This is a genomic window from Pirellulales bacterium (assembly GCA_036499395.1).
Taxonomy (GTDB): domain Bacteria; phylum Planctomycetota; class Planctomycetia; order Pirellulales; family JACPPG01; genus JACPPG01.
Genome location: DASYDW010000116.1, coordinates 230686 through 288356, shown reverse-complemented (window position 1 = coordinate 288356; position 57671 = coordinate 230686). Strand labels below are relative to the sequence as shown.

The following is a 57671-nucleotide window of genomic DNA, read 5'->3' as shown; positions in this document are numbered from 1 at the left end:
TCAATGGCACAACGCCGGCGGGCAATTATTTGTCCGTCGATTCGTCGGTGTTCCAGTTATTTACGCCGAACGATCCGCAGCTGCCTCGTGAAGGCGTTCTCGATGAAAAAGGGCGCGAGCGTTTTCGCCGCTATTTGCCGGTCGACCGGACGTTCGTCAATCGGATCGACGACTATCCGTACCCGTACGTGATCGGCCGGCTCTGTTGGGAGTTTCCCTGTGTTGTGCCCAGCGATTGGGAAAGCTTTCACTTGCAGGGGGCTAACAGTCCGCAATTAGTCGCGGATTTGCAAGCGGCGATCGACGCGACGGTGGCCAAGCAGGGAACTTTTACGCTCGTCTTTCATCCGCACGGATGGATCAAGAGCGAGCAGATCATCGAACTGATCGATCACGCCGTGACCAAGCATGGTCGCAAGGTGAAGTTTCTCAACTTCCGCGAGGCGCTCGAGCGACTGGAGAAGAATCTGCTTGCCGGCCAATCGCTGCGCGCGGCGCCACTGGGAGGCGACAACGGCGTGCGGCTGTTGGACCTCGATCAGGATCATCTTTTGGACGTCGTGATCGGCAACGACAACGTCCAGCAAACCCGCGTTTGGTCGGCCAAGGATAATCGTTGGATCGACAGTCAGTTTCCGCTAAAGCTCGTGCAGCAGGATGCGGCTGGTAATGCTCGCGATGCCTGCGCGCGATTCGGCGTGGTGCGGCCGAATGGTGCGGCGTCGCTGCTGGTGGCCGATGCCGATCAGCGCCAGGCATGGACATTTGAAAAGGGTCGTTGGACAAAGGATGAAGCGCTGGTGGCGGGGCTCGTGCTGGCGCCGGCTGGTGGCGACACGAAGAACGCCGCGCCCGTACTCACTGGCGTCGCAGGGCGCGATCGGGGCGTGCGGCTGCGCGACCTGGATCGCGACGGCGCTTGCGAGTTCATCGTTTCGAACGAAAAACAACAGGCGATCTTCGGCTTCGACGCAGAGAAAAACGGCTGGCAGCGGTTGCCGTTTGTGCTGCCTGAAGGGACGGCGATCGTTGATGCCGAGGGGCGCGACGCAGGTTTGCGCTTTGTCGACGTCAATGAGGATGCCTACGACGACGTTGTGTTCTCGAACGATGATCGCTACAGCGTCGACTTGTTTCGCTCGATTGATACCGGCTGGTCCCGGCGTGTGCTGGCAGGGAAGGCCGGAAAAGGAAGCGATGCGTTGCCCAAGATTGTGACCCGTGGCACGAACAACGGGGCTTGGTTCGCGGCGCGACACATGTACGTCGTTAACGAAGGCACGGACAAAGCCAAGGGCCTGGTCGAAGAACGCTCGTTCGACAAATGGCTAAAGGATGTCGAGCCCGAGGCCAAGTCGCCGGCCGCTTCCTTGCGAGCCATTCGAGTCCGGCCGGGATTTACGGTCGAGCTTGTCGCCGCTGAGCCTTTGGTCGTCGATCCCGTGGCGTTCGATTGGGGGCCTGACGGGCGAATGTGGGTTGCCGAGATGCGCGACTATCCGACCGGCATGGATGCCGAAGGAAAGCCGGGAGGCGTTATCAAATGCCTGGAGGATACTGACGGCGACGGGCACTACGATCGCGCGACCGAGTTCCTGACTGACGTGGCGTTTCCCAATGGCGTGAAGGTTTGGCGCAACGGCGTGATCATCACATCGGCGCCGGACATTATCTATGCCAAGGATACCGACGGGGACGGCCGCGCCGATAAACGTGAAGTGCTGCTGCACGGTTTCGGTGAAGGGAACCAGCAGCATCGCGTCAACGGCCTGTCATTCGGTTTGGACAACTGGTTGTACTGCGCCAATGGCGATAGCGGCGGACAGATCGAATCGATGAAGACGGGCGAAAAGGTGCCGGTCAGCTTCCGCGATTTCCGCTTTCAGCCTGACGATGGGAAAATCGATCTGCTGCTGGGGCAATCGCAATTTACGCGCGTGCGCGATGATGCAGGCAACTGGTTCGGTTCGTCCAATAGCGAGCCGATGTACCAGTTCGTGCTCGAAGATCGGTACTTGCGCCGTAACCGTCAGGTGACCACACCCAACGCCCGGCTTGATGTTTCCGAAGCGCCGGGCGCGGCGGCGGTGTTTCCGCTCAGCCGCACGCTGCCGAGGTTCAACGATTTCAATGTCGTGAACCGTTTTACGTCGGCCTGTAGCGCGATCGTCTATCGCGATGATCTGTTCGGCGCCGGCTTTGAAGGTAATAGCTATGTCAGCGAGCCGGTCCACAACTTGGTGCATCGCGAGGTGATGTCGCCTGATGGTGTGCGTTATACGAGCCGGCGCGCAACGGACGAGGAACAGTCCGAGTTTCTGGCCTCGAGCGACAATTGGTTTCGTCCGACCATGCTACGCACCGGGCCGGATGGCGCCCTGTGGGTGGCGGACATGTATCGCGCCGTGATCGAACATCCGGAATACATTCCGGTCGATTGGCAAAAGCGATTGAACCTGCGGGCCGGCGACGACATGGGGCGGATCTATCGCGTCTACCCGGTGGGCAACCCGCCGCGTAAGTTTGTGCGCCTCGATCGACTGGACACCGCCGGACTCGTGGCGGCGCTCGAGAGCCCCAGCGGCTGGCAGCGCGACATGGTGCAGCAAATGCTCGTATGGCGCGCGGACAAGACGGCAGTGCCGCTGCTAAAAAAGATGGCGGCAGCCAAGCCGGACAACTCGCGCACTACAACACAGACTCAGGCTTTGGGCCGGCTGCATGCGTTGTGTACGCTCGATGGTCTGCAGGCGATCGACGAAGCCACGATATTGGCCGGCGTTGGGGATGCGAATCCCATTGTGCGGCGGCATGCGGTGAGAATGGCCGAGCCGTGGCTGGCGAAGTCTGAAAAAATCGCCGAGGCGGCGCTGCGGCTTACCAAGGATGAAGATCAATTAGTTCGCCTGCAGCTTGCCTGTAGTTTGGGAGAATGGCCGCATCAGCGCGCCGGCGAAGCTTTAGGCGCTATGGCCATTCAAGATGCCGACGACATCTATATAACGGCCGCGATCGTCAGCTCGGTGGGGCGTCCGCAGCTCGCCGGTGCGGTTGCGGCTGTGCTGGCCGGGGCAGGGGGGCGGGACGACCTGGCCGACCTTTTGCAAAAGCTGCTGACGTTGGCCACGGCCTTTGAAAACGATGCCGCGATTGTTGAGCTGTTGTCATCGCTGGCCCAATCCAAGGACGGTGGCTACGCCGGGTGGCAAGTGGATGCACTGATGGGGCTGCTCGATACGCTCGATCGCCGCAGTTTGACTCTGGCCCAGTTCCGTGACAAAGCCGATTCGGATGTAAAGGCCGGGCTGGATCGCGTCGCACCGATGTTTACCTGGGCCCGGGCGACGGTAAAGAACGATCACGCTGCCGAGGCGGATCGTGTTTCTGCCGTGGGGCTGCTGGGGCATGGTTTTGACAAACAGAATGAAGACCTCGATCTCCTATCAGGCTTGCTGACGCCGCGGTCGAGCAACGAACTTCAATCGGCCGCGGTCGTGGCGTTATCCAAGCTTGATGAGCCGCGCGTGCCGAATACCCTCTTGGTTGGCTGGAAGGGGTACAGCGCGAACCTTCGTGGGCAAGTGCTCGACGTGCTGCTGCGGCGCGAGGCTTCGATCTTCGCGCTACTGGACGAGATCGAAAGCGGCCGAGTCGCGGCAACCGAAATCGACGCCTCGCGCCGGCAGCGATTGATGGAGTATCGCGATCAGAAGATTCACGCCCGGGTCGAGAAGTTGCTGGCGACGGCGGTCACATCGAGTCGTCAGTCGGTCGTCGACGAGTATCGCGGGGCGCTGGCGGCGACGGGGGACGCCGGGCGCGGCAAAGCGGTTTTCAAAAAAACTTGCTCAGTGTGTCACCGGTTGGAGGATGTCGGCACGTCGGTTGGCCCTGATCTGGCAGCGCTGACGGACAAATCGAACGCGGCGCTGGTGGTGGCGATCTTCGATCCCAATCGGGCAGTCGAGAGTAAGTTCGTCAGTTATACGGCCGTGACGAGCGCCGGCCTGACGTATACCGGCATGCTCGCCGCCGAGACCGGCGCAAATATCACGCTTGTTGGCCAGGAGGGAAAGCAAACGACGATCCTGCGGGCTGACCTCGACGAACTCGCGTCCAGCAATCGCTCGCTAATGCCTGAGGGTTTGGAAAAGGACCTCAATCGCGCGGACTTTGCCGATCTGGTGGCGTACCTGTCGACCCGACGGCCGCCGCGTCGCGTGTTCGCCGGCAACGAGCCGAAGGTTGTGCAGCCGGAAGGTTTCCGCCACGAGTTCTGGCTGTTGGCCAATGATTGCGAAATTTATGGCGATACGTTGTCCTATGAACCGATTTATCGGAATCTCGGCACCTGGGGCAGCCCCAGCGATCATGCCGTCTGGAACTTCGAAGTTGCGGAGGCCGGTAAGTACGTCGTGCGAATCGACTATGCGTGCGACGAGTCGGTGGCCGGCAATGCCTATCAGTTGATCGTCGACGATACCGTCTTTGCCGGCAACGTGCCCACGACGGGCAACTGGGATAGTTACCGGCAACTGACCGTGGGACGAATGAATTTGAAGGCCGGTCGTCATCAGGTCGTGTTGCGTCCGGCCGGCACGATCGAGGGATACTTGATGGATCTCAAGAGCGTGCGCATCACGCCTCTGCACGGTGACTGAGCAAACACGATGCAGGCGGCGATGAGTAACTTGGCACGACAATCTGAGCGCGTGACGCCGCGGATCAATAGCGGGCTTCGCAAAATTGACGCGCCGTGCGGATACGGCCCGTCGCTCGGCAGGGCGCTCTTAAGAATCTTCCTTGCTTTGATCGTCGCTGGCGCGTCGTGTGGTGTGGTACTGGCGGACGAAGACGATGATGCGCCGCCAGAATTGCCGGCTGGCCTACGGGCGGAATATACGGCCGGTGGTCGTTCGATGGTGCGCGTCGATTCAGGAGTTCGGCTGTATGCGGGAGCTGCGTCGGTCGATCCGCGTTTGCCGCCTGGTGATTTCACCGCGCATTGGTCGGGCAAGTTGTCAGTGATCGCACCGGGTGTACATCAGTTTCACGTCCATGCCGGCGGCGGTGCGGTGCGAGTGTCGATCGATGGCAAGAAGCTCATCGACGATGTGGCCGGCGAGGCACGCTGGTTCGATAGCGGGCCGATCGATCTGGAATACGGGCACCACGCGCTGGAGGTCGAATTTCGCCGCGCTGCCGACGATGCGCAAATTGGCCTTTACTGGTCCGGCCCACGATTCCGACTCGAACCGGTTCCTGAACGCGCGCTCGTACATGATGTTCGTCCTGCTGCCGATCAGAAATTCGAACAGGGGCGGGCGCTGGTTCATGGATTGCGCTGCGCGGCGTGTCACGACCTGCCAGATGCGCGGCCGGTGCTTGCGGCGCCGGCGCTAGTAAAATTGCCGGGAAATATCGAGCGACCGTGGCTGATGAATTGGATCGGTGGTCCGCGAACGGTTTCCGCACCGCCTGCGATTGACGATACCTCGAAGAGCAGTCAGTCGGCGGAACAAATTCCGCCGAGCGCACCACCGGCGGCAAAACCTGCGGTGGCAGCGAATGACGGAAATGGGGCAGACATCGTCGAACACCTTTCCGGCGACATCCCAATCTTTGCCATTGATGACGTGAAGTTTCGCATGCCGGGCTTGGGTCTGAGCCGGGACGATGCGCGGCACATCGTGTCGTATTTATTGGACGAAGATCCCAAGGACGAGCCACACGCCAAGAAGGAGGCACCTGCGACGAAGCCGCCTGGTAATGATCGAGCGGGTGAGACGCTGTTTTATTCGCTCGGCTGCCTGGGCTGCCATTCGCTAGCGGGCCTGGGCACGACGCGACTTGCCGGCGGCGGCGAATTGTATAACGTCGCTGATAAACGGCCCGACGATTTCTTTGCGCGCTGGTTGGCCGACCCGGCGGCGTGCAATCCCACGCACCGCATGCCGTTGTTTCCGCTGTCGGACGAGGAACGCCAGAATTTGGCGGCGTTCCTGGCGCGGCAAAGTGCCGCTCCTGACAAAAAACCCGCCGCGGCAGACGAAGCCGATTTTGGCGGCAGCCGGGAACGCGGACGGGATCTTATCGCGAAGCACCATTGCGGCTCTTGCCATGAGCTGCCGCTGCGCGAGGGTATGCCGACGCCTGAGCCGGCGGCCGTCGCACGGCGCAAGATTTCGGCCGCCGCCGATTGGGAGGCAAGCTGCTTAGGTGAGCCCGACCCGGGGCACGCGCGCCCCGGTTATCGATTGCGCCCCGAGCAGCGCGAGGTCGTCGTGGCGTATCTACAAGCGATCGCCGATGCTCCTGAGCCGACGACCCGCAACAGCAATGTCGCGTTCGATGGGGCGCGAGTGCTGGCGGATCGTAACTGTCTCGGCTGCCACAGCCGTGGATTGGCGGCGGGCATTGCCGCGCATACGCCGGCGTTCGCTGCGGCGCATCCCGAGCTTTCGGCGGCGCTATCCACGCTCGCACCGCCGTCGCTCGCCGATGTGGGAGATAAGCTCGAACGCCGCGCACTGTTGGAAGCCATGACCACGGCCGGCGATCCGCGCCGCAAGTGGCTCGCAATTCGCATGCCCCGTTTCAAGTTCGCGCCAGGCGAGGCCGAGGCGTTGGCCGATTGGCTGATCGAAAACGATCGGCTGCCTCCTCGCGCAGCGTTGGCAGCGGCGCGCGATCTTGACGAAGACACGCTGCAGGCGGCCGGTGGACGGTTGGTGACGGCCGAAGGGTTCGGCTGCGCGAGTTGTCATCAGATCGGCAAGTCTGTGCCAAAGCAGGACAATCCGGCCGCACGCGGCACGGATCTATCGCTCGTGGGAAATCGGATTCGCCGCGAGTGGTTCGACCGCTGGGTGCGCAATCCGGCGCGGATCGTGCCGCGGATGGAGATGCCTGCCATCGAGATTCCGGTCGGTGGCGTGTTGGACGAGCGGCTGGACGATCAACTGACGGCCGTGTGGGATGTTTTGAACAAGCCTGGGTTTACTCCGCCGGCCGCGGGCGCCGTGCGCGTGGTTCGCACTCGCAATATGCCGGGCATGGCCGAACGAGCGGCGATCCTCACCGACGTGCTGCGCATCGAAAAGCGTGCTTATGCCCGGCCGTTCGTCGTTGGGCTAGCGAACCGGCACACGGTGCTCATGGACCTCGAACAAAATCGGCTGGCCGGCTGGTGGGTGGGGGATGCAGCGCGCGAGCGCTCGGAGGGGAAGCGTTGGTATTGGCAGCCGGGCGGGACGCACGTGTTGGCGGTTCCGAATCGCGGCGCGAGCGAACTGACGCTCCGGCGCGATGGGCAAATTGTGGAACCAGAGCCGACGCCGCAATTCAGGACGCTACTCGATTCCTGGCAACACGTCGCAGGAGGCGTCACGTTCGCTTATCGATTGAAGTTTCCTGCTGCAGATCGGACTCCTGCGGCTACGCTGCGCGTATCACAGAGAATTACTGCGATCGAACCTAATCCCGAGTCGGGGCGCGCTGGATTTCGTCGACGACTCGAGGTCCACGGTATTCCGGCGGGCAGAGAAATACAGTGGCGATTGTTGCCCGAAGAGGTCGCAGGCACACTCGACGGCGAACGGTTTGTGGCGACCAACGGGCCGGCAGGAGAAGTCTCGGTGCGCCTCGTGGCTTCGACCGGCCAACAAATCAGTGACGATGCGGGGCCCGTCGTGCGCATCGCAGCGCCGACAGGAATCGAACCGGTTGTCGTCGAGGCGGAATATTGCAGCCGCCTGGCGGCCGATCGTTATTCGGCGCCTCTGGTCACGCCGGCCTCGCGTCCGGCCGCGACCCTGCACTGCGTGCCAGGTTTCGATGCGGTACGGCTGCCGCTACCGCCGACCGAGATGCCGACCGGCTTTGCCTGGCGGCGCGACGGCACGCTCATGTTCACGTCGCTCAAAGGCGGGGCATGGCTTGCGCCCGACACTGACGGCGATGGGCTGGCCGACGAACTATTGCCGCTGGCCGACGAGCTCGCCGCTCCTTATGGGCTGTGTACGGTGGGGGATGCCGTCGATGTCATTAATAAAAATGGGTTGCTGCGCCTGTCAGACTTCGACGGCCAAGGGCGTGCTGGTCGCACCGACATCATCGCCGATGGTTGGGGGCAAACGACCGACTATCACGATTGGGCCATAGGGCCCGTGCCGGACGATGCGGGCGGATATTTTGTTGCGCTTCCCTGCCGGCAGGACGAACGAAGCGATGCCGCGGCGCGATTGCGGGGCTGGGCCGTGCATCTGATGCCGCGCGTCGCGAACGACGACAATCCGCGTCTGTACGATGTCGTTCCTCTGTGTTCGGGCTTGCGCTTTCCGATGGGGCTGGCGCGCAGTCGGCAGGGAGCACTGTTCGCAACGGACAACCAGGGGCACTACAACCCTTTTAATGAGCTGAACCATTTGGTCGCGGATTCCCATTATGGATTTTTCAATAAATTCGAAGCGCGGCAGGGGACCCCGCTACCTCGGCAGGATCCGGCCATCGAAATCCCGCATCCGTGGACCCGCAGCGTGAATGGCATCTGCTTTTTGAACACGCCTGAGCAACTGCGCGCAAGCACGGGGCGCGACGTCTTTGGTCCTTGGGAAGGGCACCTGGTGGGCTGCGAGTACGACACGCGACGGCTGGTGCGTATGAGCCTCGAGCGCGTGGGCGAGACCTATCAGGGAGCCGCTTACCCGCTGAGCGTCGAGCCGGCAGACGGAGAAGAGACGTTCGAAGGGCCGATCGCGTGCCAGGTTGCGCCCGATGGGGCGCTGTTCATCGGCAACATGCGCGACAGCGGTTGGGGAGCTGGTCAAAACACGGGATCGATCGTGCGGTTGCGAGCGACGGGCCATTCGCCGGCGGGTATCGCCGAAGTGTGCGCTGCTGCCGATGGATTTACGATTCACTTCACCCGCCCTGTGCGAGCTGCAGCCGCGGATGTGGCCAGCTATGTCGTCGAGTCTTACCGCCGGGTGCCGACGTCAGACTACGGTGGACCGGACATCGATCGTCGCACAGAACGGATACGCGGGGTCACGCTGGCAGACGACAATTGCACGGTGCATCTGACGTTCGATGACTTGCGTCCTGGCTTTGTTTACGAATTCCACTTGAAGAATCTGGCCGGCCCCGGTGAAGTGTTCCATCCGGCCGAGGCCTACTACACGCTGCGCACGGTGCCGATGAAGTAGAGTTCGGTGGGAGGCATTTCGTTCCTCGCTGGGCGTGTAGAAATGCCACAGCGATCGCAGCGATGCCATGGGGCCGCTTGCGAAAAACCGCCACACGACCGAGAATCAGCGACGCTTTCTCTGGTTGATCGATTCACGGCAATTATTGGCGCCGAGATTTCTATGCATACGCAAGCGCTGGAGCAAATACCGGCCGTGGCGCGAGACTCGGTCGCACAATATGCCGAGCGCGTGCTGGCGTACGGCGGCAACCACGTGCTGGGGCTGATTCTTTATGGCCCCATTGCCGGCGCCAGGTTCGACCCGACGCTGCACATGATCCATAGCGTGCTCGTGCTGGATGGCATGGGGCTGGAGATTCTCCGCAAGCTTTCCGGGGAAGGGCATCGCTTTGGACGGCGCAGGATTACGGCGCCGATGGTGATGACGCCGGACTTTTTGCAAGCATCGCGCGATACGTTTCCGCTCGAATTGATCGAAATCCAGCAGCAGCGCCTGGTGCTGGTCGGCGAAGACTATTTTGCGGGCATCACGTTCGATCCGGCTCATGTCCGACTGCAGTGCGAGCGCGAGTTGAAAGCGCTGTCGGTCGCGATGCGGCAGGCGGTCGTCGCCGACGGCGATAAAGAGTCTTCGATCCAGCGCGCGGCGCTACCAGCGATGTTCAATTTGTTGCGCGTGCTGCGCGGGATGCTGTGGGTCAAGGGGAAGACCGAGTCGCTGGTCTCGTCGGCATTGCTGGCCGAAGTAGAAGCACTTGCGGGCCGGCATTTGCCAGGAATCCGCCAGGCGCTGGATGCACCCTCCGCGGTTGATTGGCTGGTATTCGAGCGGCTGTACAACGATGTCGAGGCGTTGGGGCAAATTGCCGATGGCTGGTAATACGTCGTGCCGAAGCCTGACGTGGTTGGCGTGCCTGATCGTGGTCTGCTGCGCGGCGCCCGTCGCGGCCGAGGTAACGATTCAAGATCCGGGCACACGCGTCGTTGACAAAGCGGATGTCATCGAACCGGCCACCAGGCAAAAGCTCGAGGATTACCTGGCCGAGCTCGAGCGCAAGACCACGGCCCAAATCAAAGTACTGACGATCCCCAACGCCGACGGAGAGGATATCGTCACGTTCACGCAGCGGCATTTCGATCTATGGAAGTTGGGGCAGAAGGGAAAAGACAACGGGGCGTTGATCATCCTGGACGTGGGGGATCATAAAATTCAGATCGAGCCGGGCTACGGGCTCGAGGGGGCCTTGCCCGATTCTTATTGCGGATCGCTATCGCGCAAGATCAGGGACGAGTTTTTCAAAGCGGGCCAATACTCCGAAGGGCTGCACCAACTGACCGTGGCGGTCGCCAACAAGGTGGCGGACGATCAAGGAGTAAAGCTGGATGGCGTACCGGACATTCGCCACCAGGAGGAAGGGCCTGATCTTTCGGCGGTGGTGGTGCTGATTTTTTTCGCGATCGTGTTCATGTTGATTATTTATTCCTCAATGCGACGCCAGCATCAGCGGCGCGTGTGGCGCGGTGATCTGACGGACGCCTGGTATTGGGGACGCGTGTTGGGTGACGTCGGCCTATCAGTGCTTTCTTCCGGTGGCAGCGGCGGTAGCTCGGGTGGTGGATTTGGCGGTGGCGGAGGGTCGTTCGGCGGCGGCGGCAGTTCAGGGGGCGGTGGCGGAGGCGCCAGTTGGTGAGCGGCCGTCCGTCGCGCCGGCCACGATCGGCAATGCTCTCTCGGTTCTCAAGAGGAAGGTCGCGCGACCCTGCGGTTTGAATTACAATCGACAGCGTGGTTACGTAAGTCGGCATCGAGCCTCGACGAGCATCCGCAGCCGAATGCCGGAACAAACTTCTTCAGAAACGACTAGGTTTGGGACGCGCGGGAAGCCGTTCTTGGTCTGCGCGGCCGTGCTACTGGTGGCGGCCGGGTTGCGCTTGTGGCAGATTGATTTCGATCTGCCTGAAGTGCAGGACGTCGACGCGGGGAAGTTCGTCGATGCCGCGGCACATATCGTCGAGTCGGGGGAATTGAAGCCGCGAGATTTTCAGTATCCCGGTGGATATACCAATCTGCTGGCGCTGCTTTACAAAATCAGCGGGATCGACGGGGCCTATGCCAGACACCTTGCCGCGCGACTGATTTCCGCGGCGGGTGGTGTTGGGATGGTCGGCGCTGCGTGGTTCCTGGCACGCCGGTTCGGGAATCTGCCTGCTGCCTTTGTAGCGGCGCTTTTGACCGCGGTGTCGGTTGATTGTGTTACGAGTTCGCACGTGGCTTGCACCGATACGCTGATGGCATGCTTCGCGTCGTTGGCGTTGGCCTTCGCCATTGCGCCGGTGCCCGATTGGCGCTCGTGGGCTGCCGCGGGGGCGCTCGCGGGTTTGGCTACCGGGATGAAGTTTTCGGGCGGGTGCGTCGGACCAGTCATTGTGCTGGCTGCGATCGTCGACAGCGCGCGACGACGAGAACCTGTACGGATCGCGCGAGACGTCGTGATTATCTGTTTGGCCGGTCTGACGACATTGTGGATAACGACGCCACGATTTCCCGCGGACGCCGCCGAGTATCTCGTTCGCTTACGCCACGAAGCTGCCATTCAGCGCTATGGCCAACTGGGGCACGTGCAGTATGGATATCTGGACTATCTTCTCTCGAAGACAGCCACGCCTGAGCAGCCTTGGCTGGGGACGTCTCTTCTGAGCAACGCGGGACCAGTGGTGCTCGTGATTGCCGCGCTGGCTGTGGTCTTGGCGCTTGCGGGCCGGGCGGGGACAGGGGGCGTGATCACGGCGCTCTACATCGTGGGATACATGGTGCTGATCAGTGGCCCAGGCCATTTGAAAGCCACGCGGTTTTTGCTGCCGGTTCTGCCGGCGCTGTTTGCACTGATTGGCTGGCTGTTGGAATGGGGGACGACGAAGTTCATGACTGCAAAGCTCGCGACGGCGCGGATGCGGCCGATCGCAATTGCCGTGCTAACGATCGCTGTCATATTTTGGCCGGCGATGCGCACGGTGCAGTACCTCGTCCTATTGCGGCAGCCCTCGACAAATACGCTCGCGCGGCAGTGGGTGACAGAAAACCTGCCGGCTGGAACGACATTGTTCGCGTCCCCATTTTATTTGGGAGATTTGTGGTCGTTGCCCGTTCATCCGCTGACGTTCGACGACACCTGGGAGCGGCAATACCGTCTGCCTGAGGGCGTTGGTCCAAGTGCCGAGCGAACGCCGATCTTTGTGCCGCACGTGGTTGATCTTATCGCCCAGAATCAGGCCCAATACGTGGTGCTAAATTCGTATTTCGAGGACGGTCTCGCGCCGACTGCGGACAACCTGCGTTGGTTTCCCGCATCGGTCGAAGGGTACGAGCTGTTTCGTGCGGCGCTCGACGAGCGCGCTGATAAGGTGCATTCCATTTCGGGGTATGCCGAGGGACGCGCAGGCCCGGACATCACGGTTTATCGCTTGCGGCGGTGAATGGCGAGAGGACAAACGGCCAGAACAGGAACCACGACGATGCTGAACCGCCGCAAGTTTCTACAAACGACTTCGAGCGCCGCTCTGACGGCTGGCGGTCTGGCGGGGCTCGAGAGTCACGGCACGGAACCGGCGCCGCAAGCCGCAAAAAGTCCGGTCGTCGACACGCACATGCACGTGTGGATCGATGATCCGGTGCGATTTCCGTTTGCCCATCCATATCAAGCGGACTATCGGCCGCCGGATACTCTTGGCACGCTGGAAGTGCTGCTGGCTGACATGGACCAGAATGGCGTCACGCACGCGATCCTGGTGCAAACGGTCTGCCACGGTTGGGACAACCGGTACACGGCGCATTGTGTTCGTGCGTGCCCCACGCGATTGCGAGGGCATGGTCTGATCGATCCGCTCGATCCCAACGTGGCTGACAAGCTATCGTATTGGGTCCGAGAGCAGGGGCTCTCGGGCATGCGCTTTAGTCCCATCTACTACAAGGGAAAGGACGACTGGCTGACGGCCGAGCCCGCCGAGCGTATGTGGACGAAAGCCGGCGAGTTGGGGGCCGTGCTGAATTTCTTCATCGCGACCGAGCAGTTGCCAAAGCTCGAGACGATGGTCCGCCGGCATCCCGAGGTGCCGACGATTATCGACCATTTAAGCCAGATCGATCTATCGGTTGCGGATCCGCTGCCTGAGATGAAAAAGTTGCTGGCGCTCGCGCGCTATCCGAACGTGCGTGTGAAAGTGTCAGAGCTGACGTCTGTCTCGAAGTCGCACGAGTATCCCTTCGGCGACGCGTTGCCGTGGGTGAAGATGGTCTACGAGGTGTTCGGCCCGACGCGATTGTTGTGGGGAACCGGTTATCCCGGGGTTGCGCGGGAGTTTTACAAGCGTCCGACGCTGGCCGAAGAATTGACGCTCGTGCGCGAGAAGATTCCCTTCTTCACGGCCGACGACCGGCAAAAGATTCTCGGCGAAAACGCCGCGGCCATTTGGAAATTGCAGGCGTAAGGCGGTCGCGATCGCGCCGCGGTTCACGCGGGGAGTCCGAGCGCCGCGCGACCTTGGTCGGTCAAGCGGGCGGTGGTCCAGGCCGGTTCCCAGGTCATTTCGATAACCACATCGCGCACGCCGGGTAGCTTCAAGAGCCGCTCGCGAATACCCTCCGAGACGCGGCCGCCACCTTGGAATTCGAAGAATTGATACACGGGGCGACCCCGGTGTGGCATCGTCATGAGGATATGCACGATCCCCTGGCGATGGGCAACGTCGTAGATATAGCCCATGTCCACGACATTGGCGTCGATCGAATAGAACTGCTCGTCGCGCACTTCGCGCAGCGTCTTCCAGACCGCGGCCTTTAGCGAAGCCGCGTCAGGCGTCTCGCCACAGCGGGCAAGGGGCGGATTGTTGACTGCCGCGCCCGCCAGGTGATCCGGCATGTCGGTGCTGAGCACCAACGGGTTCAGCAAAGTGTGGCGCAACTGCTGATAGAACTCGGCGGCGTCCTCGGTCGGATAGGGGGCCAGACAATAAGCACTCTTTTGTAGGTAAGAAGCGCCTGCTTTCATGTCCGTCGTTTGTGCCGGGTAACGACTCCATAGCTGCCCGTGCCCTGCGTAGTGGAGTGTTGGTTCACCACCGTGGGCGATTGTGCCCGGGCCAGTCACGTTGTGCATGAGACGCAGCGCAACGAATGCGTCGCGGCTCGTGCGGTTGAAGAATCCCACTCCCCATAGGGCGTCGGACTGATCTTTCGGAACGGCTCCTTCGTGCAATCGTCCGGCCGTGTCAATCCAAACCATGTCGGTAAACGAGTAGCCTGAGAAGACCCATTCGTCATCGCGCATGGCTTCGATACGGAAGTCCTGCACCATGTCCATGCGTCCCTGCTTGAGAAAGTAGGGAAGGCCTGCATGAAACGTATAAGTGACGTCGATGTGCATGCGGCTGGGCGTGAACAGAGGATGCATAGGACTGTGCGGAAAGCCCCAGCGGCGAACCTGTACGACGAGCGGGCCACGCGTGACCTCGAAGTTTGGGCAATGGTCCCAGTTGCGCATGCGGAGTTTCTGAAAGCTGCCCGCATCGACGTAATCGTGCCCCCAGTCGATGTCCGGAGGCTCGCCATGCCCTTTGCCGCCGGCATAAAGTTCCAGCCCATGTTCGCGCGCGTAGATCAACCGCTCGAGCTGGCCGGTTTGCCGTGACAGCTTCGCTTGATAATGCTTGTTCGAAATATCGAGACCTTGCCCTAGGCCGTCGACGTGCAGGTCGGTCTGATAGTGGGGAAGCTCGGCATGGGGATTGCCGGCGAATACGAAATAGTGCGCCGTGTCATGTGCGGCAGCGTCCGCGTGAAACACCAGACGTACGCGAACCTCGTCCTGCTGACGCCGGTACTCGTACACCTGACTGGGAATTTCTTGCAGCCGGCGCTGGGCGCGATCCCAGCGGGCGACGCGGATTTCGCGCATCGGATCATGGACTTGATCTGCGGTGAAGGCCACGCTTAGGTCGACGGGCTCGGCGGTGCGTGCCAGGCCGACCGTTTCATGCAACGTCAGTGGCTTACAAATCGACCAGCCGCGTGCCCATTGCGACACCGCCGCAGGCAGTTGCGATACCGGAACAAACGATGATGCGGACGAGTCGGCCTGTTCGGCGGGCGCAGCGCGTTGCCGCTCGAACGACAAAGTTTCTTTGAGCGACGCCGCCAGCGACATGGCCTGATCCAATTGGCCAGCAGCATAGGCCGCGGCAAGCAGTTCCAGCTTGCGGTTAACGGAATCGGTGCGATCGGCGTAGGGGATGTCGCTCATGATTTGTTTTTCGGCTTACGAGTGCGTGTGCGTCATGATTTGGAGAGTGCAACGCCTACTCCGTGCGCTTAGAACGATGACCGCCAGATTAGAGTAGTTGCCCCGCCTTATGATCGCAAAGAGGAGCCAAATTCTGACGCTTTGGCGGCAGTTATGGTGTGCCAGGGGAGTTGGTTGATTGCGTCGGATCGTATCGTTACACTAATTTGTGAATGGATTCCGGTGTTCGAGGTAAAGCTAAATGCTCTTTCACACTCGCGCCGCCTAATCGCGGAGCACGCTCGTGACCTCTCTCTAAAAGCCGGCCGCTCGCGCCCCTCGTGCTGAGGTGCGTTTTCTCTGCCCGGCGTCTTTCCACAACAGAACCGTTGAGCTGGTCGAGTCTGCACCTGCGCGCTGATTCGCGCCGCTCACGGATCGCATCGTTTCGTCACCTTTTGTTTTACGTGATATTCCGACTTCGTTAACAGCATTCCTCCTCGGGGCCAGTTAATGCCACTCCCTTCTGTTTTCACGCGTGCCCTGGCGGTTCTGGTGCCCTTATTGTGCGTTGTATCGGCGCGAGCCGAACCGACGTCCCCCTATCTCGACATCGAGCCATACGTTACGAGCATGCCTGCGACGAGCCGCTTTACGTTCGATCCGGTAACCGGCGCCATGTTCGTTGGCAATGCTGCTTCGCTGGGGCCGATCTTCGCAGTGCCGCCTGGCGGTGGATCGTTCTCGACTTATGGTCCTTCGATTCTGGATCCAGATGCTGTTATGTTCGACACCACTGGCTCTGTGTCGGGCGTGCCTGGTGCGGTACTTGTGGGCGGGCAGGACACGAATGTAGTCGCCGTGAAGCCCGATCAAACCGTGATCGGCACAAACGTCAGCCAGATCGACAATCCGTCGGATTTTGTTTTCGACCATACGGGGCGTTTGCTGATAACGGACAACAACTTGTCGAGCCTGGTTTCATACCAGTCCGGCGTCTCGCAAACGATCTATCAACAGAATGTCGCCATGAAGGGCCTCGACGTCGATAGCGCGAACAATATCTATTTCAGCGACAACTCGGGCCGGATCGCCGAACTCGATTCCAATGGCCACATGCTGAATCCGAGCTTCGCAACAGGACTGGGGGCCTCGCCGGCGATCGCATTTGGCACTGGTGGCGGCTTCGGCAATTATTTGTACGCGCTCGGAAATGACCAACTAATCCGTTATGACACCGCCGGCGATGCCACGGTCATTGGCACCGGCTTCGGTTCGTTCACGGACGGCTTTCTTTTTGGGCCAGATGGTGCGTTGTATGTCGGAAACGGCGGCGACATTTACCGAATCACGGCCGTCAATATTCCGCCGCCACCGCCTCCTCCTCCGACCCCCTCGCTTGTGCATTTCACGATCAGCGCGGCCGAAAGTACGATAACACTTTCCGGGACGTCGCAAGGTGCTGCGATAAACGAGATCACGCCCGGTTCGTTGGCGACATTGCTGCACGGTTCGCTCGATGTACACATTGTGCCCGGCAGCCAGATTACGTTTGACGTTGCCAATCAAATCACACCGAGCAACCAGCCAGGGCCGTTCCAGCCGGGAAATGGCCCCGCGCAATTTGCCGCACAGTCCACGATTGTTGGCAGTCCGGCCGTGGGAGCATGGCACAATCTGGCTTGGAGCATGACCAGCTCGGTCCAGCATGCGATCGACAGCACGGGCGCTTTCAGCGTGGCAAACCTGAATTTCTCGTCCTTAGGCGGCACGCTCGACTACATCTACCAGGGAACGACCGGCTCGTTTCCGAATGGTGGCAGTACGAATGGCAATTTGACCGGTTCGATCGTGCCCTTCGGTAGCGGCTATCGCATAACCATTCCGTTTCACTACACGATTAATGTCGGTGGCGAAGTGCAGACCTTCGACGGCCAGATTGTTGCCTACTCGACGGAAGTCCCCGAGCCGTCGGGCCTGGCGATAATCGGGAGCCTGGCCGTGACCGCGATGCTGAGTCTGGCACAGCGAAGGCGACGATAGCCGCGTTTTATTGCTATCGAACGGGGCAAAAGCTCCGAACTGCTATCGCAATTTCCGGGGCCCTGCGCAGGGTACGACTGGCCAATTGCGACGATCGTCGGGAAAATGCCTCGCAGGTGGCATTTGCTCAACGCGGAATCGTAAGCCATGTTTCCCCAGGCACACGCCCGTCAGGCCGTGCGCGGTAGCTCGTGGTGCGCGCTAAGCTACTGTCAGCGCTTGCATGTCGTGAGCGCTGAAAAGCAATGCGCGCACGCTTGACTATTGGTCGACGGCCGCGATTATTGCTGCGATCAACGACGACGCGATTCGGCTGCGACTGTGAATTTTGCGACTGTGGGGCCGGCATGCTTTGCGCGAAACCAATACGATCCGTGATGCTCGGCGGCGCCGTTGCGCTGGCCGTGTATCTTGCAGGTATCGCGCAAGCTGTGGAACCGGCGCCGATGGGGGTGCCTGGCTATTCGGGCGCCTATGCCGGTCAGGGTGTGGTTGGTTACACGGTTCCCATCGCGCCAGGCCGGCAGGCTCCGGTGGTTACTGGTCGGGGCGCTCCGGTGGTTGTGCGTAATACGGCCCCTTCGGTGCCGGGTTACATCGCCAGCTACAGTGTGCCGGTGGCCGTGCCGGGTCAACCTCCGGTCATCACCGGATATCGCGCGAGCTATAACGCGCCGGTCGCCATCGCACCGGCGCCTGTATCACGCCCCGCTCCCGCGCGGGCCAGGTTCTACAATCCCGTTGGTTTCGGATTCGGTGGTTACAGTTACGGAGAATATCCGGCGTATGGATATAACGGATACTTGCCGGCGGCTTACGACGGATTCAATGTCTCGGGCTATGAATCACGCGCCGTGACTTCGACCGGCTATCGAGGCGCTTCGACGCCCGGACTGCCCGGCGGCTACAGTACTTTCAACATGTCGGAAGCGTGGACCGGCTATTGCGGCCCGAACGGCTGCCGGATGAACTATCGCGCCAACTAGTCAGGCGCGATCTTCTATTACCCTGCACTTACGACCTCTTCGTGTCGCGGGGCCCTGTAGAAACCGTTAGGCGGATTCGCACGGCCATGCGGCCGCTGTTACGATTAATATGGGCGAGTCACTTCGGTCGTTGTGCGACGGGGCAGAGTCTGAAACATCGCGCAAGTGTTTGCCCGCTCAGGGCGAATCGCGGAAGCTGATGAACAGGCCGAACTGCCAGGCGGATCTCTCGGGCGCTACTGGATGCGTTACATAGCTTGCGCGCCGGCGGTCAGGAAACGGATTTGAAGGGCAAGGATGAATTGGTTCCGGCGAGTACTCGCAATATTGGTCGCGACTTCCGCGATCGCGGTCCGCGCCGAGCCACCGACGAAACCGAGTACGGAACCCGCTGCGGATTCTGCATCCCAAACGACAGAGAGTCCGGAGCGGCAAGCCCAGCTCGATAAACAAAAGGAATTGATGAAGTCGGCTGCCGATCTGATCGAGCAGGGCAAGCCGCACGATGCAATTCCTGTCGCGACCGAAGCCGTGGAATTATGCCGGAAACTGTTCGGCAGTGAACATGTCGAGACGGCGCTCGCGCTTCATCAGCTCGCTTATTGTTACACGTTCGAGGATAGTTACCGCCCGGCCCTCATGCACAACCAAGAGGCGCTGGCCATCCGCCGTAAAGTTTTGGGAGACAAGCACCCGCATACGGCGGTGTCGCTCAAGAACTTGGGGGTGGCGCTGGGCAGGCTTGATCGTTTCAAAGAAGCGCTGGCCTGCCATCAAGAGGCGCTGGCGATCTACACGGAATTGTCCGGTGAAGAATCGATCGACGCGGCTCTCGAGCAAGAGAACGTCGCCGCGGCGCTCACGGGTTTGAAAGACTTCGCCGGCGCACGCGCTTATAGCGAAAAGGCCGTGGCTACAATGGCGAAATCCTTGGGGGCCGACGCGCCGCAAACGATGGCCGCCCTGCGGCAGCTCGGCGACCTCCTGATCCAATTAAAGGAGTATGACAAGGCGGAGCCGATTCTGGAGAAGGGTTACGTCTCGCTGCCGAAGGAAGGGGAAAAATACGGCGGCGTAATTTCGGTCATGCGAAAGATGGCCGAAAGCCAGCAGCGCACCCAGGATTTAGCCGGTGCGCGGCGGCGCTATGAAGAGGCGCTAGCCCTTTGCGATACACGGCTGGAAAAGCCGGTCATGGCGGCGGACATTCTTGGCCATCTGACAATTGTCGCCGAACAGATGGAGGATAAAGCCGCGGCGCTACGGTATGCCGAACAGGGAGCGACGAAATGCGCCAAAGCCTTCGGCGCGAATCACGATCGCACGATCGTTACGGTGCGCGAGGTGGGAAGTCTGTATCTGGAAATGCACGACTTCAAGTCGGCGCAATCCTGGTTGCAGAAGGCGTTGGCCCTGCAAAAGGACGCCACCGAGCCTAATCTGCAGACGACGCTGGGCGTCCTTGGAAAATTGGCGTCCCTGTCGTTCACGCTAGGCGACAACGCGGCCACCCAGGGATTGCTCGAAAGAAAGCTGGCCGCACAGATTCAGGCTTACGGCGAGAAGCAGCCGGAAACGGCTGCCATCCTGCAGGACCTGGGCTTCTTGCTACGGCGCACGGGCAAGTCGGCCGATGGGCGCAAATGTCTGGAGCGCGCTCTGGCCATCCAGCGCGAAGTCTTTGATCCGCGCGGTCTCGAAGTGGCGAACACGCTGTGTACTTTGGGGCTGCTATCACTGGACTTAAAAGAGTTCGACGAGGCACGCAGCTATTTCCAGGAAGAACTAGCGATTCGCCGCGAAGGATCTGCGGCCGTTAACCCGCGCGTGGCCATGGCGCTTGATAACCTGGCCTTCGTCGAAGGAATGCAGGGCAAATACGCCGCGGCCGTGAAGGGATATCAGGAAGCGCTCGATCTGCGGCGCCAACAAGCCATCGACGACGAAGATCCGACGTTGATCGGTTCTTTCAACGGATTGGCCATCTTTGCCGCCGCCGAGGGCGCCTGGGCCGATGCCGCGCATCACGAAGACCAGTCGCGACGCCGGGCCCTGACGCATGTGACCAAGGTGCTGGCCACGCTCCCCGAACGCGAACAATTGCGCTACCTGAACGAAGTGGACATGGGCATGCTGCAAGCGGGACTGTCGCTGGCCCTTCGGCAGCGCACGAATCCCGAGATTGCCGCGCTATCGGCCGGTTGGGTCTTGAACGGCAAATCGATGACCGAAGAGCTGCTGGCTGACCGGATCATTCGCGCGCGCGAAAGCAACGAGCCGGCGCTGCGTCAAATCGCGCAGAAACTGGTCGGCGTGCGCAGTCGACAAGCGCAGCTCGCCTTCGCGGCGAAAGACGGCGACGCTAACGACGCACAACGCAAAGAGATCTCGCAACTGGCGTCGACCGAGGAAAGCCTGTCGTACCAACTGGCCACGGCCGGCAGCAAATCTTTGACCGGGCGGCGCTGGATCGAGGTCGAACAATTGCGACAGGCGCTGGCTCCGGGAGACGTGTATATCGACATTGCCCGGTTCCCGCTGCTGGATTTTGATTTCGCCTACGCCGGCATGCGCTGGCGGCCGGAGCATTACGCGGCCTGGATCGTGCCCGCCGCTGGGCACGGCAACGTCAAGCTGGTCGACCTGGGCGAGGCGGAAGCGATCGATCGAGCGATCGTTGATTTGCGCGTCTCGATCAAGACCGTGTTCCGCACTGACGCGAAGGGGCACTTACGACCTCTCGACGAACGAGCCGACAAGCTGGCGATCGCCGCCTTCCACAAGTTATCGCAGTTGGTGCTGCATCCCCTGGTGCGCGAGATCGGCGTGGCCGAGCATTTGATCATCAGCCCCGATTCAGGATTGTGGCTCGTGCCTTGGGCGGCGCTGATACTGCCGAACGGTCAGTTCACCGTCGAACTGGTGCGCGTCAGCCACGTCGTCAGCGGCCGCGAGTTGGTGGCGCCGAAATCGAAGCGCAATTCGAACCAGCCACTGATCGTGGCGAATCCGAATTTCGATTTGCCTCCGGACGAAGCTAATTCGATCGCCAAGGCCGTGCTGACGCGCACGAAGATCAATCCCGACGCTCGGAAAACGACGCGGCTGAAACCGCCCAGCCCACCACTGGGTAGGCCGCTTGAGGATTTTGCCCAACAGGTGCAGGACGTAGCGCCGAAGCTGGCGACGTACGCTGGGCAAAAACCGGCCGTGTTGCAAGGAGATCGTGCGCTCGAGCCGTTGGTCAAAGCCGTACACGGCCCGCAGTTGATGCTGTTGGCGACGCACGGCTTCTTCGAGCCGCCACGCCGAAGCGTTGAGCAGCAGGCAAGATCGTTGGCCTTGAGCGGTGGCGATGGCGGAGAATCGTCGCTGATGGCGCTGCCCGACAATCCGCTGCTGCATTGCGGTCTGCTGTTGGCGGGCTGCAACTGGCGGAACACGGCCCGAGGGGATGACGGAATTCTGACGGGCATGGAGATCCTGGGCATCGACCTGCGCGGCACGGAGTTGGTCGTGCTTAGCGCGTGCGACACCGGCGTCGGAAGACTGCGCACCGGCGAAGGCGTGGCAAACGTCCGGCAGGCGTTCCGGCTCGCCGGGGCGGAAGCCGTCGTGTCGACGTTGTGGCCGGTGCTGACGATCGAAGCCAATCAGCAGATGAGCGAATTTTTCGCACAACTCGCCGCCGGTCGATCGAAGGTGGACGCGCTGCGCGACGCGCAGTTGGCAGCCATCAAACGCCTGCGCGCGCAATACAATTCGGCGCCGCCGCTGGTTTGGGCCGCCTTCACGCTTACCGGTCGCGGACGATAGACGTCATTCTGGCGGCGCGATTTCGTGTGCTTCTTTGCGGTGTTGCCCGCTCGATTTCACGCCAGACGCCGCGCGACCCGTGCCGGCAGCGTCAATATCGCATCGAGCGTGTCGAAGATCACGGCAAAGGTCCAGCCGATCAACCGGAATGGCAGCAGCACCAGCCATACGATCGGATACAGAAACAACACCAGAATGGCCAACGGCCAGCAAACCACTAGCAGCAGGCACCACAGCAAGAACGTCAACATGAGAATTCCAGGCGGGGGATAGCAGGGGACTCGACCCTCTGTCAGCTTATTCGTCGGGGGAAAAGAAATCTTGGCCTGAATCCCGTGCGGGTTCGGGGCCTATCCAATAGTAGCAACCGATGCCAGTTAGGGCGTTCATCGGGTCAGTCGTTACGATCCTTACTCTCGTTCTCCCATTACTATGTTGAATCGGGCGGCGCGTTCGTTACGCGCCGGTCCTGCAGCACTCTGCGGTAACCTAGAGTTTTTCGTGCTGTTCGGTGGCTGAGTGAATCATGGCCGCCCCGGTCGATCGCGGTTCCGAACGTCGTGGATTCGATTTCCGACGTCGTGCCGTGACCGCGGATGCCTGAACTGACTCGTAGTGCCGGCAGCACAAATGTTGATCTTGAAGAAAGGAAACACCGCCATGGGGCGACGGATGATTATCTCGATGCTGGTGGCATTTCTATGTCTGGCTGTGCCGCGCGCTTACGCGCAACGCGGCCGCGGCGAAGGGCGCTCCGGCGGCGGACATTCTCCGGGCGGTGAGTGGTCCGAACGCTCGCATCAGGGAGGCAACCACGCCCAAGGGGGCGGTGCAAATCGCGAACGCACTGGCGGCAACTCCGGCGGAAAGGAACAGGGCTTCGCCGGTAAGAACGGCGCTAGCGTGAACGGTCGAGGAAATAATTCCAGCGCTGCGGCGGGCGCCGCGGCTGCTGAACGGCGCGGACCTCAGGCCACTGGCGCGCAAGGCGCCGCAGCGGGCGCTGCCGCAGCGAACAGGAACAACCCGACTGCCACCGGCAAACAGGGCGCAGCCGCCGGGGCGGCTGCCGCGAATCGCAACTCGCCGCAGTATTCAGGAGCACAGGGTGCGGCCGCAGGCGCAGCAGTTGCCAATCGCAATTCGCCACAGTTCTCAGGCGCCGAGGGGGCCACGGCGGGGGCGGCTGCCGTACGGAATTCGTTCAACAATCCCAGCCTCTACAACAGTCAATGGTACGGAGCGCACGCCGGCGCCTGGTATCCGCATGGCTGGACAGCGGGAGCGGTGTGGGGAACACCGACCTGGGGCGCGGTGGGCGGATATTACGGTGCCGGTGCGGCGCCAGTTGCGTACAACTACGGCGTGAATCCTGCGTACTCGAATGGCATGGTCACGATGAACGGTCAGCCGGTCGGTACGCCGGCTGAATACAGCCAGCAGGCGGCCGAACTGGCTGCTACGGGCGCCGGGGCCGAGGCGGCCAGTGGTGAAGACTGGATGCCGCTGGGCGTCTTTGCGATGGTTCGCAACGAGCAGCAGCATCCGCAGTTGATCCTGCAACTGGCCGTGAACAAGCAGGGCATCCTCCGCGGCAATTATACCGACGAGGTGACCGAGCACACTCAGCCCATCCAGGGTGCGGCCGATCCCAAGACACAGCGCGCGGCTTGGACGGTGGGGGACAACACGGAGTCGGTGATGGAGGCCGGCATGAGCGATCTCGCGCAAGGCGAGGCGCCCGCGCTGATTCACAAAAACGGCAAGACCGATCATTGGTTGCTGGTGCGTTTGGACAAGCCAGAAGGTCAAACGGCTGACAGCCCAGCGAAGTAACGCTAGATTAATCGGGAATCGCCGTACGTTATTCGCTCGGGGCAGCGCTCGATCGAGCATGGCGCAAGTCGCGCTGTCGCAGCATCATGTTACGAAGGGAGTCGAAGCGTGATTCACGTATTACGATCCGTAGTGCGAGTTTCGAGATGTCTTGCCAGTGCCGCGCTCGTGATCGCGACGGCGCGAAGTTCTTTCGCACAAGGTGAGCGAGCACCGACGCCACCGTCCGGATCGCCCACGGCGACGCGCACCCTCGACGGAAAGTATCTGCCGTCGCAACCGCCGGTGTTCGGAGGCGTGATCAACATGAACGCCGTGGATTCGAGGCCGTGGTGGCCGCCCCGCGTGGTGCCCCCCAAGGGTGCGCCGAACGTGCTGTTGATCATGACCGACGATGTCGGCTTCGGCGCCCCCAGCACCTTTGGCGGCGTGATTCCTACGCCGTCTTTGGATCGCGTGGCCAAGATGGGATTGCGCTACACGCAGTTTCACTCGACGGCGCTATGCTCGCCGACGCGCGCGGCGCTGATTACTGGGCGGAATCATCACTCGGTCGGCTTCGGCCAAGTGTCCGAAATGGCCACCGGGTTTCCCGGTTACGACAGCATCATTGGGCCTGATACGGCCACGCTCGGCCAGGTGCTGAAAGACAACGGCTACGCCACCAGTTGGTTCGGCAAGAATCACAACACGCCGGCGTTTCAAGCCAGCCAGGTCGGCCCTTTCGATCAATGGCCGATCGGTATGGGCTTTGAATTCTTCTATGGCTTCGTCGGTGGTGATACCAGCCAGTGGCAGCCGAACCTGTTTCGCAACACGACGGCGATTTATCCCTACGTAGGCAAGCCGGAGTGGAATCTCACAACAGCCATGGCCGACGAGGCGATCGCGCATCTGCAGATGATCAGCGAGATCGCGCCGGACAAGCCGTTCTTCTGTTATTACGTCCCAGGCGGAACCCATGCGCCGCATCATGCCACGCCCGAGTGGATTGAAAAGTTCAAGGGCAAGTTCGACATGGGTTGGAACAAACTGCGCGACCAGATCTTCGCCAACCAGAAGAAGCTGGGCGTAATCCCGGCCGACGCCAAACTCACTCCTTGGCCTGACGAACTGAAGAAATGGGACGATCTGTCGGCCGAGGAGAAGAAGCTGTTCACCCGTCAGGTCGAAGTCTATGCCGCTTACCTGGCCTACACCGATCACGAAATTGGTCGCGTCATTCAGGCGGTCGAAGACCTGGGGAAACTGGATAACACGCTGGTCATTTACATCAGCGGCGACAACGGCAGTAGTCCCGAAGGCTCGCCGATCGGCACGCCGAACGAAGTCGCGCAGTTCAACGCGGTCGAAGTGCCGGTGCCGCTGCAGTTGGCGATGTTCTACGACAAGTGGGGTTCGGACAAGACCTATAACCATATGGCGGTCGGTTGGACCTGGGCTTTCGACACGCCGTTCAAATGGACGAAGCAGGTGGCGTCGCATTTCGGCGGCACGCGCCAGGGAATGACGATAGCGTGGCCGAAGCAGATCAAGGACGCCGGCGGCATCCGCAATCAGTTTCACCATGTGATCGACGTTACGCCGACGATTCTCGAATTGACCGGCATCAAGGCGCCGCAGATGGTCAACGGCATCGCGCAGCGGCCGATCGAAGGCGTGAGCATGACCTACTCCTTCGACAAGGCGAATGCCAAGGCCCCCTCGCCGCACAAGACGCAGTATTTCGAAATGCTGGGGAACCGGGGCATTTATCACGAAGGTTGGTATGCCAACACCACGCCCATCAATCCTCCCTGGAATCTGGGAGCGACCCCCAATCAGAACGTGATGAACAGCTACAAATGGGAGCTGTACGACCTGACGAAGGATTGGACGCAAAACGACGATCTGGCGGCCAGCCAGCCCGACAAGCTTAAGGAATTGCAGCAACTGTTCATCGTCGAGGCGGCCAAGTACCAGGTCTTTCCGCTCGACAATTCCCTGGCCACTCGCATGGTTTCGCCGCGTCCCAGCGCCACGGCCGGCCGCAATGTTTTCACTTATAGCGGTGAGCTGACCGGCATCCCGATGGGGGCGGCGCCGATGATTTTAGACTCCTCGTACACGATCACGGCCGAGATCGAAGTTCCGGCCGACGGTGGCGAAGGGGTGCTCGCGACGCAGGGAGGACGTTTCGGCGGCTGGGGATTCTATCTGCTGAAAGGAAAGCCGGTCTTCTTGTGGAACATGCTCGACTTGCGGCGCATACGCTGGGAAAGCCCTGCACAGCTGGCCGCGGGCAAACACACCCTGGAGTTCGCCTTCAAATACGAAGGGCTCGGTATGGAGACCCTGGCCTTTAACAATCGCAGCGGGCTGGGGCACGGCGGGCCAGGGACGCTAAAGGTCGACGGCAAGGTCGTGTCATCGCACAAGATGGAACACAGCATTCCCGTTGCTTTGCAATGGGACGAAACGTTCGACATCGGCGCCGATACGGGCACGCCCGTCGACGACAAGGATTACCAGGTGCCCTTCAAATTCACCGGCAAGCTGAGCAAACTGACGCTGAAGATCGACCGGCCGAAGCTGACTCCGGCCGACGAGAAACGCCTGACCGAAGAGAGTCAGCGCAGCAATCGAGCCAGTGAGTAAGCGCGGAAAAAGCTTATCGTCGCTCTTTGCGGCGTCAGTCGGCGGTGATGACCGCCTGATGAATCGCGTTCCAGAACGTCAGCCGCGACTCGAGCGCGGCCACGGCAGCCTGTTCGACGGTTTTCCAGCGCCCCGCAGCGGCTCCGCAGAGACTTTCGATCAAGCGATTGGCCATCGGGCCATGTTCGTCGCCATCGAGTTCCACGTGCCGCAGTAGGTAGTACCGGAACTCGTCGAGGTCATGGCCGACGCGGCCGGCGATTTCGTCGACGATTTTCTGGAACACGGCCGGCAGTAGATCTTCACGGCCGAAGGTGAACGTGGCGGCGATACGGCACACGTCACCGCTATCGATCGTCGCGAAAGTTCGACCGACAAATTCCTGGATAGCTGGTGCTATGCCGGCGGTCTGCATGGCGGCCGCGATGGTCTTGCCGGTGCGCAATTGCGCGAGAAAGTTGTCGATCGCTGATGTATCGGCGCCGAAGTTTCGCATCGCCTGGTGGTACAGCTCGTAGTGGCTGGCGAACCCGCCGTGGCCGTCTTCGTCGCTTTCCTCGGCCAGCACGATTTCATTGATCAGCCGACCACCGAGAGACGCCTGGTTCGGTATCCAGGGGATCGTGACGCAACAAAGCTGCCGCTGCAGTGCCTTCAGCAGGGACATGAAATCCCAGACGGCGAAGACATGATGTTGCATGAAAACCCGCAACGCCTTGGCGTGGCCCAGGTCGTTGTAGATCGGGTGGCGGAGCAGCGCCTCGCGCACGGGGGCGATCGCAGCTTGAACGGAGTCGAGGCCCACGAATTCGGGTTCCTTCGGGCGAGCTCCGCTGGCGTCTTTTCGGTCGCCGCCGGAGGGGGGTGGGTCTACCTGGGCCCCGTTGGGCGGGCGAGGCTGCGCGCACAAAAAAACTGGCAGGGTACGTCGTTGACGTAAACCCTTACCAGTTCAGCGAGGACGACGGGACTCGAACCCGCAACCACCGGATCGACAGTCCGGTACTCTAACCAATTGAGCTACGTCCCCGGGGGGTGAAACGGTGAATTATACCCCCGGGTTGACCCCTCGCAAGTCGCCTTGGTTCACTCGGGCCGAACTGCCGAAATGGCTCTGCGAGGCCCCTGGAACCTGGCGCGACAAGTTGTGAGGAAAATACCGTTTGCAACCGCCGCCAGGCGCCGCTGGTGACCTATCCTTTCACGGGTAAGAGACAAGGGGCGGGGCCGGGGCGCTCGCCAAAGCAGGAGTCATGTCTGATGCGGTTCATTTCGCACTACGTCCATTCGATGATGCTCTATTTTGATCGGCTCAACAGCCATCAATGGATGTGGGTGCTGTTCGGCATCGTGCTCTTGGGGCTGTACTGCATGCGTGGGTTTGGATCCCGCGCGAAGTATTAGGCCGGATTTTCCCCGCGGGTTATGGTGGGGACGAAGCAGCAATGATGCACACAGTGCATCCTACGAGCAGGCAGCTCGCGCGAAAAGAAGTCCGGCTTGGGCTACAGCACTTCCCGTCCGCCGGCGCGCATCAGGTTCGTCAGTACGCGACTGCGTCGTCCGACGCGGCGCCAGAACCATTTCCAGGTGTGCTTTTCCAGCGGGGCCACGGCCAGGTAAGCGCATAAAAACCGCAGTCGGTCAGTGCGAGTCAGCCACGGATGGGCTTCCATGCTCGTGGCCAGGCGGGCCAGGTTGCGCGCCCGACGCCGCTCGGTCAGCGAGCGAACGAAGCGCACGCCGTCCAAGTCGATCAGGTTGGCGGTGAGCTTTTCTCCTTGCCGCGCGAGCATCAGATTCTGCGCCTTCAGGTCGCGATGATCGACGTTCCAGGCGTGCATCCGCCCCAACATGCGTCCCAATACGACGGCCGTGTGGCGCGTTTCGCGGCGTCGTTCTGTCGAAGGCTGCGCGGCGACCCAGGCGGCGTAATCGTGCAGATGGTCTCCTTCGACCCATTCGGTGGCCAGGTAACTTTCCCAACGCGGTCCGCCGGTGCGCGGTTCGACGACCAACAGTGGCCGGGCCGTATCGATGCCTCGTTCGCGCAGTGCGTGTCCCAGGTGCCAAGCCCGCAGGGCTCGGCTGCGACGAAACAGGGCCAAGATCGCTTTGCGCCACAGGCGGTTGCACGAGCGTTTATACGCGGCCGGTGTCGGACGCCCTTCGAGCAGCATGGTCGTTTTCACCACCTGACTGCCCGAGCAGACCTTGATCATTTGCGCGTCGGGGGCGGCAAACGGGGCGTCGGGCTGGCTCATCAGCGTCAGCAAGTCGCCGCGGGCCAGGTCACGCACGGCGTAACCCATCGCGCTGGCGGCTTTGACGCGCGTGTAGTCGCGATTGGAACGCAGGCAGCGCTTGTCGCGCTCGCTGAAGATTTTGCGGGCGTGGGCCCGGCTGCGGCGCACGATCTCGTTGCCCGCGGCCAGCGGATCGGCCAGCACCAGCTCGGGGCGGCCAGCCAGGTAGGCCTTCCAGAATCGCCATCGTTCGCAGCGCGACGAACGGTCCAGCCACGCCGCGGCGAACATCGCCAGGCTGTCACGGCTGTGCGCCCAGGAGAGCGGGGGCGAGAACCACATTTTCGGCAGATCGATCAAATGTAGTTCCGGCAGCACGTCGGGGGAGGCCAGCGTATCGAGTCCGACCAACACGTTGCCACGATGAAAATCGGTGTGATAGACCCCCGCCCGATGCGCCGCTGCGCAAAGCTTGGCCAGGGCCAAGATGATGCGCGGCCGTAGGCGGGCTTGCTCCTGGGACGAGAGCTTAGGCAGGCACTCGTCGGCGTAACGCTCGAGCGTACAAGAATCGGCGATAGCCTCGCTGACGAAGTAGCTGTCGCGCACCAGGCCGCCTCGATAGTGTTCCCCCAACGCGATCGGTGTCACTGTAGGGACGTGTCGGCGGCGCACCTCCAGAGCGTTGCGCCATTCGCGGCGGGCGGCACTGCCGCGCAGCAGGTGCGTCAGGGCGTTCAAAAACGCCAGGACGCGGTAATGCTTGAGGAAGAACGATCGATGTGGCAGGTCGACGCGATAGACTGTGCGGTGCGAGGCGTGCTTGACGACATGCATCCGCCCCTCGGCCAGCCATTCATCCAGGCGTAGCCCTTGCGCGCCGATCAGCGTCTTGCGCCACTCGGGCGTAACGCTCCAGCGCACGCCATCGGCGGTTCCCCCGGCCAGGGCGGGCGGGGGGGGGTCGCTCAATAGGGCCTTTTCGGCCAGTTGTGATCCTTCCATGAATCACCGCGCTCTCGGAAGAGTATGCCCTCAATAGCTGGCTCGCGACCATCTGGGGCCCGCGGTCTACGGATCCCTCAGTAGATGCCAGCGGCGGGATTGTACCCGAAAGCGTCTCCCTGGCGCAGATCAGACTCGGCCAGCTCGCTATGCCCTAGTTTCTGGTGTATCTCGCCACGATGGTGGTACATAACAGCCAGGATATTCTCGTGCTGGCGCTTTATGCGAGCTAGCACCCGTTCCGGATACGGATGTCGATCGAGGATAAACGAATTGGGTGCCTCGCGGCGGGCCATCGCCAGGGCCTGATCCAGATCGGCCAGTGCCGGCTCGTATTCTCCCAGCAGAAAGTAGATATAGCCGCGAGTGTCGAGGTAATGCGAGTTCCGCCCCTCGCTTTCGATTGCCGATTGAATGTCTTGCAGCGCCTCGTTGAGTTCCACCCCGGCAATAGCGCGCGTGTAGGCGCGGCTGTTCAACAGGTGGGGTTCGAAGCGATGCAGTTGGATGGCCTTGGTCACGTCACGGATGGCTTCATCGTGCCGGTGCAACCGCTGCAGCGACATGGCGCGTAGCTCGAGCGCTTCGCTCGACTCCGGCGCCAGGGCGGTCACTTTGTTGAAGTCGCTGAGGCTTCCTTCAACGTCCCCCATTTCCAAACGCACCTGCCCGCGTCGGGCGAAAAATTCAGCAGACTTGTCGTTCCATGACAAAGCCCGATCCAGATCGCGCAGCGCGCCGTCCAGGTCGTCGCCCATTTGCTTTTGAAACGCATGGCCGGCCAACCAATGAGCGACGGCATTACCGAGCGGGACGCCCAGCTCGGCTCGAACCAGCGCCATGATCGCCGCGCCAACGGCCAGCATGACCAGTAGCGCGCGGATCGTGAACGTTCCGCGCCCGGCGCGGCGCAGTTTCGGGGCGAAGTCCTCAACCGCGCGAGGGGCGAAGTCTGGTGCGATCGGAAAGCCGTGCGCGTCGAGCCGAACGTCGGAAGGATTCATCGCTGTCGACCTGAGGCGAGTGCGTGCCAAGCCGTCGCCTGGCACGCGAAGATGTTTTTAATCGAGTCGTTTCTCATGCACGCTTTTCTGTCGCGTTTATCACGAGCGGCGGTTGTCACTCGGCCGAACATGCTGCCGCGGGTTGACCGTGGTTTACCAGGATCGGCGCCGCCCAAGGCTCCTGCCGTTAAGTTTACAGTATCCCTCGCCGTGACGGGCGGCAAGCCAACTTTTGCTCAGGAAATTGCGGCTCGTGCTGCCAACAAAAAAATCGAAAAGAACGTTGGTCGGACGTACTACAGTGGACCAGCAACCTCGCTGCTGAAAACGATCGTTGGGCGATACATTATGAGGCTGTTAGGGGCCGAGCCAGGTGCCTTGTCGACTTATGCCGTTTGACTAAACTGCGTGTTCCCTGACGGTCGGGTCCTGTTTGCCAAGGGAGCCGATTCGTCGAGCAGCGGATCGCGACGAGTATTGCCGCGATTTCGCCGTCCGAAAAGGTTTTGGCAAATCGCCGGAAAACGTCACAGAGAAAAGGGCCGCATGACGAACGAAGCTACCTCGGCAGGGACCATCGAGGTCTTGCGCCCTGATTTTCCGCGCGGCGAGTTCCGCGCGGCGATGTTCGATTTTGACGGAACGCTGTCGCTGATCCGCCGCAATTGGCAGGCGGTGATGATCCCCATGATGGTGGACGTGCTGGCCGAGACCGGCAGCGGCGAGTCGCGCGAGAAACTGCATGAGCACGTCGAAGAGTACGTCATGCGACTGAACGGCAAGCAGACGATCTATCAGATGATGCAGTTGGCCGACGAGGTCAAGGCGCGCGGGGCGACGCCCCGCGATCCGTTGGAATACAAGCATCAGTACCATGACCTGTTGTGGGCGCAAGTCGGTCAGCGCATCGACGCGCTGAAGCAGGGACGCGTCCCGCCCGACGATCTGACCGTGCCCGGCTCGCGCCGTCTGCTGACGCAATTGCGTGATCGCGGGGTGAAGCTGTATTTGGCCTCGGGGACGGACCTGAAATATGTCCGCGACGAGGTGGCCGTACTGGGATTGACCGAATTCTTCGGCGAGCACATTTACGGCGCGCTCGACGACTATCGCAGCTTCTCGAAGGCGATGATCATCGAGCAAATTATTAGAGACATGAACGTCGGCGCGCATCAGTTGTTGGCGTTCGGCGACGGCTTTGTTGAAATCGAAGAGACGCGCCGCGCGGGTGGGGTGGCCGTAGGTGTGGCCAGCGATGAAGAGGCGCGGCAAGGGATCAACGCCTGGAAACGCGAGCGTTTGATCCGCGCCGGCGCGGACATCATCATCGGCGACTATCGTCAGCAGGACGAGCTCTTGGCGCTGTTGGGGCTGTAATGAAAGCCGCGCCGCTCGTTTCGCTCGAACGTCTGACCTCGGTGCTGGCCGAGCTTCCCAAGCTGTCGATCGGCCTGGTCGGGGACCTGTTTCTCGATCGTTATCTCGAAATCGATCCCGAGATGAACGAACTGTCGATCGAGACCGGGCTCGAGGCTTATCAGATCACGCGCATTCGCAATAATCCCGGCGCGCTCGGCACGGTGATGAACAACCTGGCGGCGCTCGGCGTGGGACAGATGACGCCGGTCACGGTGCTGGGAGACGACGGCCAGGCGTACGATCTGCTGCGGGCGCTGGAACGCATGCCGGTCGACGCCGGCCACATCATTCGAGATGCCGATCGGCTGACGCCAACCTATACCAAGCCGTTGCGGCGCGCTGCGGACGGTGTCTGGCAAGAGTTGAACCGCATCGACCTGAGGAATAAGAGCGCCTTGGGGGCCGCCACGCAAGAGCGGCTGTTCGACGAGCTGGCCACGGTCTTCGCAGCGACCGATGGTTTGATCGTACTCGACCAGGTGAACGAAGAAGGGTGGGGCGTGATCGGGCCCGCAGTGCGCGAGCACTTGGCGCAATTGGCCGAAGCGGCCCCCGACAAACTGATGTTCATCGACAGCCGCGCGCATATTGCCCGATTTCGTCGCGGCACGTTGAAGCCGAACGTGCATGAATGCCTGGCCGCGCTCGGGCGACCTTCGACCGGCAGCGCTAACGAGCCAATCACGGCGGCTCGCGATTTTGCGCGGCTGACCGGCTGCCAGCTGTACTGCACGGTTGGGGAACGCGGCATCCTGGTGGCGGATACCACGGGCGATCCGGTGCTGGCCGATGGTTACCCGGTACACGGTCCGGTGGACGTGGTAGGCGCCGGCGACAGCGCCACGGCGGGGATCGTTTTGGCCCTGCTGGCGGGTGCCACACGGCTCGAAGCCGCGGCCGTGGGGAACCTGGTCGCGTCGATCACGGTCCAGCAGCTCGGTACAACCGGCACCGCCAGCCCGGCCCAGGTGCTGGCTCGCTGGCAGGCCGTTTACGGGGCCGCGTAGAATGGCGCGGCCCGCGATCTCGCGGCTTGGCGTGCGCGGGAATTCGCAACTCAGCCGTGTGTAACGTCTTGAGCGGACGTGTCGTAGCAGGCCGCTATAAAGCCCGCTTATAACGTCCCCGTTCGCTGGATCGGCAGCCGCCACGGCGGGGGGCGGTCGGCGCTCGTTGACGACTTGCCCGGCGAATCCTAACATCCTCGATAGAGAGCAAGCGGGCATATGCCGCAACATTGAACGCGGCGATACAAGGCGCATCTGTCACCTCAGCAGTGGGAAAGGGGGATTTGGCGATGCCATTGTTTGAAGTCGAGACCGAGTCGCACATCATCATTACCTGGGCGAACGATCAGGACGCGGCGGCCGCCGTCGTCCACGACGCCTATCCGCATGAACGAGTCCTGCGTCTGACGAAGCGTCCGCGCGATACTTGGGTCATTTCCAAAAGCGCGCTGGGAATCCCGAGTACGAGTGCCGACCTTTGTCATACGGCGCGCGACTGCCTGTCCAAGGCCGCGGGGGACAAGGTTCACGCCATCCGCCTGTACATGCACGAGACGGGTACCGATCTGGAACGTGCCCGCAAAGTGATCGAGTCGAACATGGTGATGGGCTGGTAAACGGCCCAACGCCTGTTGTGCGACGGACGCTGATAGCGAAGGTCGCTCTACGAACAATTGAATGCCGGAAGAATGACGAAGGACGAAAGCCCCGGCGGGCTTCGTCCTTCGTGTTTTTTTGCTCAGGCGCTGTGAGTTACTGGTTCGGCGATCCGGTCAACGGACTTTCAAAGACTCGTCATTCGCCGTTTTCGTCGCGCGGCTCGTTGGGAAAATATAAATCTCCGTCGCTGATGTCGGGGATGCCGACGACCAGAACTCGCATCCGCCCCTGCGCCCCGTGTACGACTCCGGGCGGAATGTGTACGAGCGAGCCCTGGCGCACCGGATGATCGACGCCATTCAGGCGGACGGTCCCTTCTCCCTCGAGCACGTAGTACAGTTCGGTCGCCACGCGATGGTAGTGCTCGCGCGCGCCGTCGATATCCACGGCATGAGCCCAGGCCGCGACGTTGGAGTCCTGCCGGCTGACGAGCAAGTGCCGCCAGCCGCAAGTGCTGCGCTCGCGCGGGGCCTCGCCTTCGTGACGAATGAGAAGTGCGGTGGATGGGGGCGGAATGGAATTCATCATTCGGACCAGTGTCTGGTGACTGAAAGGGCAGAGCCTAAAGGATAGCAAGGCGTCGCGCTTGAAACGAGAAATGTACCGATCGGCGTCGATTTATCTCGGTTCATGAAACTGCGAGGGCCGTCCGGAAGAGTGCTTCGTTAATTCTGTCTGCTGTTAGTTCGTCACTTTCCTAAGCATCGGCGGTTATCGATTGCAGATTCTTCTTGACCCGACGTTGGTATTTGCTACTATCATCCGACGTACGTCGCATCGACGTAGATAGCCGGAGGAACGCGGATGCGTCGGAAAACGCTGCACGGCCTGGGGGATTTGCAGGCCAAGGTCATGGAGTTCGTCTGGAAGCGTGGCGAGGCTACGGTGGCCGCGGTCGCCGAGCATCTCGGGCGGCGCCGGCCGATCACGTACACGACGGTGCTCGTGGCGATGCAGAAGTTGGAAAAGAAGGGATGGTTGGCCCACCGTGCCGAAGGGCGCGCTTACGTCTATCGTCCTGCACGGACGCGCGAAGCGGCCCAGGCGGGGCTGGTGACTGAGATGCTCGACGCCGTCTTTGACGGCGATCCCCAATTATTGGTGTCGCAACTACTCGATGCCCGGCCGTGGTCGGGCGAAGAACTGGCTCAACTGCGGCAACTGATCGAAGCGCGCCGCAAGGAGAAACGCCATGGGTGAGTTGTGGAATCTTGTGCCGGCCGACGGCTGGCGGCGCTTGGCTTTCGATGCGGCGTGGCAAAGTACGCTTATCTGTTGCCTGGGTTGGTCGCTGGCGTGGATTGTGTACCGCAGGCCAGCGCTGCGCGCGGCCGTGCTGCTGGCGACGAGTCTGCTGTGCGTCGTGGTGCCGGTGGCATCGTCGGTAGTGCGCTATGGGGGCTGGGGCATGTTGACGCCGGCCGAGCTAACGGAACCTGCCGAGCAGATCGGTTGGATTTACGAGGCCCCAAGCGGCGCACCGCGCCCCGTCATCCTGGAGTCGTCGAGCGTCGTCCGCGAAAACGTACGTGCTGCGCCGGAGCGAATCGATTGGCAATCTTGGACGTGGCTGGCGTTCGGTTGTACGTGGCCCGTTACCTCGTGCGTATTGGCCGTGCGGCTCGCTCGCAGTGCGGCGGCGGTGCGGCGCGCCTGTCGCGTTGGCGAGTTCTGTCAGGACGAGGCGATCGTGGTCGCGCTTGGGCGAGCGGCGCACATGATGGGCGTGCCGGCGCCAATTTTGAAGCTGAGTCCGGCCGTTGATTCGCCGGCGCTGGCGTCACCGGTCTTGGGCATGGGTGGCCATACGCTGCTACTGCCCGTGGCGGGCAACGAGCGTGACGATTGGTTTGTGATTTTCTGTCACGAGCTGGCCCACATGGCGCGGGGCGACAGTTGGAGCCGGCTGGCCGTCGAGATCGTTAGTGTCGTATTGCCGTGGCAGCCGTTGCTGTGGCTAGTGCGGCGTGATTTTCGTGCCGCCTGTGAAGAGGCATGCGACGATTGGGCGATCGCCGCCGGCGCGGATCCGGTGGAGTTCGCATCGATCTTACTTGATTTTGTTCCGCAGGCACGTCCGGCAGTGATGCTGGGGATGGCCGAGAGTATCTCGGCGGCGCGATCGCGCATTATGCGCCTGTTGGCCATGCAAGATGTGCCGCGGCCAGGGGTGGGACGTCTACTGGCTGTGATGGGTTGGGTGATTGCGGTGGCCTTGGCCGTTGTGCTTGCGCTTCTCCAAGCTGGGCGACCGTTGTGGCGCGGCACCGACCTGCCGCCGTGGGGGAACACGCCCATCGGACGAGCCATGGCGGTTAACAAGGATTTGCCATCGGATCGCCCGCTATTAAAACCCTATCTGGTCGATGCCCCCGACATCCTGTTGATCGATGCTGTGAAGGTTGTGCCCAAGGCGCCGTACCGCATTGAACCGCTTGATACGGTGAATGTCACGGTGTTGGGCACGCTGCCTGATCAGAATATCGCCGGTCCCTATTCCGTCGAGGCAGACGGCACAATCGCACTCGGGCCGGCATACGGCACAATCAAGGTCGCAGGTATGACATTGGACGAAGCTATCGAGGCAATCAAGAAGCAACTGAAGGGCGTCCTCTCGACCCCCGAAGTTTCTGTTTCGCTCGCCGAAAGTGCGGGGCAACAAGATATCGCGGGCGAGCATCTGATTGGGCCGGACGGCACCGTGAATCTGGGATCGTACGGCAGCGTCTACGTCGCGGGGATGACGATTCCAGAAGTGCGCGAGGCGATCGAAAAGCATCTCGAGCAATTCCTCGACAAACCGCGAATCTCGGTCGACATGTTCGCCTACAACAGCAAGTTCTATTTCATCGTCTCGGAGCGTGAGGGGATGGACAACGTCGTTCGTGTTCCTTGCACCGGGCATGAGCGGGTGTTGGATGCGTTGTCCCACGACCCGAATTTGCGACTGTCAGCGACCGGTTGGGTGTGGATTGCCCGATCGAAATCCGATCAGGAAAAGCCCACGATTCTGCCCGTCGACTGGCGGGCCCTTCTACGCGGCGAATCGAACCAGACGAACTACTGGATCGAACCGGGGGACCGGGTGTTTGTGCAGGAGAAGTAGAAGAAGGGTTGCACCACGGAGTGGAAGAAGTGGTCAGAGTGATGAGTGATGAATCAGGGAAATGCGGAGCGCGAAGTGATGAATGATGGGTGGAGATGGGACCTTCGCTCGGCGATTTACGGTAGGGTTTTTGCCCCTGTTCGCCACTGGTGACCGTAAAATCGTGGGTGATCGGTCATCGCTGCGGTAAAGAATGCCGCAGAATTAAAGAGGGTGTGTCGCGGACACACCCTACTAGGATGATCTGCCCGATTCTTCTCTGTGGCTCCGCGACTCTGTGGTGAACGATTGCTTATCGTGCGGCTGTGGATGGGGCAGCGTCGCTGGTTTGTTCGATGCGATAGAGGTGCGTATCGGTGCGCATGAACATCGCCTTTCCGGCGATCGCTGGCGATGCCATGATCCGCCCGTCGAGTTTGTTGCGGGCCACTTCGTGCAGCTTGTCGGTTGCTTCCAATACGACGCTATCTCCCTCTTCGGAGAAAAGGTAAATGTGACTGGCGTCGGCAATCGGACTGGCCGAGAAGTTTCCTCCGAGTCGCGACTTGAATCGCTCTTTCCCAGTGGCGACATCCAGGCAGGTGACGACTCCCTGATCGCTGACCATGAATAGATTCTGACCAACGATCACGGGGGACGGGTTGGCCGGCACCTGGTTCTTGACGCGCCACGCGACGTTGCTGTCGGCCAGTTTGCCGGAGCCGTCAGGGCGGATCGCCCACAACTGCGGCTTCATGTAACCGGTGTCGATAATCACCAGGCCATCGGCGAATAGCGGTCTGGGTACATTCGAAAAGCCATCGTATTCGATGTGCCATAGCTCGATGCCGGTCGCCACGTCGTAGCCGTACGCGCGGTCGGCGCCGGTGCTGACGATCTCCTTCTTGCCGGCGACTTCGATCACCAGCGGTGTCGAGTACGACTTGCGCTGGTCCGGCGCGGGATGCTTGGCGCCCGTACGATCGGTCTTCCAGACGATGTGGCCCGACCGTTTATCGAGCGCCACGATGTACTGAACGTCGATGCCGTCGCAATGCACGACCAGCAAATCCCCGACCAGGATCGGCGAGCTGCCGGGGCCCTCTTTGTGATCGACCTGCAACTCACGATTCGTCCACAGCGTTTTACCTGTCCGGCTGTCCAAGCACGCGGTGCCGTATGTTCCGAAATGAACCCACAGCCGGTCCCCTTCGATCAACGAAGTGGGCGAGGCGTAGCTGTTCTTGGCATTGATGCTTTGCGGGTCGTCGACTGTGAACACCTCGACATCGTGCAGGACGTTGCCGGTCGTCCGGTCGAGGCACATCGCGCGCAACGAATGTCCGTCATCGAGCGCGGTGGTCAGCCAGATACGGTTTTCGAGAATAACGGGGGACGACCAACCGCGGCCGGGAATCGGCACTTTCCAGTTGACGTTTTCCCCCTCGCCCCATTTCGTGGCCAGGCCGACGGCGTCCGTATGACCCTGCCCATCCGGGCCGCGAAACTGCGGCCACGATTCGCCGGCCGCGGCGATCCGCGCGGCGAAGGCCAGGCAGAGTATCAGGCAGAATCGCATCACGAGAAGAACTCCGAAAAAACATCGGCAGGCTGCAAGGCAGGCAAGTGGGCGGACGTTTAAGGATACCCTCGACGTTGCGAATACGCCAACCTCGCGCCTTTTTGGTAGTGCATTAGTCTGAAATCAGTTTTCGCGTCTTTTTGTAGCCGCACAGAAGCAATCGTTGATATCTCTTGAAGTTCTAGGACGCGCCGCTGGACAGGCGAAGCCTAAAATATGGGCGACGCGAACAGGTCCTCTTTGTCAAAACTGCATTAAAGAACTACGTGAGATCGTATAGTCGCCCCTCCCGCCAGGTATGATGGGGGGATGATCTCCGCTTTCAAGTATGCGTTGGCCGGTGCCCTTATGGCGATTGTCCTGCTGCTGCTTCTGTGGGATGGCCTCTGGTCGAACAGTATCTCGACAGAACGTGCCGCGCTGCTCGTCGGTACGATAATTTCCGTCTGCGGATGGCTCGGCTGGAACCGCCGTCGGAGTGACCGCCCGTGCCAACCGCCCGAAACCCGCAATTCAAACTGACGCACTACCGCCTTTTTGCGGTCTGGCGCGCATGGCATACGCCCGCGAATTGACGTTTCGGTCCGCAGATTTCGCAGAGGAACGCAGATTTGAAGAGTTGTTGTCGCGCCGGCTCGTGCGGCACAGCGGACCGGCAACGGGGCTTATTCAAAATCTGAGAGATCTACGCAATCTGGGGATCGTCTTTCAGTCCAGGTCGCGAGCCGAAAGTTACTTCTTCCCTTTCGGGTCGAGGTTCTGCTTCAGCTCTTCCTTTTCGACCATGCTTGATACGCCGTCCGCTGGGACGTCGCCGTGGGCCGCCCAGACGAGCGCATTCAGAATCAACTTGCGGAAGTAGTCGTCTCCCCAATTGATATGGAAGTGGCCGCCGGTGAAGCCGAATCCACGGCCGCCGTCCGGACGTTCGACGGCCCAGGCCAGAACCTCTTCACGCCCCGGATGTTCTTTGGCCGCTGGCGTACCGCGGATGCCATCCACCGGAGTTGCCGAGACAATCGGGATCACTCCTTCCATCTCGGGGCGGAAGCGCATGTTGAAGTACCATTCGTCGCGAGCCTTGAAAGGCTTCACGCCGCGCGTGATCGGATGATCGGGCAATTGCTTGATGTCAGCGACCCAGTGCGGATTGATCGAGTAGCCGGTCTCGTAGTAGCCGCCGATCCAATCGATCAATTCCGGCCCGCCGCGATCCTTCGGTACCTCAACGGCATAATGCACGCATACCAGGCCGACTCCCTTGGCCATCAGCGCACGCATTTGGGCCAGATTCTCATCGCGAATCAGCGGATGCCCCGATCCGCCGTCCATATACAACATGATGGCGTCCGCACCGTCGAAAGCATTCCGATCCTTCGGCCAGCCGTTTAGATGCGCGTCGCACTTGATGCCTGGCACCGCGTCCAAGCATTTTTTCAGTAGCAACACACCGGCATTGAATTCATGATCTCCGCGACCGTGGCTGGGCGTGCCCGCGACGAGGACGATCTTCTTATCAGCGGCGTTTGAATTCTGGGCCAGCGATGACGAGGCGCTGGCGAGCAGCGCCAATCCGGCCACCAGCAGCATGCGCCGGCCCATGCGGGTTGGGCGCGGACGTGTCCATGAACAATCAGCGTGGGCGGAGGACGGCAAAATGGTCATGTGTGGTTCATTCTCAGGTGAAAAGAGACGGCCAGAAAACAGCGAGCGTGGCCGCTATCTTACACCGCGAATGATGCCAAATGAACCGGGCACCGAGTGAACCAGGCGCGGAATGTATCGGGCGCGGAGGGCCCAATCACTAGGTTCGGCGCGGCGACCGCGAGGGGGCCGGTCGTGAACCGCGCGCCGCGGGTTTTTTGGCGGGGGCTGCCGGCTGCGAGTCCGGATCGGCAGCCGCCGTTGGACGCGCTCTTGATGCCGAGGGTGCTAGTTCGGCAGGCGCGCCTTGCTCGCTCTGTGGTTGTTCGAGTTCGGGTTCAGTCCCTGGTTGCCCGATGCCACGAATCATCACAAAGCTTGGGGCGACTTCCGGGCCGGGGGGCAGCCGCAGGCATTCCGGCTTGTTCGTCGCTGGCTCATCGAGATTTTCCAGATCGTGCGGCGCAATGTGATCAGGCGCTTCGCCCAGTGTTGCTGCGATCGGCTTTGCCTGTGTTACGTCGCTCGGGGGTGCCTCGGGATTCAGCGCATCGACGGGGGGCGCCTTTTCGAGCGGCGGTTTCTTCGGCGTCCCCTTCTTGGACGATGCTTTGCCGGTCGTCGCCTTCTTGGAAGTTTGCGCGGCCCGATTCATTTCCGACGGTGCGACGCGCGACAGCTTCGCACTACCGGACGTGCCCTTGGGCTTTCGCACTGCCGTGTTCGGTGTGGCTTTCTTCACTTTGCCCGGCGCCGCGGGCTGCCGATCGATTTTCTGTGTCGCGTTGATCGGTGGGGCAGGGGACGGTGGCGCTTTCTTCGCGGCTGGCGGCTCGACCCAGCGTACGACCGGTCGATCAGCGGGCGGTGCGCTTGCTTCACTCGGCGCGGAGGACGCGCGACCGCGCGTGGTGGCGGCCGCGACCGGCGACACCGTTATCGCGGTCAGCAGTACCAGGGCGTGCGAAAAATAAATCTGCGTCGAGGTCATGGCATCCCAGGCCGACCGGCGAATCGATCAATTCCCACCGGCATCGACCGCGTCACGTTTCATGCCGCTGTAACACCGTTATCAAGAGAATCGTCGCTGCGCCGTGAACGCATGAGCGCGACGATGGGCGCCGCAACAGACTATCAGTCCGCGAGTCCGAAAGTTTCGCCACAGCGCAAAACCGTTAAATCGGGACGTCAGCCGGGTGGGGAACATGCGCCGCACATCGCGCAGAATCGTGAAAGTCAGGTCGGCCCTGGGTGACAAGCCACTGGACCAAGAACTCTGCGATCGCCATGTCTGACGGCGATTGCCGGATCGCTCAGGCGTTCTTGTGGCGCGCCAAGAATTGCCGGATATTTTCGGCAATTTCTTCTCCCTTGTCTTCCTGCAGAAAGTGAGCCGCGTCGCGGATCGTGATGGCCGGTTCGTTCTTGGCCGTGGGAATCAAGCGGCGGAAGAACTCGTCGCCACCGGCCGTGATTGGGTCGCTGTCCGAGAACATCACGAGCGCCGGTTTGTTCCACTTCGCGAGTGCCTCGCGCGTTCGTTGCATAACGGGGGCTGCTTCATCCGTCGGCGCGATCGGCACCAGCAGCGGAAACTTCGCCGCGCCGGCCTTGTACGTGGCATCCGGAAACGGCGCCTCGTATGCGGCCACGATTTCGTCCGAGGGTTTCGATTTCGTCGCGCCCTTGATGACAAAGCCGACGGGCAGATCGGTCATCGTTTCGGCGAATCCACGCCAGGCCGCGAACGCCGCGGCGCTTTTCTTCGCGGCCTCGGTCTGGGGTGCTTCGCCTGTCGGCAATCCGGTATTCATGATCACCAGTGCCGCGAAACGGTCGGCCATCTCGACGGCCAGCGGCAGTCCAATCAGGCCACCCCAATCCTGGCAGACAAGCGTGATGCGCCGCAGATCGAGCGCTTCGATGAAACCGGCCACGGTGTCGTGATGAAAAGCGTACGTATAGTCGGATCGTTCGGTGGGCTTATCCGAACGGCCGAAGCCCAGCAGGTCCGGCGCGACGACGCGATGCTCGCGCGACAGAGTTGGCACCATCTTGCGATACAGGTAGCACCACGACGGTGCGCCGTGCAGGCACAGAATGGGATCGCCGTGCCCTTCGTCGAGGTAATGCATTCGCAGCCCCTTCACCTCGACGTAATGTGGCGAGTAGGAATACCCCGGCAGATTTGTGAACCGTTCGTCGGGCGTGCGCAGAACCTTCATCGCGTATCTCCTGTTCGTGTGTGCGTGCGAGGCGGCTAGCTCGGCTACCGAAATCATTTCTTAAGCAGGATCGTGACCAACACCGTGGCGTCCTCGACTGCTGAGAGCGAGTGGGGACAGCCGCCGGGCAGCCCCAACATCTCGCCCGCACGCAGTTCGTGCGAACGATCGCCGGCGGTGAATTCGATCTTTCCTTCCAGGCATTGCACCGTGATCTCGCCTGGCACCTGATGTGTGGGGATCTTTTTGCCAGCCGGCATCACCAGGCGGATCAACTCGAGCGATTCTGTTGTCAATAACGTCGACGTCGGCGAAGTCGCAATGCCGTGCCCTAGCGGACGAACGTCGATTACCTGATTCAACTGTGCGCGAGGGAGTGCCATAAAGATTGCCTAGACGTTCGGTATAATACGAGCATGATTGAGGAAGACCGCCGAAAACTACTTCTCGACATTATTCACGACTACCTCCGTGAAGCGGATCGACTTTGCAAGCAACTAGCAATCAAAGCGGGGACCAGAACTCTCCTGGCTGCTTGGCGTTCGCAACAAATCCCCAAGGACGGTGAGCTTTCAACGGGCACATCGTACTCGTTTCATGGTATCGGGGTTTGTTTCGAATTTGACGGCTTGATAGTCGATGTTGACTTCGCGAACGATGGTGAGTGGGACGCATTTGATACATGGCGATTGCATCTGTTTGCCAGGGGACGTGCGACATTTGAGTCAATTCAGGATTTTTTTACGTTAAAGGAATACCTGAACCAACTCGAGGCTGACGGGTTGATCAAACGCGCGGGCAGAACTGAACAACTATTTATGCTAGTCGTGGATTCGTAACCAATATCGTCACCTATCCAGCTTCGCCACGCGCACCAGCAGCTTGCCGAAATTCTTTCCCTGCATCAGCCCGATGAACGCCTGCGGGGCGTTCTTCAAGCCGTCGACGACGTCCTCGCGGTATTTGATTTTGCCTTCCCGCACCCAGCGACCGAGCGCGGCGAGCGCCTGCGGGTATTGATCGTGGAAATCGAACACCAGAAATCCTTCCATCCGCGCCCGCGATACCAGGATCATTCGGCCGGGCCTGGGGCCGACTGCCGGTTTGTCGAGGTTGTATTCCGCGATCATGCCGCAGACGGGGATTCTGGCCCGATGATTCAGATTGCGCATCGCGGCGTCGAGAATCTCGCCGCCGACATTTTCGAAGTAGACGTCGACACCGTTGGGGCAGGCCTCGCCGATCGCTTTCGCAAGGTCCGGGGCGGTCCGATAGTTGACCGCCGCGTCGAAACCGAGTTCGTCGCGGATGTAGGCTGCTTTCTCGTCCGAACCAACAATGCCCACGACGCGGCAACCGGCGATCTTCGCGATTTGCCCAACGACTGCTCCCACGGCGCCCGAAGCTGCCGAGACCAAGACGGTTTCACCGGGCCGGGGCTGTCCGATTTCGAGCAGTCCGAAGTAGGCCGTCAGTCCCGGCATGCCTAAGACGCCTAGGGCCGTTGAAATCGGCGCGAGCTCGAGATCGACTTTCGTAATGCCAGCCCCGTTGCTGATGGCGTATGTTTGCCAACCGAAATTCGGTCCGACGACAAAATCACCGACAGCAAACTTTGGATGGCGCGACGCCTCGACGCGTCCCACGCCGCCGCCGACCATTACTTCGCCCGGTTTGACAGGCGTGGCGTAACTCTTGGCATCACTCATGCGCCCGCGCATGTAAGGGTCCAATGACAAGTAACCGACGCGAACGAGAAACTGCCCGTCGGCCGGCTGCTCGATCGGTTGTTGTTCAAGCCGGAAATCACTCTCCTTGGGGTAACCGACCGGACGTGTGGCCAACAGAATACGCTCGTTCATGGCAGTCGACACGGCGAAGCTCCTCGGGCGGCGAATAAAGTCTGGCGGTGCGGATTGCACCAAGGGGAAATGCGCCCACAATCTAGCCGACAGCCGCGCGGCTGCAAGCGAGTCGACGACACACGCTGCCGCGACGGTCCACAATCACGTTTTCCTGGCCACGCAATTGCCTGCCATGACGCAATTCCTCGATATTCATCTGGCCACGGACGACGAGCGCTGCCGCGCACACGAAAATTGCCACGATGTCTGGTCGCTGGGGCTGACACTGACTGAACATGTGGCGCGACGTGAGAAGTCCGCACTGCATCGTCGTGCCCACTGGATCGTCGGCTGCTTGGGCGGAAAGGTCGTGGCCGCGCTTGCCAGTCATCCCGTGCGCTTCTGGCTGCACGGGCGAAGCTTCCCAGGCATTGGAATTGCCTCGGTACATACGCTCGATGCTTATCGCGGCCAGGGGATCGCGCCGCGCATGATTCGCTGGGCGGAGTCGCACGAGCAACAGGCCGGGGCTCGCATCAGTACGCTCTTCTGCGATATCGATCCGCGCTATTACGAGCGATTGGGCTACACGCTTTGCCCGGCGCACATTGGTTGGGCGAGCACCGACAGTGCAAACCCTGGGGTGAACGCGGTGGCAGGATGGCGGCTGGTCGCGGTGCCAGCCGGCGAGGAATTCGCCCGGCGCGTTCCGCGGCTCGCGAGCTTATACGACAGTGATCATGGGCAGCGCCCTTTGGCCGTCGACCGAACGGCCGATTATTGGGAGCATCTGGCCGCCCGGCAGCCGACGGCCGAACATTTTTGGCTTCTCGATCCGACCGGCCAGACGGTGGGATACGCCTGGCTGCGGCAGGCCAAACTGGACCTGCTGATCGACGATCAGGCCGTTTTAGCGGGGGACGCCGAGCGACGCGAGAAGCTGTTTCGGCTGGTAATCGAAATGGCAAAGGGACGGGCGTTAACCCGAGCGGGGGGATGGATGCCGAAAGCCTCGCCGGCGGAAGCTCTGTTTGCCATTTCTCGCCGCGAGGACGAGATCACGATGGTCAAATCGCTCGATATGAGTCTGTCTTTCGACGGGGCTGCCATCGAGTCGGCGGATTGGTGGCAAGAGATCGATCACGTTTGACATCGTTCCCCACCCCCCGAATGTGGCTAATAAATTCGGAATATCTTCGCACAAATCTTTACAACGCCCGCGGTGCGTATTAGACTCGGCGTCATTGAATGCCAGCATCGCGCTTGAGCATTCTGCCAGTCACACTGAGTAGCTAATGCATTCTCGCTAAGAATCGCTTCCTTGCTCGTGGGTTGAAAGCCCGCAGGCGACCCCGCGGCTAACGCCGCTTTTCCGCGATTCTCATAGCCTTCCTTTCCTTGGTCTGAACGCCGCGTTTTTTCGTGCGCGCGTCTGTCCCAGGGAACGACCAACAAAGTTCACGGTGCGCCGTTTTATGCACCGACACCATAGCTTCGACATCAAGACCGGCCGTTTCGAACAGCCAAGAGACAACAAACTATCAACGGGAAAAACGCATGAATCGGGGCATTTCGCGTAAAACGATCAGCATTCTCTCGGCATTGGCCGTGGTGCTGTCGATCGTTGCTACTGCACAGGCGACGCCGCTCTCGACGCTCCTGGCCCCGGGGCAGAGTATTGTCGTCGGCAGCCTGACGTTCGATGACTTTACCTACCTCGGCACCGGCGACATGCCCACGGCCGCGAATATTAATGTCGCTCCATACACGACGGGTGACGCTGGCTTGACGTTCCAGGGCGCGTTCCTCGATTTCGCGGGGGGCAGCGGATCCAACGGCACGATCGGCTATCGCGTGACCTCGGCTGCGGGCACGGTGATCTCGGATGCCGCGTTGTTCGGCAACCCGAACGTGGTCATCGGCCCTGGCACGATCACGGTTGCGCAGTCGTTTACGCCGAACGTCGGAGCGCTCAGTATCTTCAGTAATTCATCGCCTGGCCCGGTCCAATTGACTGACAGCACGGCGCTAAGTTCGTCCGTGACGAGCGTGACCGTGCAAGATCTCTTGCAGGCGTCCGCGACCAACGGCGCGGCAACGTTGTCCTTCTTCACGCCGACCTTTCACGTGACGCGCGTTCCCGAGCCGGCCAGTGCGCTGCTGTTGGCCCTTGGCGTTTTGGGAGTAGGTGTCGGACGTGTGGTCCGCCGCAATGTAAAAAGCCAAGAGACTTGTAAGTAAGATTTTGAGAATCCCATCGGTCGCTTGGCAGTTGCCGAGTTGGCTGAAAGGATCCCTAAAATAAGAATTTGAGAATTTTAGGGATTTTGCGATACCTTTGCTGCGAAGCGGTGATTATAGTGGGGTGAGGTAAACGCCCTAGTTCTCGCTTCGGCGGTTTTTGCTGTAAGAGTTTTTCTTCGACGGTCCGTTTTAAGAGTTGCTAATGCTCTCTCGCTGAGAATCGCACCAAGTACCGGAAGCAATTCCGTGACTCGGTTCTCAAGCGATTCTCTCGGGCACCGTCACCCGATCAATTTTCTGCCGCGACTTTGCTTGCGCATTTCTATCGCGCTCGCCGAAACACGGTACGACAAATCTTGATCGTCTAACGGCGCGAAATCCAACCGCTCGCCCTTCACACGGCGCTCGACGGACTTCGCTTTTTGCCCGCCCAAAGCCGTCAACGTCCCGTCGGCACCACTTCGGGTCATGACGTCCTCAGGTCGAGAGAGATACAGAGGCTTTTTCGATATCCACGAGAGTTCGCACTACGATTTGCACCCGAGAACAGAGACGCACATGACTTTGCAACGCACCTTCACCCGACTGCTGGCTTTTTCGATCATTTTGATCGGTGGCGCCGGCATGGCCCGAGCCACGATGTTGTCTGACCTGCTCAACCCGGGACAAACCATCCAGGTGGGCGATTTGCTGTTCAGCAACTTCACGTATTTGCAAACCGGCGACATGCCGACGGCCAGCACCGTGAACGTTACGCCGTTCACATCGCTCGCCGGCGACAACGGCCTGATGATCCAGGGCGCCTTCACCGACCTGCCGGGCAATGCAGGTTCGGACGCGCTGGTGACCTATCGCGTCACCGAGTTGACCCCCGGCGTTACCATCACGTCTGCCGCGCTCGCGGGAAATCCCAGCGTTGTCGGTGGCAGTGGTATCGTGTCGGGCACGGAGAGCTTCCTGCCCACCAACACGACCGACACGATGAATATCTTCTCCGGCAGTCCCGGCTCGACACAGTTGAGCAACAGCCTGTCGTTCGGCCCGGGTTTCACCTCGCTCGACGTGCAGAACAGCGTGCTGGCTTTCGCCATCGATGGCGCTCCGACACTATCGTTCTTCACGCCGACGTTCCACACCGTGTCGAATCCGATTCCGGAACCGGCCAGCGTCACGCTCGTCGGGATGGCTGTCGGTACGCTCGCCTGGCGCCGCATTCGCCGCAAGCGTTCGTAGTATGAATTGCAGAACGTAACTGTTCGGGTCGTCGTTCAAGCAAGTCAACCGTGCAAAAAACCTAGCCCGCTGTGCCAGTCAGGGAGAACATCCCTGGCGGGCACTGCGGGCTAGTGTGCGTTAGGGGGCACGGCGTTAGCGGCTAATTTAGTTAATTGCCAACTAACCGTGGATAACCGTCGCCTGACTGCTATACGAAGGTATTGATCAGGTTCTCGATCATTTCCTGCCGGCCACTAGTGTTCGGCGTGGCATCCCCCTTCTTGAGCATGTACGCCTCGAGCGATTTGAAGTTGGCCTTGCCGGACTCGATCTCGGCGCCCACGCCCGAGTCCCAACTGCTGTACCGGCTCTTCAAGAGCTCGTTCAAGCGGCCATCGGCCCGAATCGCCGCGGCGATCTTCAACCCACGGGCGAAGGCGTCCATTCCGCCGATGTGAGCGTGGAACAGATCGACCGGCTCGAAGCTTTCTCGCCGCACTTTGGCGTCGAAGTTCAACCCACCCTTGGTGAAACCGCCGTACTTCAGCAGCACCAGCATGATCTGCGTCGTGAGATAAATGTCGGTCGGGAATTGGTCCGTGTCCCAGCCCAGCATCAGGTCACCGTAGTTGGCGTCGACCGAGCCGAGAAAGCCCTGCATCGCGGCATATTCCAGTTCGTGGTGCATCGAATGGCCGGCCAGGGTGGCATGGTTGGCCTCGATGTTCATCTTGATGTGCTTCTCCAGGCCGTAGGCGCGCAAGAAGTTGATGCAGGCCGCGACGTCGAAATCGTACTGGTGCTTGGTCGGTTCCTTCGGCTTTGGTTCGAAATAGAACTGCCCCTTGAAGCCAATTTGGTCGGCATAATCGACCGACATGTGCATAAAGCGGGCCAGATGGTCGACCTCGCGCTTCATTTCGGTATTCCACAGGTTCTGATAGCCTTCGCGGCCGCCCCAGAACGTGTAGCCATCACCCCCCAACTCCTTGGTGACTTCCAGAGCTTTTTTGACCTGAGCCGCGGCAAAGGCAAAGGCGTCGGCATTGGGGCTGGTCGCGGCGCCGTGTACGTAGCGAGGATTGCTGAACAGGTTCGCCGTTCCCCATAGCAACTTGATGCCGGTCCGCTGCTGCTCTTCCTTCAGCACCTTGGCCACGGCGTCGAGGTTCTTGTTCGACTCGGCCAGTGTTGCCCCCTCGGGCGCTACGTCGCGATCGTGGAAGCAGTAGAAGGGGACCCCCAGCTTTTCCATGAATTCAAAGGCCACGCGGACGCGGTTGATTGCGTTTTCGACGGAATCAACCGGCGCTTCCCAGGGGCGTACGGCCGTGCCCGGCCCAAACGGATCCGCCCCCGCACCGCGGAAGGTATGCCAATAGGCGACGCTAAAGCGGAAGTGGTCCTTCATCGCCTTCCCCTCGACGATCTCGTCAGGGTTGTAATGGTGGAAGGCGAGCGGATTCTTCGAGGTGGGGCCTTCGTAGCGGATCTTCGTAATTTCGGGGAATGCGGCCATGGGTGGGTTGCTCTCGTCTCTAGAAAATCGTGCAAGTAACGGTCCATCTCGGGCCTGCTCGCCCGAATCGAGCCCCCATCGTGCCAAACCGAGGCCGCGCAGGCAATCGCCCCCCCGCGGGTTTTTGCACGCTCGTTTCGTGGTCTCGATGCTATTGGTAACCTCGTTACACGGCTTCCTGGCACGGCGCTCCGCGTTTGCCCCGTGCTTTCGATCGGGATAAATTGGACCAACGTTTGCGGGGCGTTGCCGCGCTGTGCTATCGCATGGCGACCATGCGCTCGCGCGCAACATTCGGAGACTTGCAGCATGGCCGTCGACACGAAGAAAGTCCGCGGACGCCGCCGGCTCCGCTTTCATTCTTTCGACGAAATGCTGGCCGAAGCCGAGGCGTTGGCCGCTGCCGGCGAAGTGACTTCGCTCGGCAATTGGTCCGTCGGGCAGACGCTCAAACATCTGGGCGTGGCCATGGAAGGGTCGATCAACGGTTCTGGCTTCAAAGTTCCTCTGTGGCTCACGATCGTGGGCCGGATCTACGTTAAGCGATTGTTGCTCAATGGCCCGTTTCCCGCCGGGTATAAACTTCCCGCGTCCGCCGGCAAGCGGCTGATTCCCGATCAAACGTCTCCGGCCGAAGGCATGGCGGCGCTCAGCCAAGGCCTCGAGCGGTTGCGCAGCGAGACGGCCCGCTCGCGCCATCCGGTTGCCGGCCCACTGACGATTGAGGAATGGGACCGCTTCCACCTGCGCCACGCCGAAATGCACATGAGTTTTTTGGTGCCCGAGGGGGAAGCGGCATCCACCGGCGCGTCTCATCTGTAGAATCTGCGGATGAATTGCCGAGCGTGGCCTGCCGCATGGGATGCGCATTCCCACGAGCTTGGGCCCGGTCCCTGTTTTTGCTGCTTAGGAATTGCCATGCCGGACGCCGAGACTGTCAGCCCACGCCCGCGCGACTTGGACGTCTGGCATATTCGCCGGGCATTAGCGATCGCGGAGCAGGGGCGCGGTCTGGTCGAACCGAATCCGCTGGTGGGATGTGTCGTCGCGCATCGCGCTGAGATCATCGGCGAAGGGTTTCATAATCGGTATGGTGGTCCTCACGCCGAGGTGATTGCCTTGTCGATCGCCGGGCGGCGTGCGAAGGGCGCGACGTTGTACGTCACGCTCGAGCCGTGTTGCCACTTCGGCAAGACGCCCCCCTGCACGCGGGCCATCCTCGACGCAGGCATCGCGGAAGTCGTCGTTGCGCAGCAAGATCCCTTTCCCCAAGTCAGTGGCGGCGGTGTCGCCGAGCTGCGCGCTCACGGCATCGACGTACATGTCGGCGTCATGCAAGCCGAGGCCGAGCGCTTGAACGCGCCGTATCTAAAGCTGGTCAAGCATGCCCGGCCGTGGGTGATCGCGAAATGGGCCATGACGCTTGACGGGCATACCGCTACGACCAGCGGAGCGAGCCGCTGGATTTCGAACGACGAGTCCCGGGCCGTCGTACATCAATTGCGCGGGCGCGTCGATGCGATCATCGTGGGGCGCGGCACGGCCACGACCGATGATCCGCTGCTGACGGCCCGGCCGGCCGGAGCACGCGTTGCCACGCGCGTCGTGCTGGACTCGCAGGCGGCGCTTTCGCTTGAGAGCCAATTGGTGCGCACCACGTCGGACGCGCCGGTGCTGATTGCCGCCGCGAGTGCCGCGCCGGCCGCCAATGTCGCCCGCCTACGCGACGCGGGTTGCGAGGTGTTTTTGTGTGCCGGCGAGACGACGCAGGAGCGGCTCGATGCTTTGCTTGCCGAACTCGGGCGGCGGCGGATGACGAACGTCCTGGTCGAAGGGGGCGCGACGCTATTGGGTTCGCTTTTCGACGCAGGTGCCGTGGACGAGGTGCATGCCTTTATCGCGCCGCACGTGTTCGGCGGCCACGGTTCGCCATCGGCGGTGGGGGGCATAGGGGTACAGGGACCGCCCGCGGCCTGGTCGCTCGAAGAACCGGCCATCGAACTGCTCTCCGGCGACGTTTACGTACACGGGCACGTGCGAAAACGGGCACTTTAGCCGACGCGCGCAATCAAGACGGCGTGCCCGTCATGCACAACCCGGCAGGTCGCGGCTGCTTAGCGTACGCGTGAGTAGCTGCTTTCTATTCAAAGGAAAACCATGAGTCCCGAGTAGGAGAGTGTCGGTAGAATTCCTTGTAGTCGGCCGGAAGCGCGCGTGGTGTGTCTAGCTGCCATCCTGCCGCCATGTTCGTGACATCCGCTTCCGGGAACGATGCTGCCATCGATTCGATGTCTTTGGCGTCTGAATAAGTAAAAGGATTAATGCAGACCGTTGCGACAGGTTCGTCGCCAAGCCACTTTCTCCAGAAGGGGATTGTCGGCCAGCGAAAACTTGGATCTTGCTGTCGTTTCTCTGGTGTCAGTACGCCGAAAAGCCAGCTTTTGGGCGGAGAACTGTAGTCCCTAATCAAGCGTTGCCGCTCTCGGATGAAGTGGAGTTCCCATGCCAGCCAAAAGGCCAGGAGCGTCACCACCACGAGCAACGATCGCAGGCCGAACTGGAACCAGCGGCGGCGCGGCAAGATAGGCGATTCCATAGGATCTTCCATCCCGTAACTACGGTGGCACGTCTACTCGGATCTCGAGACGTGGCCGAACAGCCCGGCATCATAGCGGCAGTGGATCGTAACTAGCCGCTGGTCTCTGGCTTACGAATCTCGCACCAGTAATTGTACTCGGCCGCGAATATCGCAAAAACCGCTTCCAGGGTTGCGAATACACTACTCATCCCCCGACCGTGTTTGGTGGCAGATGTGCCCGGCGCGGCGGATGATTATCCTATTAGATGCGCTCTGCGGACGAATTGGATTTGCTTGCCGCCGCGCGCCCCTCCTCATACAGCCTGCCGAGAAACGACACGATGCAAACTCGACGATCGAGAAAAGATTCTGCCGGCGCCGACGACCTAGAGCGGCGGACCCGTGGCGCGGGATATCCTTTGCGACGCCTTCGAACTCGTGTGGCGATTTTCTCGTGCGCGATGGTGGCTTGCACTGTTTTTTGGCAAACGCCGATCAATGTGAATACGGCGCAGGCCGCTGATGCGCCGAAGACGATCGAGGACGAAGATTTTTCGGCCGAGCTGCCGCGAATTCCATTTGTCGAGTCGCGTGATGCGGTCGGCACGTTTGTCGTCGCGCCGGGCTTTCACGTCGAATTAACCGCAGCCGAACCGTTGGTTGAAGATCCGATCGCGCTTGCGTTCGATGAGAACGGCCGGCTGTTTGTCGTCGAAATGCAAGACTATTCGGAAGACGCCGAGGGGCGGCTGGGCAAGGTCCGGCTGTTGACCGATACCGATGGCGACGGCCGTTTCGATACCAGCACCGTCTTTGCGGATAATCTGTCATGGCCGACGGCCGTGATTTGTTATGACGGCGGCGTTTTTATCGGCGCCGCGCCGGATATTCTGTTCTGTAAAGACAACGACGGTGATGGTCACGCCGACGTCACGCAAAAGGTCTTCACCGGCTTCGGTCGCAGCAACGTCCAGGGACTGCTGAACAGCTTTGCCTGGGGACTCGATAATCGCATTCACGGCGCGACCAGTAGCGCTGGCGCCACCGTGCGCCGCGCCAATGACGAGAAGGCGAAGCCGGTGGTACTGTCGGGACGCGATTTCGCTTTCGATCCGCGGACGCTTGCGCTCTCGCCCACTAGCGGCGGCGGGCAGTACGGCATGAGCTTCGACAAATGGGGACACAAATACGTCTGCTCGAACAGCGACCACATTCAACGGGTCATGTTCGAAGATCGTTACGTGGCACGGAATCCGTACCTCGCGGCCCCCAGCCCGCGGATCAGCATCGCGCCGGATGGGCCGGCGGCCGAAATCTATCGCGCCAGCCCCGTCGAGCCGTGGCGCGTGGTGCGCACGCGGTTGCGCGTGGCGGGCAAAGTGCCGGGCCCGATCGAAGGGGGAGGCCGGGCTAGTGGTTATTTCACCGGCGCCACTGGAATCACGATCTATCGCGGCGATGCCTGGCCCGCCGAGTGGGACGGGTTGGCCGTGATGGGGGACGCGTGTACGAACCTAGCACATCGTAAGCGCCTGGAACCGAACGGTGTGGAGTCGATCGCACGGCGCATCGATAAGGAGAGCGAGTTCGTCGCTTCGAAGGATGACTGGTTTCGGCCCGTGCAGTTTGCCAACGCTCCCGACGGCACGCTGTATATCGCGGATATGTACCGCGAAGTGATTGAGCATCCGGCTTCGTTGCCGCCGGTGATCAAGCGGCACCTCGATCTAACGAGCGGCCGCGATCGCGGGCGGGTTTATCGCGTTGTCCCTGAGGGGTTCAAGCAGCGCGCGTTGCCACGACTGCGAGAGGCCCCGACAGCGGAGCTAGTGGAGACGCTGGCGCATGCCAACGGTTGGCATCGCGAAACGGCCGCGCGACTGTTGTATCAACGACGCGACGGACAGGCAGTTCCGGCGCTAGAAAAGCTGGCCGCCGAATCGCCCTCGCCCGGGGGGCGGATGCACGCGCTGTATGCGCTGGCCGGGCTAGACGCGTTGACGCCGGCGGCGGTTTCGACGGCACTCGCGGACAAGCATTCGCGCGTGCGCGAGCACGCGGTACGGCATGCCGAGAAGGTGGCCCAAGACTCGCCGGCCGCCTGTGAAAAGCTTTTTGAACTTGCGAAGTCGGAGCAAGATCCGCACGTCCGCTATCAGCTTTTGTTCAGCTTAGGAGAACTCGACGGCAACGCAGCCCGTGACGAGGCTTTGGCGGCGCTTGCGCGGCGCGAGCCGGCCAATCGCTGGATGCAACTGGCATTGCTGAGTTCGCTCGGCGGCGGCATCGAGGCGGTGTTTAACGATCTAGTCAGGGATGAAGCGTTTCGGGCGAGCGAGCCGGGCAAGTCATCGTTGGCTGCGATCGCACTGCAAGCCGGCAGTGCCGGCAAACCCCAGGATGTGAAAGCCGTGCTGGCCGCGATCGAAGCCTTGCCCGAAGCGGAACAGGAGCTGGCCGGACAATTGGTGCGTGGATTAACCGAAGGAGCCGCGCGGCAGGGCGCTTCGCTCGAACGGTACTTGTCGGACCAACCGAATAGCAAGGCACGTCAGGTGATGGCCACGTTACTGGCCACGGCGCAAGCCACGGCACGTGACGCCGACCGGCCGGCCGCGGCGCGCGTGCAGGCGATCAACACACTGAGCCTTGGGCCTGCTGTCGATGCCGTACCGATATTGCAAGGGCTCATCGACAGCCGACAGCCGCAGGAAGTGCAGCTCGCCGCACTAATGGCCCTGGGGCGCGCCGAGGGAGGCGCGGTGGCGAAGATCCTGATCGACGCGTGGCCGACGCTCAGCCCTCGATTACGATCGCAGGCTGCGGAATCGTTGCTCGCGCGTGCGGATCGGATACCCATCCTGCTGGACGCGATCGAGGCGGAACGATTCAAGCCATCGGAACTCGAGCCGGCGCGCGTGCAGCAATTGCTGAACCAGCCGGACGCAACACAGCGTGCTCGTGCGGCCAAGTTGCTGGCAAGCGTCAAGCCGGGACGGAGGCAGGAAGTTGTCGACGCGTATCGGCCGGCGTTGGCGCTATCGGGTGATGCGGCGGCCGGCAAACGGCACTTTCAAAAGGTGTGCGCCGCGTGTCATCGCGTCGAAGGGGTAGGGCACGAAATCGGCGCCAACCTGGCGGCGATGAAGAATCGCGGACCCGAGGCCATTCTGGTCAACGTTCTCGACCCGAATCGCGAGGTCAATCCGCAGTTCGTTAATTACACGTTGACCACAGTAGACGGCCGGATTCTGACCGGCATGGTCGATGCCGAGACCGCGACGAGCGTCACCTTGCGGCGCGCTGAAGGGGTGACGGACACCGTGTTGCGAGTGAATATTGAAGAGCTGATGGCCAGCGGGCAATCGTTAATGCCCGAGGGGCTGGATCAGCAACTCGATCGTCAGGCGATCGCGGATTTGATCGCCTATTTGATGTCGCTTCCCTAAAAGCGAAATTGTCCGAGGGATATCTTGGGGCGTGGTGCCAACGAACATTACAATTCGCCAAGGTTTGCTTTGGGTGCTCAGACTGGTCGTGGCTCGTTTCGCGATAGGCCCGCACCGCGAGGCTGACAACGGAATTGTAACGTTTATGCGTCTAGGGACGGTTCGGAACGCGTGGATAGACTGGGACGAAGCCGTTTGATGAGTGACGGGGGCGCGCCTGAGTTGCGAGCCAGCGCTGCCCGTGGCGGATCGAGCGACGAGTGCTGCTTGCGAGCAATCGCGCGCTAGAGATTACCGTCGCGTTGGGTCGTACTAGCGCAAAGCGGTCGATCGCGGGGCGTGGGCAACTCTCCAGATGCGTTGCACGGTTTGTTGCAGTCGTACACGAAGCAAACATGACAAGTTCGGGATAGCGGCCACGCCGCACGCGTACGACAGGAGAAACGCATGCAGTTAACGAAACTCAAGCTCGTCACGATCATCGCGGAAGAGATTCTCAAAGATCGGTTGACGAAAAAAGTGCAGGAGCTGGGCGCCACGGGCGCCAGCTTTCATCGCACGCAGGGGGTCGGCTCGCGCGGGGCGCGACACAACGACATGTTCGGCGAAAACGTGCAGATGAAAGTGATCTGCAGTGCCGAGGTCGCGGAGAGAATCCTGACCTACGTTGCGGAGAACTATTACGAACATTATGCGATCGTCGCGTGGCTGGCAGACGTGGAAGTGATGCGGGGCGACGACTACGTGAAAAAGAGCACCACTTGAGGGCTAGTTGAACAAGGGGCTTTACTCGGCAGAGTGATCCTCCCGGTTTTCCGGGGCTTCCGTTGGTCGCGCGTTAAACTTTCGCGGCCTGGGACGCAAAACAGGACAGGCGAAACCCCGTGAATCGACCGGAAAAGGCCGACAATGTTCGGCTGCACTTTTACGTCGGCAAACAACTCTCGCAGCGCGTAGAAAACGTCGGCGCCATGCTCGGGCATGCCAAAGCCCGGGCCGCGGCCTTCTTGCTGGACAACGCCTCGCGGGCCGAGGATGAAGCGATCGCCGCCATTGACGAGCGGCTGAACAATTCGAAGGAAAAGGCGGCGAATCGTGCGAGTCCCGCACGTGCTGCCAGCGGCCAGGACGAGGACATTGTCCTGATGTACGTACGGCTGGACCCCGAGGTGGCCGCGCGTATCGAGCGCCTGGCCAAGAAGCGAGGCTTGAGCCTTTCGAAAGTCTGCGCCTGGCTGCTCAGCCGCGCCGCGGAAGACGATCAATGGATCGTGGGACTCGTTCAGACCCGGCTGACGGAAGCCCTGGCGGCCTCGACCGATGGCCAGCGTAAGGGACGCCGGCAGCAACCTACGTCCAAGGGTTGATGCATCGCGCTCGCTTGACCATGCGGATGCACGCAGTGCTGGCACTCGATTCGCATCCGGCCTGCCAGCAGCGGCGGTCGCTATTGTCCCCCCCGGCACGCATGGCTATCTTTAGCCGCCCTATTCGGCGGACACGGATGTCCGTCTGTTTGGCCTGCGCGCTTGCCAAAACCCGTCGGGACACGGATTGCCGATGAAGCTGGGTATTTTTCTCCCGAATTGGATCGGCGATGTGGCCATGGCCACGCCGGCCCTGCGAGCATTGCGACGCCATTACGGACCGCGGGCCCACTTCGTGGGCATCATGCGTCCTTACGTGTCGGAAGTCCTCGTCGGAACGCCCTGGATCGATGACCGGCTGTTCTTCGATCCACGCTCGAAAAAGCCCGACCTGAACGGTTGGGGCTTTGCCAAAAAATTGCGCCGCGAGCGATTCGACACGGTCGTACTGCTGACAAACTCATTGCGGACCGGCTTTTGGGCCTGGGCCAGCGGCGCGAAGCAGCGCGTCGGCTACGCCCGCGATGTCCGCGCTCTGTTCCTCACGCACAAGTTGTACGCGCCAATGGCTGGCGGCGAGTATGCGCCGCAATCGACGTTGGACGCCTATCTGCAAATCGCTTACGCACTCGGCTGTCCCAAAGAGTCTCCGCGGATCGAGTTGGCCACGACCGAGGCGGACGAGCGCGCGGCAGACGACGTCTGGCGCCGGTTGGACATCCCGACGGACAAGCCGCTCGTGCTTTTGAATTCGGGAGCGGCCTTCGGCGCGTCGAA

The 57671-nt window shown here is 61.1% G+C and carries 42 protein-coding genes and 1 tRNA gene (2 of these 43 only partly in view); 28 read left to right on the top strand and 15 right to left on the bottom strand.

Going from position 1 to position 57671, the window contains the following annotated elements; translation table 11 throughout:
• The 6 genes from VGN12_21275 to VGN12_21250 form a co-directional block, all read left to right on the top strand.
• Positions 1-4661 carry the 3' portion of a PVC-type heme-binding CxxCH protein gene (locus tag VGN12_21275; GenBank protein HEY4311993.1) on the top strand. The gene continues 580 nt to the left of window position 1, outside the view, so the window shows 4661 of its 5241 coding nt (coding positions 581-5241); its start codon lies off the left edge, out of view; the stop codon is at positions 4659-4661.
• Between the two features lie 30 nt (positions 4662-4691).
• The gene (locus VGN12_21270; protein ID HEY4311992.1) at positions 4692-9206 is read left to right on the top strand and encodes a PA14 domain-containing protein; all 4515 of its coding nucleotides are present in this window, start codon (positions 4692-4694) and stop codon (positions 9204-9206) included.
• A 162-nt stretch (positions 9207-9368) separates the two neighbouring features.
• Positions 9369-10088: a hypothetical protein gene (locus tag VGN12_21265; GenBank protein HEY4311991.1), complete on the top strand. Its 720-nt coding sequence runs from the start codon at positions 9369-9371 to the stop codon at positions 10086-10088.
• Complete coding sequence (locus tag VGN12_21260) at positions 10078-10899, top strand: TPM domain-containing protein (protein HEY4311990.1); 822 nt, start codon at positions 10078-10080, stop codon at positions 10897-10899. The genes VGN12_21265 and VGN12_21260 overlap by 11 nt, the downstream gene beginning before the upstream one ends.
• A gap of 199 nt (positions 10900-11098) precedes the next feature.
• Positions 11099-12682, top strand: a complete 1584-nt coding sequence (locus VGN12_21255; GenBank protein ID HEY4311989.1) for a glycosyltransferase family 39 protein — start codon at positions 11099-11101, stop codon at positions 12680-12682.
• Positions 12683-12721: 39 nt separating this feature from the next.
• Entirely contained in the window at positions 12722-13693 is a 972-nt protein-coding gene (locus tag VGN12_21250) for an amidohydrolase family protein (GenBank protein HEY4311988.1), read from the top strand.
• Between the two features lie 23 nt (positions 13694-13716).
• Here the strand turns inward: VGN12_21250 and VGN12_21245 are convergent, their stop codons facing one another.
• The gene (locus VGN12_21245; protein HEY4311987.1) at positions 13717-15504 is read right to left on the bottom strand and encodes a metal-sulfur cluster assembly factor; all 1788 of its coding nucleotides are present in this window, start codon (positions 15502-15504) and stop codon (positions 13717-13719) included.
• Positions 15505-15996: 492 nt separating this feature from the next.
• On the opposite strand from VGN12_21245, the gene VGN12_21240 reads away from it, so the two are divergent.
• From VGN12_21240 to VGN12_21230, 3 genes are all read left to right on the top strand, one after another.
• Positions 15997-17526, top strand: a complete 1530-nt coding sequence (locus VGN12_21240; protein HEY4311986.1) for a hypothetical protein — start codon at positions 15997-15999, stop codon at positions 17524-17526.
• A 377-nt stretch (positions 17527-17903) separates the two neighbouring features.
• Positions 17904-18512: a hypothetical protein gene (locus VGN12_21235; GenBank protein ID HEY4311985.1), complete on the top strand. Its 609-nt coding sequence runs from the start codon at positions 17904-17906 to the stop codon at positions 18510-18512.
• Positions 18513-18974: 462 nt separating this feature from the next.
• A complete protein-coding gene (locus VGN12_21230; protein ID HEY4311984.1) occupies positions 18975-22328 on the top strand; it encodes a CHAT domain-containing tetratricopeptide repeat protein in 3354 nt (1117 codons plus the stop codon).
• A 56-nt stretch (positions 22329-22384) separates the two neighbouring features.
• Here VGN12_21230 and VGN12_21225 read toward each other — a convergent pair whose 3' ends face one another.
• On the bottom strand, positions 22385-22579 hold the full coding sequence (locus VGN12_21225) for a hypothetical protein (protein HEY4311983.1): 195 nt from the start codon (positions 22577-22579) through the stop codon (positions 22385-22387).
• 379 nt (positions 22580-22958) lie between these two features.
• Between VGN12_21225 and VGN12_21220 the strand changes: the two genes are divergently transcribed.
• Both VGN12_21220 and VGN12_21215 read left to right on the top strand, forming a co-directional pair.
• Positions 22959-24164, top strand: a complete 1206-nt coding sequence (locus tag VGN12_21220) for a hypothetical protein (GenBank protein ID HEY4311982.1) — start codon at positions 22959-22961, stop codon at positions 24162-24164.
• A 108-nt stretch (positions 24165-24272) separates the two neighbouring features.
• Positions 24273-26801 (top strand): arylsulfatase, encoded by a 2529-nt coding sequence (locus tag VGN12_21215; protein HEY4311981.1) that lies wholly within the window; start codon positions 24273-24275, stop codon positions 26799-26801.
• Between the two features lie 34 nt (positions 26802-26835).
• On the opposite strand, the gene VGN12_21210 is transcribed toward VGN12_21215, so the two are convergent.
• Both VGN12_21210 and VGN12_21205 read right to left on the bottom strand, forming a co-directional pair.
• Positions 26836-27606 (bottom strand): DUF3050 domain-containing protein, encoded by a 771-nt coding sequence (locus VGN12_21210; protein HEY4311980.1) that lies wholly within the window; start codon positions 27604-27606, stop codon positions 26836-26838.
• A gap of 151 nt (positions 27607-27757) precedes the next feature.
• Positions 27758-27831 (bottom strand) — tRNA-Asp (locus VGN12_21205).
• A gap of 230 nt (positions 27832-28061) precedes the next feature.
• On the opposite strand from VGN12_21205, the gene VGN12_21200 reads away from it, so the two are divergent.
• Positions 28062-28205, top strand: coding sequence for a hypothetical protein (locus VGN12_21200; protein HEY4311979.1), 144 nt, complete (start codon positions 28062-28064; stop codon positions 28203-28205).
• Between the two features lie 101 nt (positions 28206-28306).
• On the opposite strand, the gene VGN12_21195 is transcribed toward VGN12_21200, so the two are convergent.
• Positions 28307-30052, bottom strand: coding sequence for a lipopolysaccharide kinase InaA family protein (locus tag VGN12_21195; GenBank protein ID HEY4311978.1), 1746 nt, complete (start codon positions 30050-30052; stop codon positions 28307-28309).
• 77 nt (positions 30053-30129) lie between these two features.
• Complete coding sequence (locus VGN12_21190) at positions 30130-31056, bottom strand: hypothetical protein (GenBank protein ID HEY4311977.1); 927 nt, start codon at positions 31054-31056, stop codon at positions 30130-30132.
• Positions 31057-31131: 75 nt separating this feature from the next.
• Here VGN12_21190 and VGN12_21185 point away from each other — a divergent pair, with 75 nt between their 5' ends.
• From VGN12_21185 to VGN12_21170, 4 genes are all read left to right on the top strand, one after another.
• Positions 31132-31455 carry a hypothetical protein gene (locus tag VGN12_21185; protein HEY4311976.1) on the top strand — a complete coding sequence of 108 codons (324 nt, stop codon included), beginning with the start codon at positions 31132-31134 and terminating at the stop codon, positions 31453-31455.
• A gap of 147 nt (positions 31456-31602) precedes the next feature.
• Positions 31603-32433 (top strand): HAD family hydrolase, encoded by an 831-nt coding sequence (locus tag VGN12_21180; protein ID HEY4311975.1) that lies wholly within the window; start codon positions 31603-31605, stop codon positions 32431-32433.
• Positions 32433-33482, top strand: a complete 1050-nt coding sequence (locus VGN12_21175) for a PfkB family carbohydrate kinase (GenBank protein ID HEY4311974.1) — start codon at positions 32433-32435, stop codon at positions 33480-33482. Before VGN12_21180 ends, VGN12_21175 begins: the two co-directional genes overlap by 1 nt.
• A gap of 290 nt (positions 33483-33772) precedes the next feature.
• Positions 33773-34099, top strand: coding sequence for a DUF6793 family protein (locus VGN12_21170; GenBank protein HEY4311973.1), 327 nt, complete (start codon positions 33773-33775; stop codon positions 34097-34099).
• Between the two features lie 178 nt (positions 34100-34277).
• Here VGN12_21170 and VGN12_21165 read toward each other — a convergent pair whose 3' ends face one another.
• Positions 34278-34670 carry a cupin domain-containing protein gene (locus tag VGN12_21165; protein ID HEY4311972.1) on the bottom strand — a complete coding sequence of 131 codons (393 nt, stop codon included), beginning with the start codon at positions 34668-34670 and terminating at the stop codon, positions 34278-34280.
• A 276-nt stretch (positions 34671-34946) separates the two neighbouring features.
• On the opposite strand from VGN12_21165, the gene VGN12_21160 reads away from it, so the two are divergent.
• Together VGN12_21160 and VGN12_21155 are read left to right on the top strand one after the other, a co-directional pair.
• Positions 34947-35342: a BlaI/MecI/CopY family transcriptional regulator gene (locus VGN12_21160; protein HEY4311971.1), complete on the top strand. Its 396-nt coding sequence runs from the start codon at positions 34947-34949 to the stop codon at positions 35340-35342.
• Positions 35335-37248 (top strand): polysaccharide biosynthesis/export family protein, encoded by a 1914-nt coding sequence (locus tag VGN12_21155; GenBank protein ID HEY4311970.1) that lies wholly within the window; start codon positions 35335-35337, stop codon positions 37246-37248. Before VGN12_21160 ends, VGN12_21155 begins: the two co-directional genes overlap by 8 nt.
• A gap of 292 nt (positions 37249-37540) precedes the next feature.
• Here the strand turns inward: VGN12_21155 and VGN12_21150 are convergent, their stop codons facing one another.
• The 5 genes from VGN12_21150 to VGN12_21130 form a co-directional block, all read right to left on the bottom strand.
• On the bottom strand, positions 37541-38806 hold the full coding sequence (locus VGN12_21150; protein HEY4311969.1) for a PQQ-binding-like beta-propeller repeat protein: 1266 nt from the start codon (positions 38804-38806) through the stop codon (positions 37541-37543).
• 735 nt (positions 38807-39541) lie between these two features.
• Entirely contained in the window at positions 39542-40411 is an 870-nt protein-coding gene (locus VGN12_21145) for a ThuA domain-containing protein (GenBank protein ID HEY4311968.1), read from the bottom strand.
• A 202-nt stretch (positions 40412-40613) separates the two neighbouring features.
• Positions 40614-41444 carry a hypothetical protein gene (locus VGN12_21140; GenBank protein HEY4311967.1) on the bottom strand — a complete coding sequence of 277 codons (831 nt, stop codon included), beginning with the start codon at positions 41442-41444 and terminating at the stop codon, positions 40614-40616.
• A gap of 322 nt (positions 41445-41766) precedes the next feature.
• Entirely contained in the window at positions 41767-42678 is a 912-nt protein-coding gene (locus VGN12_21135; GenBank protein HEY4311966.1) for a haloalkane dehalogenase, read from the bottom strand.
• 53 nt (positions 42679-42731) lie between these two features.
• The gene (locus VGN12_21130) at positions 42732-43061 is read right to left on the bottom strand and encodes a cupin domain-containing protein (GenBank protein HEY4311965.1); all 330 of its coding nucleotides are present in this window, start codon (positions 43059-43061) and stop codon (positions 42732-42734) included.
• A 33-nt stretch (positions 43062-43094) separates the two neighbouring features.
• Here VGN12_21130 and VGN12_21125 point away from each other — a divergent pair, with 33 nt between their 5' ends.
• Positions 43095-43517 carry a hypothetical protein gene (locus VGN12_21125; GenBank protein HEY4311964.1) on the top strand — a complete coding sequence of 141 codons (423 nt, stop codon included), beginning with the start codon at positions 43095-43097 and terminating at the stop codon, positions 43515-43517.
• A 9-nt stretch (positions 43518-43526) separates the two neighbouring features.
• On the opposite strand, the gene VGN12_21120 is transcribed toward VGN12_21125, so the two are convergent.
• Positions 43527-44552, bottom strand: coding sequence for an NADP-dependent oxidoreductase (locus tag VGN12_21120; protein ID HEY4311963.1), 1026 nt, complete (start codon positions 44550-44552; stop codon positions 43527-43529).
• Here VGN12_21120 and VGN12_21115 point away from each other — a divergent pair.
• The 3 genes from VGN12_21115 (at position 44539) to VGN12_21105 (ending at position 47999) form a co-directional block, all read left to right on the top strand.
• Positions 44539-45672: a GNAT family N-acetyltransferase gene (locus tag VGN12_21115; protein HEY4311962.1), complete on the top strand. Its 1134-nt coding sequence runs from the start codon at positions 44539-44541 to the stop codon at positions 45670-45672. The two genes, VGN12_21120 and VGN12_21115, sit on opposite strands and share 14 nt — an antisense overlap.
• Before the next feature lie 407 nt (positions 45673-46079).
• On the top strand, positions 46080-46763 hold the full coding sequence (locus VGN12_21110; protein HEY4311961.1) for a PEP-CTERM sorting domain-containing protein: 684 nt from the start codon (positions 46080-46082) through the stop codon (positions 46761-46763).
• 561 nt (positions 46764-47324) lie between these two features.
• Positions 47325-47999 carry a hypothetical protein gene (locus VGN12_21105; GenBank protein HEY4311960.1) on the top strand — a complete coding sequence of 225 codons (675 nt, stop codon included), beginning with the start codon at positions 47325-47327 and terminating at the stop codon, positions 47997-47999.
• A 190-nt stretch (positions 48000-48189) separates the two neighbouring features.
• Here VGN12_21105 and xylA read toward each other — a convergent pair whose 3' ends face one another.
• Positions 48190-49500, bottom strand: a complete 1311-nt coding sequence (gene xylA, locus VGN12_21100) for a xylose isomerase (GenBank protein ID HEY4311959.1) — start codon at positions 49498-49500, stop codon at positions 48190-48192.
• A 309-nt stretch (positions 49501-49809) separates the two neighbouring features.
• Between xylA and VGN12_21095 the strand changes: the two genes are divergently transcribed.
• Positions 49810-50322 carry a DUF1569 domain-containing protein gene (locus tag VGN12_21095; GenBank protein HEY4311958.1) on the top strand — a complete coding sequence of 171 codons (513 nt, stop codon included), beginning with the start codon at positions 49810-49812 and terminating at the stop codon, positions 50320-50322.
• Between the two features lie 96 nt (positions 50323-50418).
• Positions 50419-51555 (top strand): bifunctional diaminohydroxyphosphoribosylaminopyrimidine deaminase/5-amino-6-(5-phosphoribosylamino)uracil reductase RibD, encoded by a 1137-nt coding sequence (gene ribD, locus VGN12_21090; protein HEY4311957.1) that lies wholly within the window; start codon positions 50419-50421, stop codon positions 51553-51555.
• A gap of 85 nt (positions 51556-51640) precedes the next feature.
• On the opposite strand, the gene VGN12_21085 is transcribed toward ribD, so the two are convergent.
• Positions 51641-52096 carry a hypothetical protein gene (locus VGN12_21085; protein HEY4311956.1) on the bottom strand — a complete coding sequence of 152 codons (456 nt, stop codon included), beginning with the start codon at positions 52094-52096 and terminating at the stop codon, positions 51641-51643.
• A 443-nt stretch (positions 52097-52539) separates the two neighbouring features.
• On the opposite strand from VGN12_21085, the gene VGN12_21080 reads away from it, so the two are divergent.
• The 4 genes from VGN12_21080 to waaF form a co-directional block, all read left to right on the top strand.
• Positions 52540-55527, top strand: coding sequence for a PVC-type heme-binding CxxCH protein (locus VGN12_21080; protein HEY4311955.1), 2988 nt, complete (start codon positions 52540-52542; stop codon positions 55525-55527).
• 447 nt (positions 55528-55974) lie between these two features.
• Positions 55975-56292: a hypothetical protein gene (locus VGN12_21075; protein ID HEY4311954.1), complete on the top strand. Its 318-nt coding sequence runs from the start codon at positions 55975-55977 to the stop codon at positions 56290-56292.
• A 119-nt stretch (positions 56293-56411) separates the two neighbouring features.
• Positions 56412-56894 (top strand): hypothetical protein, encoded by a 483-nt coding sequence (locus VGN12_21070; protein HEY4311953.1) that lies wholly within the window; start codon positions 56412-56414, stop codon positions 56892-56894.
• 193 nt (positions 56895-57087) lie between these two features.
• Positions 57088-57671, top strand: the 5' portion of a protein-coding gene (gene waaF, locus VGN12_21065; protein ID HEY4311952.1) for a lipopolysaccharide heptosyltransferase II. Its footprint extends 1546 nt past the window's final position; only the first 584 of its 2130 coding nucleotides appear in the window; the start codon lies at positions 57088-57090; the stop codon falls past the right edge of the window.

Bases quoted from the DNA above. Each gene is read 5' to 3' on its own strand.
- VGN12_21265 (HEY4311991.1), top strand. From the start codon at position 9,369: ATGCATACGCAAGCGCTGGAGCAAATACCGGCCGTGGCGCGAGACTCG.
- VGN12_21260 (HEY4311990.1), top strand. From the start codon at position 10,078: ATGGCTGGTAATACGTCGTGCCGAAGCCTGACGTGGTTGGCGTGCCTG.
- VGN12_21250 (HEY4311988.1), top strand. From the start codon at position 12,722: ATGCTGAACCGCCGCAAGTTTCTACAAACGACTTCGAGCGCCGCTCTG.
- VGN12_21245 (HEY4311987.1), bottom strand. From the start codon at position 15,504: ATGAGCGACATCCCCTACGCCGATCGCACCGATTCCGTTAACCGCAAG.
- VGN12_21240 (HEY4311986.1), top strand. From the start codon at position 15,997: ATGCCACTCCCTTCTGTTTTCACGCGTGCCCTGGCGGTTCTGGTGCCC.
- VGN12_21235 (HEY4311985.1), top strand. From the start codon at position 17,904: ATGCTCGGCGGCGCCGTTGCGCTGGCCGTGTATCTTGCAGGTATCGCG.
- VGN12_21230 (HEY4311984.1), top strand. From the start codon at position 18,975: ATGAAGTCGGCTGCCGATCTGATCGAGCAGGGCAAGCCGCACGATGCA.
- VGN12_21225 (HEY4311983.1), bottom strand. From the start codon at position 22,579: ATGTTGACGTTCTTGCTGTGGTGCCTGCTGCTAGTGGTTTGCTGGCCG.
- VGN12_21220 (HEY4311982.1), top strand. From the start codon at position 22,959: ATGTTGATCTTGAAGAAAGGAAACACCGCCATGGGGCGACGGATGATT.
- VGN12_21200 (HEY4311979.1), top strand. From the start codon at position 28,062: ATGCGGTTCATTTCGCACTACGTCCATTCGATGATGCTCTATTTTGAT.
- VGN12_21195 (HEY4311978.1), bottom strand. From the start codon at position 30,052: ATGGAAGGATCACAACTGGCCGAAAAGGCCCTATTGAGCGACCCCCCC.
- VGN12_21190 (HEY4311977.1), bottom strand. From the start codon at position 31,056: ATGAATCCTTCCGACGTTCGGCTCGACGCGCACGGCTTTCCGATCGCA.
- VGN12_21185 (HEY4311976.1), top strand. From the start codon at position 31,132: ATGCACGCTTTTCTGTCGCGTTTATCACGAGCGGCGGTTGTCACTCGG.
- VGN12_21180 (HEY4311975.1), top strand. From the start codon at position 31,603: ATGACGAACGAAGCTACCTCGGCAGGGACCATCGAGGTCTTGCGCCCT.
- VGN12_21175 (HEY4311974.1), top strand. From the start codon at position 32,433: ATGAAAGCCGCGCCGCTCGTTTCGCTCGAACGTCTGACCTCGGTGCTG.
- VGN12_21170 (HEY4311973.1), top strand. From the start codon at position 33,773: ATGCCATTGTTTGAAGTCGAGACCGAGTCGCACATCATCATTACCTGG.
- VGN12_21165 (HEY4311972.1), bottom strand. From the start codon at position 34,670: ATGATGAATTCCATTCCGCCCCCATCCACCGCACTTCTCATTCGTCAC.
- VGN12_21160 (HEY4311971.1), top strand. From the start codon at position 34,947: ATGCGTCGGAAAACGCTGCACGGCCTGGGGGATTTGCAGGCCAAGGTC.
- VGN12_21155 (HEY4311970.1), top strand. From the start codon at position 35,335: ATGGGTGAGTTGTGGAATCTTGTGCCGGCCGACGGCTGGCGGCGCTTG.
- VGN12_21150 (HEY4311969.1), bottom strand. From the start codon at position 38,806: ATGCGATTCTGCCTGATACTCTGCCTGGCCTTCGCCGCGCGGATCGCC.
- VGN12_21145 (HEY4311968.1), bottom strand. From the start codon at position 40,411: ATGGGCCGGCGCATGCTGCTGGTGGCCGGATTGGCGCTGCTCGCCAGC.
- VGN12_21140 (HEY4311967.1), bottom strand. From the start codon at position 41,444: ATGACCTCGACGCAGATTTATTTTTCGCACGCCCTGGTACTGCTGACC.
- VGN12_21135 (HEY4311966.1), bottom strand. From the start codon at position 42,678: ATGAAGGTTCTGCGCACGCCCGACGAACGGTTCACAAATCTGCCGGGG.
- VGN12_21130 (HEY4311965.1), bottom strand. From the start codon at position 43,061: ATGGCACTCCCTCGCGCACAGTTGAATCAGGTAATCGACGTTCGTCCG.
- VGN12_21125 (HEY4311964.1), top strand. From the start codon at position 43,095: ATGATTGAGGAAGACCGCCGAAAACTACTTCTCGACATTATTCACGAC.
- VGN12_21115 (HEY4311962.1), top strand. From the start codon at position 44,539: ATGGCAGTCGACACGGCGAAGCTCCTCGGGCGGCGAATAAAGTCTGGC.
- VGN12_21110 (HEY4311961.1), top strand. From the start codon at position 46,080: ATGAATCGGGGCATTTCGCGTAAAACGATCAGCATTCTCTCGGCATTG.
- VGN12_21105 (HEY4311960.1), top strand. From the start codon at position 47,325: ATGACTTTGCAACGCACCTTCACCCGACTGCTGGCTTTTTCGATCATT.
- xylA (HEY4311959.1), bottom strand. From the start codon at position 49,500: ATGGCCGCATTCCCCGAAATTACGAAGATCCGCTACGAAGGCCCCACC.
- VGN12_21095 (HEY4311958.1), top strand. From the start codon at position 49,810: ATGGCCGTCGACACGAAGAAAGTCCGCGGACGCCGCCGGCTCCGCTTT.
- ribD (HEY4311957.1), top strand. From the start codon at position 50,419: ATGCCGGACGCCGAGACTGTCAGCCCACGCCCGCGCGACTTGGACGTC.
- VGN12_21085 (HEY4311956.1), bottom strand. From the start codon at position 52,096: ATGGAATCGCCTATCTTGCCGCGCCGCCGCTGGTTCCAGTTCGGCCTG.
- VGN12_21080 (HEY4311955.1), top strand. From the start codon at position 52,540: ATGGTGGCTTGCACTGTTTTTTGGCAAACGCCGATCAATGTGAATACG.
- VGN12_21075 (HEY4311954.1), top strand. From the start codon at position 55,975: ATGCAGTTAACGAAACTCAAGCTCGTCACGATCATCGCGGAAGAGATT.